Annotated in this window: 50 protein-coding genes and 1 pseudogene (1 of these 51 cut by a window edge); 9 read left to right on the plus strand and 42 right to left on the minus strand. The window is 66.6% G+C overall.

The features are described from left to right. Nucleotides 1-26 precede the first annotated feature (26 nt). Both mapR and BLQ74_RS27905 read left to right on the plus strand, forming a co-directional pair. Nucleotides 27-1,436, plus strand: coding sequence for a GntR family transcriptional regulator MpaR (gene mapR / locus BLQ74_RS07275; protein WP_090261872.1), 1,410 nt, complete (start codon nt 27-29; stop codon nt 1,434-1,436). 133 nt (nt 1,437-1,569) lie between these two features. Then, nucleotides 1,570-1,692, plus strand: coding sequence for a hypothetical protein (locus tag BLQ74_RS27905; protein ID WP_280139820.1), 123 nt, complete (start codon nt 1,570-1,572; stop codon nt 1,690-1,692). Between the two features lie 52 nt (nt 1,693-1,744). Here BLQ74_RS27905 and dmpG read toward each other — a convergent pair whose 3' ends face one another. Genes dmpG through BLQ74_RS07295 form a run of 4 tightly spaced genes read right to left on the minus strand, consistent with a single transcriptional unit; the run spans nt 1,745 to nt 5,326 of the window. Next, nucleotides 1,745-2,779, minus strand: coding sequence for a 4-hydroxy-2-oxovalerate aldolase (gene dmpG / locus BLQ74_RS07280; protein ID WP_090261873.1), 1,035 nt, complete (start codon nt 2,777-2,779; stop codon nt 1,745-1,747). Nucleotides 2,780-2,792: 13 nt separating this feature from the next. Continuing rightward, nucleotides 2,793-3,701: an acetaldehyde dehydrogenase (acetylating) gene (locus tag BLQ74_RS07285; protein ID WP_090261874.1), complete on the minus strand. Its 909-nt coding sequence runs from the start codon at nt 3,699-3,701 to the stop codon at nt 2,793-2,795. A gap of 9 nt (nt 3,702-3,710) precedes the next feature. Continuing rightward, nucleotides 3,711-4,502, minus strand: coding sequence for a fumarylacetoacetate hydrolase family protein (locus tag BLQ74_RS07290; RefSeq protein ID WP_090261875.1), 792 nt, complete (start codon nt 4,500-4,502; stop codon nt 3,711-3,713). Continuing rightward, nucleotides 4,499-5,326 carry an alpha/beta fold hydrolase gene (locus tag BLQ74_RS07295; protein WP_090261876.1) on the minus strand — a complete coding sequence of 276 codons (828 nt, stop codon included), beginning with the start codon at nt 5,324-5,326 and terminating at the stop codon, nt 4,499-4,501. Before BLQ74_RS07295 ends, BLQ74_RS07290 begins: the two co-directional genes overlap by 4 nt. Nucleotides 5,327-5,494: 168 nt before the next feature. Here BLQ74_RS07295 and BLQ74_RS07300 point away from each other — a divergent pair, with 168 nt between their 5' ends. Both BLQ74_RS07300 and BLQ74_RS07305 read left to right on the plus strand, forming a co-directional pair. After that, nucleotides 5,495-6,271, plus strand: coding sequence for an SDR family oxidoreductase (locus BLQ74_RS07300; protein ID WP_090261877.1), 777 nt, complete (start codon nt 5,495-5,497; stop codon nt 6,269-6,271). 4 nt (nt 6,272-6,275) lie between these two features. Then, nucleotides 6,276-6,767, plus strand: coding sequence for an SRPBCC family protein (locus BLQ74_RS07305; protein WP_090261878.1), 492 nt, complete (start codon nt 6,276-6,278; stop codon nt 6,765-6,767). Nucleotides 6,768-6,819: 52 nt separating this feature from the next. On the opposite strand, the gene BLQ74_RS07310 is transcribed toward BLQ74_RS07305, so the two are convergent. The 23 genes from BLQ74_RS07310 to BLQ74_RS07420 all read right to left on the minus strand — a co-directional run bounded on the left by BLQ74_RS07310 (nt 6,820) and on the right by BLQ74_RS07420 (nt 32,939). Next, the gene (locus BLQ74_RS07310; protein WP_090261879.1) at nt 6,820-7,203 is read right to left on the minus strand and encodes a nuclear transport factor 2 family protein; all 384 of its coding nucleotides are present in this window, start codon (nt 7,201-7,203) and stop codon (nt 6,820-6,822) included. A gap of 13 nt (nt 7,204-7,216) precedes the next feature. Next, nucleotides 7,217-8,419 carry an acetyl-CoA C-acyltransferase gene (locus BLQ74_RS07315; protein ID WP_090261880.1) on the minus strand — a complete coding sequence of 401 codons (1,203 nt, stop codon included), beginning with the start codon at nt 8,417-8,419 and terminating at the stop codon, nt 7,217-7,219. Between the two features lie 104 nt (nt 8,420-8,523). Continuing rightward, nucleotides 8,524-8,982 (minus strand): MaoC family dehydratase, encoded by a 459-nt coding sequence (locus tag BLQ74_RS07320; RefSeq protein ID WP_090261881.1) that lies wholly within the window; start codon nt 8,980-8,982, stop codon nt 8,524-8,526. A 2-nt stretch (nt 8,983-8,984) separates the two neighbouring features. After that, nucleotides 8,985-9,770 (minus strand): SDR family oxidoreductase, encoded by a 786-nt coding sequence (locus BLQ74_RS07325; protein WP_090261882.1) that lies wholly within the window; start codon nt 9,768-9,770, stop codon nt 8,985-8,987. A gap of 14 nt (nt 9,771-9,784) precedes the next feature. Next, nucleotides 9,785-10,978 carry an acyl-CoA dehydrogenase family protein gene (locus BLQ74_RS07330; RefSeq protein WP_090261883.1) on the minus strand — a complete coding sequence of 398 codons (1,194 nt, stop codon included), beginning with the start codon at nt 10,976-10,978 and terminating at the stop codon, nt 9,785-9,787. Then, on the minus strand, nt 10,975-12,132 hold the full coding sequence (locus BLQ74_RS07335; protein WP_090261884.1) for an acyl-CoA dehydrogenase family protein: 1,158 nt from the start codon (nt 12,130-12,132) through the stop codon (nt 10,975-10,977). The genes BLQ74_RS07330 and BLQ74_RS07335 overlap by 4 nt, the downstream gene beginning before the upstream one ends. 222 nt (nt 12,133-12,354) lie before the next feature. Continuing rightward, nucleotides 12,355-14,763, minus strand: a complete 2,409-nt coding sequence (locus BLQ74_RS07340; protein ID WP_090261885.1) for an efflux RND transporter permease subunit — start codon at nt 14,761-14,763, stop codon at nt 12,355-12,357. Next, nucleotides 14,763-15,779, minus strand: coding sequence for a WD40/YVTN/BNR-like repeat-containing protein (locus BLQ74_RS07345; RefSeq protein WP_212633129.1), 1,017 nt, complete (start codon nt 15,777-15,779; stop codon nt 14,763-14,765). The genes BLQ74_RS07340 and BLQ74_RS07345 overlap by 1 nt, the downstream gene beginning before the upstream one ends. An 85-nt stretch (nt 15,780-15,864) precedes the next feature. Then, on the minus strand, nt 15,865-17,487 hold the full coding sequence (locus tag BLQ74_RS07350) for a DUF1302 domain-containing protein (RefSeq protein ID WP_090261886.1): 1,623 nt from the start codon (nt 17,485-17,487) through the stop codon (nt 15,865-15,867). Between the two features lie 157 nt (nt 17,488-17,644). Further along, entirely contained in the window at nt 17,645-19,012 is a 1,368-nt protein-coding gene (locus tag BLQ74_RS07355) for a DUF1329 domain-containing protein (protein ID WP_090261887.1), read from the minus strand. Between the two features lie 104 nt (nt 19,013-19,116). After that, nucleotides 19,117-20,307, minus strand: coding sequence for a saccharopine dehydrogenase family protein (locus tag BLQ74_RS07360; protein WP_090261888.1), 1,191 nt, complete (start codon nt 20,305-20,307; stop codon nt 19,117-19,119). A 72-nt stretch (nt 20,308-20,379) separates the two neighbouring features. After that, on the minus strand, nt 20,380-21,747 hold the full coding sequence (locus tag BLQ74_RS07365; protein ID WP_212633130.1) for an NAD(P)/FAD-dependent oxidoreductase: 1,368 nt from the start codon (nt 21,745-21,747) through the stop codon (nt 20,380-20,382). Nucleotides 21,748-21,902: 155 nt separating this feature from the next. After that, a complete protein-coding gene (locus tag BLQ74_RS07370; RefSeq protein WP_090261889.1) occupies nt 21,903-23,147 on the minus strand; it encodes a helix-turn-helix transcriptional regulator in 1,245 nt (414 codons plus the stop codon). After that, the gene (locus BLQ74_RS07375; protein WP_090261890.1) at nt 23,137-24,012 is read right to left on the minus strand and encodes an SDR family oxidoreductase; all 876 of its coding nucleotides are present in this window, start codon (nt 24,010-24,012) and stop codon (nt 23,137-23,139) included. Before BLQ74_RS07375 ends, BLQ74_RS07370 begins: the two co-directional genes overlap by 11 nt. A gap of 122 nt (nt 24,013-24,134) precedes the next feature. Continuing rightward, a complete protein-coding gene (locus tag BLQ74_RS07380) occupies nt 24,135-25,283 on the minus strand; it encodes an acetyl-CoA C-acetyltransferase (RefSeq protein WP_090261891.1) in 1,149 nt (382 codons plus the stop codon). A gap of 10 nt (nt 25,284-25,293) precedes the next feature. After that, nucleotides 25,294-26,364, minus strand: a complete 1,071-nt coding sequence (locus BLQ74_RS07385) for an acyl-CoA dehydrogenase family protein (protein ID WP_090261892.1) — start codon at nt 26,362-26,364, stop codon at nt 25,294-25,296. Between the two features lie 12 nt (nt 26,365-26,376). Further along, nucleotides 26,377-27,543: an acyl-CoA dehydrogenase family protein gene (locus tag BLQ74_RS07390; protein ID WP_090261893.1), complete on the minus strand. Its 1,167-nt coding sequence runs from the start codon at nt 27,541-27,543 to the stop codon at nt 26,377-26,379. Between the two features lie 2 nt (nt 27,544-27,545). Further along, on the minus strand, nt 27,546-28,304 hold the full coding sequence (locus BLQ74_RS07395) for an enoyl-CoA hydratase family protein (RefSeq protein ID WP_090261894.1): 759 nt from the start codon (nt 28,302-28,304) through the stop codon (nt 27,546-27,548). Next, on the minus strand, nt 28,285-29,397 hold the full coding sequence (locus BLQ74_RS07400) for an NAD(P)H-dependent flavin oxidoreductase (protein ID WP_090261895.1): 1,113 nt from the start codon (nt 29,395-29,397) through the stop codon (nt 28,285-28,287). Before BLQ74_RS07400 ends, BLQ74_RS07395 begins: the two co-directional genes overlap by 20 nt. Next, on the minus strand, nt 29,394-30,299 hold the full coding sequence (locus tag BLQ74_RS07405; protein WP_090261896.1) for an enoyl-CoA hydratase: 906 nt from the start codon (nt 30,297-30,299) through the stop codon (nt 29,394-29,396). Before BLQ74_RS07405 ends, BLQ74_RS07400 begins: the two co-directional genes overlap by 4 nt. A 25-nt stretch (nt 30,300-30,324) precedes the next feature. Further along, nucleotides 30,325-31,137 carry a CoA-transferase subunit beta gene (locus tag BLQ74_RS07410; RefSeq protein ID WP_090261897.1) on the minus strand — a complete coding sequence of 271 codons (813 nt, stop codon included), beginning with the start codon at nt 31,135-31,137 and terminating at the stop codon, nt 30,325-30,327. Nucleotides 31,138-31,147: 10 nt separating this feature from the next. Next, nucleotides 31,148-32,029: a CoA transferase subunit A gene (locus BLQ74_RS07415; protein WP_090261898.1), complete on the minus strand. Its 882-nt coding sequence runs from the start codon at nt 32,027-32,029 to the stop codon at nt 31,148-31,150. Nucleotides 32,030-32,042: 13 nt separating this feature from the next. Next, complete coding sequence (locus BLQ74_RS07420) at nt 32,043-32,939, minus strand: VOC family protein (RefSeq protein ID WP_090261899.1); 897 nt, start codon at nt 32,937-32,939, stop codon at nt 32,043-32,045. 736 nt (nt 32,940-33,675) lie between these two features. On the opposite strand from BLQ74_RS07420, the gene BLQ74_RS07425 reads away from it, so the two are divergent. After that, nucleotides 33,676-37,056 carry a P-loop NTPase fold protein gene (locus tag BLQ74_RS07425; RefSeq protein WP_090261900.1) on the plus strand — a complete coding sequence of 1,127 codons (3,381 nt, stop codon included), beginning with the start codon at nt 33,676-33,678 and terminating at the stop codon, nt 37,054-37,056. 113 nt (nt 37,057-37,169) lie between these two features. On the opposite strand, the pseudogene BLQ74_RS07430 reads toward BLQ74_RS07425, so the two are convergent. Further along, a pseudogene (locus BLQ74_RS07430) lies at nt 37,170-37,319 on the minus strand (zonular occludens toxin domain-containing protein); the annotation flags it as partial. A 310-nt stretch (nt 37,320-37,629) separates the two neighbouring features. Here BLQ74_RS07430 and BLQ74_RS26960 point away from each other — a divergent pair. Both BLQ74_RS26960 and BLQ74_RS26965 read left to right on the plus strand, forming a co-directional pair. After that, complete coding sequence (locus tag BLQ74_RS26960) at nt 37,630-38,484, plus strand: hypothetical protein (protein WP_139199042.1); 855 nt, start codon at nt 37,630-37,632, stop codon at nt 38,482-38,484. Nucleotides 38,485-38,732: 248 nt separating this feature from the next. Next, entirely contained in the window at nt 38,733-40,388 is a 1,656-nt protein-coding gene (locus BLQ74_RS26965; protein ID WP_139199043.1) for a class I SAM-dependent methyltransferase, read from the plus strand. A 289-nt stretch (nt 40,389-40,677) separates the two neighbouring features. Here BLQ74_RS26965 and BLQ74_RS07435 read toward each other — a convergent pair whose 3' ends face one another. Continuing rightward, nucleotides 40,678-41,028, minus strand: coding sequence for a DUF7079 family protein (locus BLQ74_RS07435; protein WP_090261901.1), 351 nt, complete (start codon nt 41,026-41,028; stop codon nt 40,678-40,680). A gap of 172 nt (nt 41,029-41,200) precedes the next feature. Beyond that, a complete protein-coding gene (locus BLQ74_RS07440; RefSeq protein WP_090261902.1) occupies nt 41,201-41,689 on the minus strand; it encodes a BRO-N domain-containing protein in 489 nt (162 codons plus the stop codon). 507 nt (nt 41,690-42,196) lie between these two features. Between BLQ74_RS07440 and BLQ74_RS07445 the strand changes: the two genes are divergently transcribed. Further along, nucleotides 42,197-42,898 (plus strand): potassium channel family protein, encoded by a 702-nt coding sequence (locus BLQ74_RS07445; protein WP_090261903.1) that lies wholly within the window; start codon nt 42,197-42,199, stop codon nt 42,896-42,898. Between the two features lie 70 nt (nt 42,899-42,968). Here the strand turns inward: BLQ74_RS07445 and BLQ74_RS07450 are convergent, their stop codons facing one another. The 7 genes from BLQ74_RS07450 to BLQ74_RS07480 are packed head-to-tail and all read right to left on the minus strand — an operon-like array spanning nt 42,969 to nt 49,893. Further along, a complete protein-coding gene (locus BLQ74_RS07450) occupies nt 42,969-44,537 on the minus strand; it encodes a FadD3 family acyl-CoA ligase (RefSeq protein ID WP_090261904.1) in 1,569 nt (522 codons plus the stop codon). Beyond that, complete coding sequence (locus BLQ74_RS07455; RefSeq protein ID WP_090262001.1) at nt 44,534-45,628, minus strand: alkene reductase; 1,095 nt, start codon at nt 45,626-45,628, stop codon at nt 44,534-44,536. Before BLQ74_RS07455 ends, BLQ74_RS07450 begins: the two co-directional genes overlap by 4 nt. A gap of 26 nt (nt 45,629-45,654) precedes the next feature. After that, the gene (locus BLQ74_RS07460) at nt 45,655-46,281 is read right to left on the minus strand and encodes a nuclear transport factor 2 family protein (protein ID WP_090261905.1); all 627 of its coding nucleotides are present in this window, start codon (nt 46,279-46,281) and stop codon (nt 45,655-45,657) included. Nucleotides 46,282-46,327: 46 nt separating this feature from the next. Further along, the gene (locus BLQ74_RS07465) at nt 46,328-47,092 is read right to left on the minus strand and encodes an SDR family NAD(P)-dependent oxidoreductase (protein ID WP_090261906.1); all 765 of its coding nucleotides are present in this window, start codon (nt 47,090-47,092) and stop codon (nt 46,328-46,330) included. A 5-nt stretch (nt 47,093-47,097) separates the two neighbouring features. Beyond that, nucleotides 47,098-47,919: an SDR family NAD(P)-dependent oxidoreductase gene (locus BLQ74_RS07470; RefSeq protein ID WP_090261907.1), complete on the minus strand. Its 822-nt coding sequence runs from the start codon at nt 47,917-47,919 to the stop codon at nt 47,098-47,100. A 13-nt stretch (nt 47,920-47,932) separates the two neighbouring features. Continuing rightward, the gene (locus BLQ74_RS07475; protein ID WP_090261908.1) at nt 47,933-48,760 is read right to left on the minus strand and encodes an SDR family NAD(P)-dependent oxidoreductase; all 828 of its coding nucleotides are present in this window, start codon (nt 48,758-48,760) and stop codon (nt 47,933-47,935) included. Between the two features lie 50 nt (nt 48,761-48,810). Continuing rightward, the gene (locus tag BLQ74_RS07480; RefSeq protein ID WP_090261909.1) at nt 48,811-49,893 is read right to left on the minus strand and encodes a 3-ketosteroid-9-alpha-monooxygenase, oxygenase component; all 1,083 of its coding nucleotides are present in this window, start codon (nt 49,891-49,893) and stop codon (nt 48,811-48,813) included. A gap of 263 nt (nt 49,894-50,156) precedes the next feature. On the opposite strand from BLQ74_RS07480, the gene BLQ74_RS07485 reads away from it, so the two are divergent. Continuing rightward, nucleotides 50,157-51,305, plus strand: a complete 1,149-nt coding sequence (locus tag BLQ74_RS07485; protein WP_090261910.1) for a helix-turn-helix transcriptional regulator — start codon at nt 50,157-50,159, stop codon at nt 51,303-51,305. A 19-nt stretch (nt 51,306-51,324) separates the two neighbouring features. Here the strand turns inward: BLQ74_RS07485 and BLQ74_RS07490 are convergent, their stop codons facing one another. The 5 genes from BLQ74_RS07490 to BLQ74_RS07510 form a co-directional block, all read right to left on the minus strand. Further along, the gene (locus BLQ74_RS07490; RefSeq protein ID WP_090261911.1) at nt 51,325-52,071 is read right to left on the minus strand and encodes an SDR family NAD(P)-dependent oxidoreductase; all 747 of its coding nucleotides are present in this window, start codon (nt 52,069-52,071) and stop codon (nt 51,325-51,327) included. Nucleotides 52,072-52,463: 392 nt separating this feature from the next. Further along, nucleotides 52,464-53,543, minus strand: a complete 1,080-nt coding sequence (locus BLQ74_RS07495; RefSeq protein ID WP_090262002.1) for a ferredoxin--NADP reductase — start codon at nt 53,541-53,543, stop codon at nt 52,464-52,466. 13 nt (nt 53,544-53,556) lie between these two features. Further along, nucleotides 53,557-54,312, minus strand: a complete 756-nt coding sequence (locus BLQ74_RS07500; protein ID WP_090261912.1) for a glucose 1-dehydrogenase — start codon at nt 54,310-54,312, stop codon at nt 53,557-53,559. A 12-nt stretch (nt 54,313-54,324) separates the two neighbouring features. Then, entirely contained in the window at nt 54,325-55,980 is a 1,656-nt protein-coding gene (locus BLQ74_RS07505; protein ID WP_090261913.1) for an FAD-binding protein, read from the minus strand. A gap of 4 nt (nt 55,981-55,984) precedes the next feature. Continuing rightward, a protein-coding gene (locus tag BLQ74_RS07510) for a flavin reductase family protein (RefSeq protein ID WP_090261914.1) crosses the window boundary here: on the minus strand, nt 55,985-56,439 show its 3' portion. Its footprint extends 64 nt past the window's final position; the window shows 455 of its 519 coding nt (coding positions 65-519); its start codon lies off the right edge, out of view; it ends in the stop codon at nt 55,985-55,987.

Genomic DNA, 56,439 nt, shown 5'->3' on the forward strand with positions numbered 1-56,439 from the left:
AGCTCCCTTCCCGCGCGCAGGACAAGATGAAGCGCTACGAGAAATTCGCCGGCGAGATCGCCGAGCTGATCCGCAGCGGTGTGCTCGCACCGGGGCAGAAGGTGCCTTCGGTGCGCCACGCCAGCCGCACCTACGGGGTCAGCGCGTCCACCGTGTTCCAGGCCTACTACCTGCTCGAAGACCGTGGCCTGATCGTCGCCCGCGCGCGCTCCGGCTACTTCGTCCGCGAGCATGTGCGGCGCGCTCTGGCCGAACCAGAGATCGCCCGCCAGGAAGCGCAGACCACCGAGGTCGATGTCAGCGAGCTGGTGTTCTCGGTGCTCAGCTCGATCAAGGACCCGGACACCGTGCCCTTCGGCTCGGCCTTCGCCGCCCCCGAGCTGTTCCCGCTGCCGCGCCTGGCGCGTTCCATGGCCCATGCCGTGCGCGCCATGGACCCGCGCGCGGTGGTCGCCGACATGACCCCGGGCAGCCATGCCCTGCGCCGGCAGATCGCCCTGCGCTACATGGTCGGCGGCATGCCGCTGTCGGTGGATGAACTGGTGGTCAGCAACGGCGCCCTGGAAGCGCTCAACCTGTGCCTGCAAGTGGTGACCGGCCCCGGCGACCTGGTGGCCATCGAGGCGCCGGCCTTCTACGCCGCCTTGCAGGTGCTCGAACGCCTGAAGCTGAAGGCCGTGGAGATTCCCGTGCACCCGCGCGAGGGCATCGACCTGGAAGTGCTCGCCGAGCGCATGCAGCGCCTGCCGATCAAGGCCTGCTGGTTCATGAGCAACTTCCAGAACCCGCTCGGCGCGAGCATGAGCGATGACAAGAAACGCGCCCTCGCCGCCCTGCTCGCGCGCCACCAGGTGCCGCTGATCGAAGACGACGTCTACGCCGAGCTGTACTTCGCCCAGCAGGCGCCCAAGCCGGTCAAGGCCTTCGACAGCGAAGGGCTGGTGATGCACTGCGGCTCCTTCTCCAAGAGCCTGGCGCCGGGCTACCGGGTCGGCTGGGTGGCCGGCGGACGTTTCCGCGAGCCGATCGAGCGGCTCAAGCTGATGACCAGCCTGTCCGCCTCGGTACCGGCCCAGGCGGCCATCGCCGACTACCTGCAACACGGCGGCTACGACCGCCACCTACGCAAGCTGCGCCACGCCCTGGAAAGCCAGCAGCACGCGATGCTCGCCGCGGTGGCCCGGCACTTCCCCGAACAGACCCGGGTGACGCGCCCGAGCGGCGGCTACTTCCTCTGGCTGGAGCTGCCCGAAAACGTCGACGCGCTACGCCTGTTCCAACTCGCCCTGGCCCAGGGCATCAGCCTCGCGCCGGGGCCGATCTTCTCCGCCACGCGGCGCTTCCGCCATTGCCTGCGCCTGAACTACGGGCATCCGTGGACCGCGCGCAGCGAACAGGCCATGGCGACCCTCGGGCGGATCATCCGCTCGCTCTGAACACTGCACCGGCGTTTCGCCGGCCAGCTGTCGCTGTGCGGCGCGTCGGCGCAAGGCTAGGCTGCCGTCAGCCGCCCGCCCCGCCCTCGTTGCGCAGCGGGTCCGTACCTGGATCGTCTCTGCGGGAACCGCCATGGATGCCGAACACCTGCGAATCTTCCTCACCGTACTGGCCGCCGTCGGCGTGCACCTGGGCGTGCGCTGGTACATCCGCCACGGCCTGGCCAGGCGCAAGCCGAACGACTGGGAGGCGTAACCGGCCCAGCCGCTCGACGCAGCGCGCAGGATGCGCTGCGCCGAGGGATCACTCAGGTCGGCAGCACGCCGCGCTGGTTGGACAGGGTCAGCGCCAGGTCTTCGATCATGTCTTCCTGGCCGCCCACGGTGCCGCGCTTGCCCAGTTCCACCAGCAGCTCGCGGGCGGACACGCCGTACTTGGCCTCGGCGCGCTTGGCGAACAGCAGGAACGAGCTGTAGACACCGGCGTAGCCCAGGGTCAGCGCGTCGCGATCGAGGCGGATCGGCTGGTCCATCATCGGCACCACCAGGTCCTCGGCGACGTCCATGATGCGGTACAGGTCCACCCCGCTGTTCACCCCCATGCGTTCGAGCACGGCGACGAAGACTTCCAGCGGCGTGTTGCCGGCGCCGGCGCCGAGCCCGGCGACCGAGCCGTCGATGCGCGCGGCGCCGGCCTCGATGGCGGCCAGCGAGTTGGCGATGGCCATGCCGAGGTTGTGGTGGCCGTGGAAGCCCACTTCGGTGCCGGGCTTCAGCTCGGCGCGCAGCAGGCCGACCTTGGCGCTGACTTCGTCGGGCAGCATGTAGCCGGCCGAGTCGGTGCAATAGATGCAGTTGGCGCCGTAGCTTTCCATCAGCCGCGCCTGTTCCAGGAGTTTCTCGGCGCTGACCATGTGCGCCATCATCAGGAAGCCGACGGTGTCCAGGCCCATGCCGGCGGCCATGCCGATGTGCTGCTCGGAGACATCGGCCTCGGTGCAGTGGGTGGCCACGCGGATGGTCGAGACGCCACAGCCGTGGGCCATCTTCAGGTGCTCGACGGTACCGATGCCGGGCAGCAGCAGGGCCGACACCTTGGCCTGCTTCAGGCGCGGAATCACCGCCTCGAAGTATTCGCGGTCGCTGTGCGCCGGGAAGCCGTAGTTCACCGAGGTGCCGCCCAGGCCGTCGCCGTGGGTGATCTCGATCAGCGGCACGCCGGCGGCGTCGAGGCCGCTGGCCACCGCCACCATCTGTTCCAGGCTGATCTGATGGCGCTTGGCGTGCATGCCGTCGCGCAGGCTCATGTCGTGCAGGCGGACGCTCTTACCGTGCAGGTTCATAGGGGTTCTCCACTCAGCGGGCGGGCAGTTGCAGGGCGCCCTTGTGGGCTTCTTCGGCGAACATCTCGGCAGTGCGCAGGCCGGCGGCGGTCATGATGTCGAGGTTGCCGGCGGACTTCGGCAGGTAGTCGCCCAGGCCCTCCACTTCCAGGTACACCGAGACGCGCTTGCCGTCGAACACCGGGCCGTTGATCAGCTTGTAGCCCGGCACGTAGCGCTGCACCTCGCGGATCATCGCGTGGACCGACTCGCGGATCGCCGCCTGGTCCGGCTCGTCCTCGGTCAGGCAGTGGATGGTGTCGCGCATCATCAGCGGCGGCTCGGCCGGGTTGATGACGATGATCGCCTTGCCCTGCCGGGCCCCGCCGACCTTCTCGATGGCGCCGGCGGTGGTGCGGGTGAATTCGTCGATGTTCTTGCGCGTGCCCGGACCGACCGAGCGCGACGACACGGTGGCGACGATCTCGCCGTAGGCCACCGGCTGCACGCGGGACACCGCGGCCACCATCGGGATGGTCGCCTGGCCGCCGCAGGTCACCATGTTCACATTCAGCGCCAGGTTGCCGGCATGCTCGGCCAGGTTCACCGGCGGCACGCAGTAGGGACCGATGGCCGCCGGGGTGAGGTCGATCATGATCACCCCGAGTTCGTTGAGCTTGCGGCTGTTCTCGGCGTGCACGTAGGCCGAGGTGGCGTCGAAGGCGATGCGGATATCGTCGTCCAGCACATGCGGCAGCAGGCCGTCGACGCCCTCGGCGGTGGTCTTCAGGCCGAACTCGCGAGCGCGCTTGAGGCCATCGGACTCGGGATCGACGCCGACCATCCAGACCGGCTCGATCCACTCGGAACGGCGCATTTTCATCAGCAGGTCGGTGCCGATATTGCCCGGCCCGATGATCGCGGCCTTGAGTTTCTTGCTCATGGAAAACTCCTATGCACGGAACGACACCCGGGCGCTGCCCAGGCCGTCGATGTCCAGTTCGAAGCGGTCGCCGGCAGCCACCGGCTCCAGCGGGACCAGGGAACCGGAGAGGATGATCTCGCCGGCCTTGAAGGGAATGCCGAAGGCGCCCAGGGTGTTGGCCAGCCAGGCCACCGCGGTGAGCGGGTTGCCCTGCACCGCCGAGCCGAGGCCTTCGCTGAGCGGCGCGCCGTTCTTGAACACGCGCATGCGCAGGTTGGGCAGGTCCAGCTCGCGCGGGTCGCGCTCGCGCGTCCCCAGCACGAACACCCCGCAGGAGGCGTTATCGGCCACCGTGTCCTGGATGCGGATGCGCCAGTCGTGGATGCGCGAGTCGACGATCTCGAAACAGGCCATCACGCACTCGCTGGCGGCCAGCACGTCGGCTTCGGTGACGCCCGGCCCGCACAGGTCGGACTTCAGGCGGAAGGCGATCTCGCCCTCGGCGCGCGGCTGGATCAGGCGGTTCTCCGACAGCGAAATGTCGGCGCCATCGGCGAACCACATGTGCCGCGTGATAAAGCCGAAGTCCGGCTGGTGCACGTCGAGCATGCGCTGCACCGCCGCCGAAGTGACACCGATCTTCTTGCCGACCAGTTCGTCGCCGGCGGCCAGGCGGCGCTGCAGGATGCGCCGGGAAATCTCATAGGCATCCTCGATGCCGATGTCCGCCCAGCGCTCGGTCAGCGGCGCCAGCGTGCAGCCGTTGAGCAGCGCCTGGTAGAGCATGTCGGCGTGATGTTCGCGCAAGGCTTCGCTCATGCCGCGCCCTCCGCCAGGAAGGCCAGGGTTTCGCGGTTGAACAGCGCGCGGTGCTCGACCATCACCCAGTGCCCGCATTCGCTGAGCAGGACGAAACGGATGTGGCGGCAGGCGCCCATCAGCGTCTGCGCGCCGCTGGCCGGGCAGAATTTGTCGTCCATGCCCCAGAAGCCGAGGATCGGGCAGCTCAGCTCGCCCAGCCGCGCGGCCAGGTTCGGCACCTGCATGCGGGTCAGCACGCAGCGCGGTTGCTCGCGCACCACGGCGACCCGCTCGTCGACCGTTTCATCGCTGATCAGCGCGGCATCGTGGAGTTGCAGCGAGAGCAGCCGGCGCATGCCCGCGGCATCGTTCAGCTCGCCGTTGGCGAAGGCCGCGCCCATCTGCTGGATGCCTTCCATCTGCTGGTAGTACTGCTCTTTCTCCATCAGCCCGCCGGGCGCCATCAGCACCAGGCGCGCGACGCGCTGCGGCTGGTCGAGGGCGAGCTTGAGGGCGATGGCGCCGCCCAGCGAATTGCCCACCAGGGTGCAGCGGGGGATATCCAGGGCATCGAGCAGGCCGCTGACGGCGGCGACGAAGAAGTCCAGCGTGTAGTCGGTTTCCGGTTTGTCGCTGGCGCCGTAGCCGGGCAGGTCGGGAACGATCACGCGGTAGCCGGCGGCGGCGAATTCCGGGTAGTTCTGCTTGAAGTTGCTGTGGCCGCTGGCGCCCGGCCCGCTGCCATGGATGAACAGCAGCGGTTCGCCGGCGCCGCTGTCGAGGTAGTGCAAGCGGAGTCCATCGTTGAGGGTGACGAAGTGCCCTTTCGGCAAGGCGGCCATGGCGGTGTTCCTCGGCTGGTCGTGGTCGCCGGGATTATTCCGGCGGCTCTGCCGCGGCGGCATCGTCCGAGAGGACTAGCGCCGCGGCCGCCCCCTAGTCCCTTCGGACGTGGGCGCGGCGGCGCCGGCGACCTAGGCTGCAAGCCTTATCGCAAGAGAGGAGCAGTCATGAGCGATGCATTGGATTTCAGCGGCCAGGTGGTGCTGGTCACCGGCGGCGGCAAGGGCGTTGGCCGTGGCATCAGCCAGCGCTTTCTGGAACAGGGCGCCGAGGTCATCATCTGCGGCCGCGAAGCGCCCGCCGAGCTGCCCCGCCAGGGGACGCGCGAGGCCTGGTTCGTGCCCTGCGACGTGCGTGATTTCGCGCAGTTGCAGGCGCTGCTGGCGGCCATCGACGAACGCTTCGGCCGCCTCGACGTGCTGGTCAACAACGCCGGCGGCGCGCCCCATGCCGATGCCGCCAGCGCCTCGCCACGCTTCTCCGAGGCGATCATCCGCCTCAACCTGCTGGCGCCGCTGAACCTCTGCCAACTGGCCAACCAGCGCATGCAGGCGCAGGCCAACGGCGGCGCCATCATCAACATCTGCAGCGTCAGCGCCATCCGCCCCTCGCCGGGCACCGCCGCCTACGGCGCGGCCAAGGCCGGGCTGATCAACCTGAGCCATTCGCTGGCGGTGGAGTGGGCGCCGAAGGTGCGCATCAACTCGGTGATCGGCGGCCTGATCCAGACCGAGCAGGCGCACTTGCACTATGGCGACGAGGCCGGCCTGGAGCGGGTCGCGCGGACCATCCCGCTGGGGCGCCTGGCACTGCCGCGAGACATCGCCGACGCCTGCCTGTTCCTCGCCTCGCCGCTGGCCGCCCATGTCAGCGGCGCCGAGCTGGCGGTCCACGGCGGCGGCGAGCGGCCGGGCTTCCTCGATGCCGCCACGGCGCGCACCTGACGCCATGTTCAGCGTGCGCCACGAACGCCTCCTGGAGCTGTCCCCGGCGCAGGCCTGGCAACGCCTGCGCGACCTGACCCTGGCGCCGCACTACGTCCCCGGCCTGACCGGCAGCGTGCGCCACCCCGGCCCGCTGGAAGGCCCCGGCGCCAGCCGCCGGGTGTTCCTCAAGAGCGGCGCCTTCCTCGACGAAAGCGTGATCCAGTGGCGCGACGGCCAGGGCTTCGCCCTGCGCCTGCACCGGGCCGAACAGGGGCCGCCCTTCCCTTTCCGCAAGGCGTATTTCCACTATGCGCTGGAGCCCGGCGGCGACGGTCGTACCTGCCTGCGCCTGAGCCTGGAGGGCGAGTTGCGCGGCGGCTGGCTGACCACGCTGCTGCTGGGCGGCCTGCTGCGGCGCAATGTCGAACGCATCGGCGCGAACCTCAAGGCCTTCTACGAAAGCGGGCAGACGCAGAACGCCGATTTTCAGCGCCGCGCCAGATCCGTGCCGTAGCGCGGCCGCCGCGCCGCCCGCCGGGACTGGCGCGGGCGGCGGGCGGGTGGCGTCACTCCGGGCGCCGCTCGACGTTGAGTTCGCCCCAGTAGGCCTTCATCGAGCGGATGCGCCCCTTGTCGTCGAACTCCATCACGTCGATCACGTGGAGGCTGCAGGGTTCGCCGTTCCACATCAGGTCGACGCGCATCGGCATGGCCGCGCAGCCGTTGCCGGCGACCCGCACCGGGCCGGTCAGTTGCGCGCTGGCCTCGGTGCGGCCGAGGCCCTCGCGGTAGAAGCGCGCGATGGCCTGGAGGCCGACCAGCGCCGGCGTGCCCACCGGGTCCTCGATCACCGCGTCGTCGGCATACAGGCCGAGGATGCCGTCGATATCGCCGGCATCGACCATTTCCACGTAGCGCGCCATGCGCCGACGGATCAGTTGCGTGTCCATCTCCCCTCCCGCCTCAGGCGATTTCGAACAGGGCCGCGGCACCCATGCCGCCGCCGATGCACATGCTCACCACCACGTAGCGCTCGCCGCGCCGACGGCCTTCGAGCAGCGCGTGGCCAACCATGCGCGCGCCGGACATGCCGAACGGATGGCCGATGGCAATGGCGCCGCCGTTGACGTTCAGGCGCTCCTCGGGAATGCCCAGGCGCTCCTGGCAGAACAGCACCTGGCAGGCGAAGGCTTCGTTGATCTCCCACAGGCCGATGTCCTCGACGCCCAGGCCGTGGCGGGCGAGCAGCTTGGGCACGGCGAACACCGGGCCGATGCCCATCTCGTCGGCGTTGCAACCGGCCACCGCCAGGCCACGGTAGATACCCAGCGGGCGCAGGCCGCGGCGCTCGGCTTCGCGAGCCTCCATCAACACCGACGCCGAGGCGCCGTCGGACAATTGCGAGGCGTTGCCGGCGGTGATGAAGCGTCCCGCGCCGCTCCACTGGCCGCCCTGCCACACCGGCTCCAGCGCGGCCAGGCTGGCCAGGCTGGTGTCGACGCGATTGCACTCGTCGCGGGTCAGCGACACGCTTTCGTGGCGGCTCTCGCCGCTGGCCTTGTCGATCACCAGGCGCTGCGCGGCGAAGGGCACGATTTCCGCGTCGAAGCGCCCGGCCTGCTGGGCCCGCGCGGTCAACTGCTGGCTGCGCAGGCTGTAGGCATCCTGCGCCTCGCGGGAAATGCCGTAGCGCGTGGCGACGATCTCGGCGGTTTCGATCATCGGGATGTACGCCGTCGGGTCCTTGGCGAGCACCGCCGCGGACTGGTTGCGGTAGGCGTTCTTGTGCTTGTTCTGCACCAGCGAGATGGACTCCAGGCCACCGGCCACGGCGATGTCCAGCTCGTTGCAGACGATGCCCTTGGCGGCGATGGCGATGCTCATCAGCCCCGAAGCGCACTGACGCTCCACGGCCATCCCGGCGACGCTCGGCGGCAGGCCGCCGGCGATGGCGCAGAGGCGCCCGAGGTTGTAGGCCTGGGTGCCCTGCTGGGCGGCGGCGCCGATGATCACATCCTCCACCTCGCCCGGCTCGATGCCGGCGCGACGCACCGCCTCGGCCACCACATGGCCGCCCATGGCCGGCGCCTCGGTGTCGTTGAGGGCGCCGCGGAAGGCCTTGCCGATGGCGGTACGCGCGGTGGAGACGATGACGGCTTCTCTCATGGGAATTCCTCTCGATGGATGACGGGAAAGGCGCGCGGCGCCTTGTCCCCAGCCCTCTCCCGGCAGCGGCAGAGGGGCGCAATGGGAGGCCCGGGGCGCGCGCCTCAGGCCGGGTAGTAACGGCTGATGGTGTCCACCACGCAGCCGGGGCGTTCTTCGCCGTCGATCTCGACGCTGACGCGGATGGTCGCCTGCACGGCGCCCTTCAACGCCTCGGCGGCGACCAGTTGGGCGCGGCCGCGCACACGCGCGCCGGCTTTCACCACATTGGGGAAGCGCAGCCGGTCGCAGCCGTAGTTCACCCCCATGGCGAGGCCGCGCACTTCGACGATCTGCGGCAGGAACAGGTTGACCAGCGCCAGCGTCAGGTAGCCGTGGGCGATGCAGGCGCCATAGGGGCCGCTCGCCGCGCGCACGGGATCGACGTGGATCCACTGGTGGTCGCCGGTGGCCTCGGCGAACTGGTCGATGCGCGCCTGCTCGACGCGCAGCCAGGCGCTCACGCCCAGTTCCTCGCCGACGCAGGCGAGCAGCGCCTCGGGATGTTCGAAGACACGCGGCATGCTCAGGCCCTCTGGCTGGAGACCGACAGCACTTCGCCGGTCATGTAGGAGCTGTAGTCGCTGGCCAGGAACATCATCACGTTGGCCACTTCCCAGACCTCGGCGGCACGCCCGAAGGCCTCGCGGGCGGCCAGTTGGTCGAGCAGTTCCTTGGGCGCGGATTTGCGCAGGAAGTCGTGCAGGGCGATGCTCGGGCTCACCGCGTTGATGCGGATGCCATGCTCGGCGGCTTCCACGGCCGCGCAGCGGGTCAGCGCCATCACCCCGGCCTTGGCCGCGGCGTAGTGGCTCTGTTCCTTCTGCGCGCGCCAGCCGAGCACCGAGGCGTTGTTGACGATGACCCCGGCGCGCCGCTCGATCATCGCCGGCAGCATGGCGCGGGTCATGCGCATGGTGCCGGTGAGGGTGACGTCGAGGACGCGCTGCCACTCCTCGTCGCTCATCTCCAGCAACAGCCGCGAACCGCCGAGGCCGGCGTTGTTGATCAGCACGTCGACACCGCCCAGGTCGCGCTCGGCGGCGGCCACCAGGGCGCGCACCTGCTCTTCGACGGTGACGTTGCATTCGCGCGTGTAGACCTGGTCCAGCCCGGTGGCCTCGCGGATCTTCAGCGCCGCTTCCTGCAGCCGGCCTTCATGGATATCGCTGATCATCAGCGCCCGGCAGCCTTCCTCGGCGGCACGCAGGGCGGCGGAGAAACCGATGCCGGCGCCGGCGGCGGCGGTGATCAGCACCGACTTGCCGCGCAGCAGGCCATGGCCGGGAACGTAGGTGGGGATACTGCTCATGGGAGTCCTCTCCTTCAGGCGCGCACGCGCGGCTCGCGGGGCATGCCCAGCGCGCGTTCGGCGATGATGTTGCGTTGGATTTCGTTGGTGCCGCCGTAGATGGTGTCGGAGCGGCTGAAGAGGAACATCGACTGCAGGCGGCCGAGCTGGTACGGCCCGCCCTCCAGCAGTTCGGCCTCGGCGCCGAGCACGTCCATCGCCAGCTTGCCCAGCTCGACGTGCCAGTTGGCCCAGCACAGCTTGTAGATCATCGCTTCGCGGCGCAGCGTGCCGTCCTGGGCGCCGGAGAGCATGCGCAGCGAGTTGTAGCGCAGCACGCGCAGGCCGCTCCAGGCCTCGGCGATGCGCTGGCGCAGCAGCGGGTCGCGGGCGGCGCCGTTGGCCTTGGCGATGCGGATGATCTCTTCCAGCTCGTTGTGGAACAGCATCTGCTGGCCGAGGGTGGACACCCCACGCTCGAAGCCGAGCAGGGCCATGGCGATCTTCCAGCCGTCGCCGGGCGCGCCGAGCAGGTTCTCGGCAGCGGTCTCGGCGTCGTCGAAGAACACTTCGTTGAATTCCGAGGTGCCGGTGAGCTGTTCGATGGGGCGCACGCTGATGCCCTGCTGGGCCATCGGCACCAGCAGGAACGACAGGCCCTGGTGGCCGACGCTGCCCGGCTCGCTGCGGGCGATGACGAAGCACCAGTCGGATTCGTGGGCCAGCGAGGTCCAGACCTTCTGCCCGCTGATGCGCCACTTGCCGCTGGCGGCGTCGAAGCTGGCGCGGGTCTTGACGTTGGCCAGGTCGGAGCCGGCGCCCGGCTCGGAGTAGCCCTGACACCAGAATTCGCGGCCGGCGACGATGCCCGGCAACAGCCGGCGCTTCTGCTCCGGGGTGCCGAAGGCGGCGATGGTCGGACCGGCCAGGCCTTCGCCGATGTGGCCCATGCGTCCCGGTCCGCCGGCGCGGGCGTACTCCTCGTGGAAGATCACCTGCTGGCTGATCGACAGACCGCGGCCGCCGTCTTCCGCGGCCCAGCCGACGCAGGTCCAGCGGCCCTCGGCGAGCTTGCGCTCCCAGGCTTTGCGTTGCTCGGGGAAGCTGTGCTCGTCGCCCGGTCCGCCACGGAAGCGCAACGGCTCGAACTCGCCGCCCAGGTTGTCCGCCAGCCAACTGGCGACCTCGGCGCGGAAGGCTTCGTCCGCGTCGCTGAAATGGATCTTCATGCGGTTGCTCCCAAAAGCGCGGCGGCGATGCGTTCGCGGTGCCAGGACGGCGCGCCGAGGAAGGCCTCGCTGGCCCGCGCGCGTTTGAAATACAGGTGTGGGTCGTACTCCCAGGTGAAGCCGACGCCGCCGTGCAATTGAATGGCTTCGGCGGCGCAGTGGAAGAACGCCTCCGAGCAACGCGCCTTGGCCAGGGCGGCGGCCAGCGGCAACTCGCCGGCCACCGTCGCGTCGCCGTTGGCGGCCAGCGCTTCCTCGGCCACGCAGGCGGCGTAGTAGGCGGCGGAACGCGCGCACTCGACCTCCAGCATCATGTCCGCGGCGCGGTGCTTGATGGCCTGGAAGCTGGCGATGGCGCGGCCGAATTGCTGGCGTTCGGCGGTATAGGCCAGGGTCAGGTCGAGGGCCTGCTGGGCGCCGCCGGTCTGCTCGGCGGCCAGCGCCACGCAGGCCAGTTGCAGCACGCGTTCCAGCAGCGCCGCGCCCTGCCCCGGCGCACCCAGGCGGGCATCGGCGCTGACGTAGACCTGGCGCAGTTCCACCTCGGCCAGGCGCCGGGTCTGGTCCAGGGTCGGCTTGAGGCAACGCTGCAGGCCGGCGCTGTCCGCCGCCACGGCGAACAGCTCGATGCCCTGCTCGCCGCGCGCGGCGACGATCAGCAGGCCGGCGCTATGGCCATCGACCACCTGGCGCAGCACGCCATCGAGGACGAAGCCCGAGCCTTCGGCGCGGGCGCTGGCCTGCACCGCGTCCAGGTCCCAGCGGCCGTTCGAGGAGAACGCCAGGCTGGCGGTCAGGCTGCCATCGGCCAGGCGCGGCAGCCAGTGCGCCTTCTGCGCCTGGTTGCCGCCCAGCAGCAGCGCCGGGGTGGCCAGGCAGGCGCTGGCGAAGAAGGGGGAACAGAGCAGGCGTCGGCCCATCTGCTCCAGGAGGATGGCCAGCTCGACGAAGCCCAGGCCCAGCCCGCCGTACTGCTCGGGGATGTGAATGGCCGGCCAGACCATCTCGCCGCACAGGCGGCGCCAGAGTGCCGGGTCGTAGCCCAGCTCGCTGGCCATGGCGGCACGCACTGCCGCGGAAGCGGAAACGTCCGCGAGGAAACCCTCGGCGGACTCGCGGATCATCTCCTGCTCATCGCTGAACGCGAATTCCATAAGGTTGCCTTCTTGTCGCTCTCGGGGCAGCGCCCCTGGTGGCGAGCAGTCTGGCGCGTCAGCCGGCACCGGGAATCCTATGCGCTGACTAGTCCGGATGGACGATTGAAATGGACCCGGGGGCGCGCCGGCTCGGGTGTCCGGGGCAGGCAGGGCCCCGCCTCCCAAACCTGCCCCGCACTGGCGATACCCTTGCGCCGCGCGCCCCCGGGATAACCCGACTCAGTCGCCCAGCAGGCCGCGGCCGACCTGGAGCTGACTGGAAGTCCGTTGCCGCTGGCCCACGCCCAGCCAGACGGCCAGCGCCGGCAGCAGGAAGATCGCCCCCAGCACGTTGACCAGGAACATGAAGGCCAGCAGCACGCCCATGTCGGCCTGGAACTTGAGCGCGGAGAATGCCCAGGTGCCGACGCCGATCGACATGGTCACGGCGGTGAACACGGCGGCGGTGCCGCGCTGGCGCATCGCCTCGTAGAAGGCTTCGCGCAGCGACAGGCCGTCGGCCATCTCATGCTGCATGCGCTCGTAGAGATAGACGCCGTAGTCCACCCCGACCCCCACGCCGAGCGCGATCACCGGCAGCGTGGCGACCTTGAGGCCGATGCCGAGCAAGGCCATCAGCGCGTTGCAGAGGATGGTCACCAGCATCAGCGGCACGATCACGCAGAGCACCCCGCGCCAGGAGCGGAAGGTGATCCAGCAGAGCAAGGCGATGGCGCAGAAGATCGACGCCAGCATCTGCACCTCGGCGTGCTCGACCGCCTCGTTGGTGGCCGCCGCGACGCCACCGTTGCCGCCGGCCAGGCGGAAGCGCAGCAGCGGGCTGTGCTCCTGGGCGATGAAGCGTTCCACTTCCTCGGTGACATGCTTGAGGGTCGCGCCCTGGTGGTCGTTGAGGTACACCAGCAGGTTGATCGTGCGGCAGCCTTCGGTGTTCAGGCCCAGCTCCGGGTTGGCCGCGCCGCCGCCGGTGCGCAGGGCGGCTTCCGAGCGTTGCAGCGCGGCCCAGCGCGGGTTGGCCTCGTTGTTCGCCGCGACGTACAGCTTCACCCCGCCGGCGACCGTGCTGACCGATTGCACGCCGTCGACACCGCGCATGTAGAGGTCGAAGCGCTCCACCGCATTCATCACCTCCCAGTTCAGGCAGGCCTCTTCCAGCCCGCTGGTCTCGACGTACACCGAGAGCACGTCCATGCCGATCGCGTAGTTGTTGACGATCGCCGCGTTGTCGCGGTTGTAGCGCGACTCGGCGCGCAGCTCCGGCGCGCCGACGCCGACGTCGCCGGTCAGCAGGAAGCGCGAGTAGTAGGTGCCCAGCGCCAGCAGCACGGCCATCGCGGCGAGACTGAGCAGCGCCGGGCCCGGCTCGGCCAGCGCCGACAGCGCCCACCAGACGCGGTGCCGGGCGCCGGGCGCCAGCGGCTGACGGCGGGCGTCGCGCTCCAGTTGCAGGTGCGAGAGGATGATCGGCAGGAACATCTTGTTGGTCACGATCATCAGGCCGACGCCCAGGCAGGCGGTCAGCCCGAGTTCGTGGACGATCGGGATGTCGATGACCATGATCACCATGAAGCCCAGGGCGTTGGCCAGCAGCGCCACCGTGCCCGGCACCGCCAGCTTGCGGAAGGCACCCTCCGCCGCCTGCCGCGGGCTGGCGCCGGCCAGTACCTCCTGCTTCCAGGCATTGGTCATCTGCACGGCGTGGGAGACGCCGATGGAGAAGATCAGGAACGGCACCAGGACCGACATCGGATCGATGCCGTAGCCGAGCAGCGGCAGCAGGCCGAGCAGCCAGATCACCGGCAGCAGCGCCACGGTGATCGCCAGCAGGGTCAGCTTCAGCGAGCGGCTGTAGAACCACAGCAGCAGCAGGGTGATGGCGAAGGCGATGGCGAAGAAGGTCTCCACGCTGGTCAGCCCGTCCATCACCTCGCCCATGATCTTGGCGAAGCCGACGATCTGGATGTCGATGCGCTCGCTGCCGTAGGTCGCGCGGATCGCTTCGAGCTTGCGCGCGACGCTGGCGTAGTCGAGCTTCTTGCCGGTCTGCGGGTCCACTTCCAGCAGGTCGGCCTGGATCATCGCCGAGCGCAGGTCGTTGGCCACCAGTTGGCCGATCTCGCCGGACTTGGCCACGTTGGAGCGGATCTGCGCGAGCCCGGCGGCATCGGCCTCGAAGTGCGCGGGCACCACCACGTCGCCGGTGAAGCCGGACTCGGTGACCTCGATGTAGCGCACGTTGGGGGTGAACAGCGAGCGCACGCGGCTGCGGTTCACCCCCGGAATGAAGAACACCTCGTCGGTGACCTTGCGCAGCACGTTGAGGAACTCGCCGTTGTAGATATCCCCCGGGCCCTTCCAGTGCACGCTGACCATGATGCGGTTGGCCCCGGAAAAGGTCGTGCCGTGGTCATGGAAAGCGGCCATGTAGGGATGGCTGACCGGGATCAGCTTGTGGAAGCCCGGATCGAGGCGGGTGTGCAACGCCGAGGCGCCGAGGCCCAGGGTCAGCAGCACGAACAGCAGCCCCAGGGCCAGGCGATGGGCGATCAGGCCGCGCGCCAGGGCGGCGACCAGGCGCTCGGTACGGGTCAGGGCGATCGGCGCGATCGAAGTGGTCGAAGCGGTCATCACGGCATTTCCTGATGCGGCGGGGTGGTCGGGGATTGGCCGCTGGCCGGCGGTTCGCCGCCCGGCCAGGGCATGCTGCGCAGCCCGGCATCGCTGGCCAGCAGCAAGGGCCCGGCGGACGGCAGGTAGAGGTCGGTGAGGTTCTCCTGGCCGGTCTCGCGCAGCACCTGGAACGAGGCGCCGCCGTCGCGGCTGGCCAGGACCACGCCACCCTGGCCGGCGAGCAACAGCGTGCCGTCCGGGGCGACGGCGGCGGCGTACAGCGACGCCGGCCGCGGCAATTGGACCGGCGACCAGTGCAGGCCGCCGTCGAGGCTGCGGAACACCTGCCCGCGCATGCCGTAGGCGACCCAGTTGGCGCCGCCGAGGCTGACCGCGCCATACAGCGAGCCAGAGTAGAACGGCTCGACCACTTGCCAGTGGACGCCGCCATCGAGCGAGCGCAGGACGCTGCCCGCCTCGCCGACGATCAGCCACTGGCGGCGGTCGGCGGACGCCGCGATGCCGTTCAGGTGCCAGTCGGCCAGTCCGGGAATCGCCTCGCCGGCCCAGTGCGCCCCGCCATCGGCGGAGCGCAGCACCCGGCCGAAGGCGCCAACCGCCAGCCAGTCGCCCGACGGCAGGCGCGCGGCGTCCATTAGCGGTTCGCCGGCGTCGCTGAGGAACGCCGACTCCGTCCAGCTCTTGCCGCCATCGCTGGTGCGCAGGATCCATCCTTCATGGCCGAGCGCCAGCCCGTGGAGAGCATCGGCGAACACCAGGCGGGTGATCAGCGCCTGGCGCTGCGGCGACACGCTCGCGGCGCTCCAGGTCCGGCCCTGGTCGGGCGAGAACTGGATGTGCCCCAGCTCGCCGGCCATGACCAGCCCGGCGGCGCTCGCCTTGATCGAGTCGATCTGCATGCGCTCGACCGGGATCTGCGTCGGCCGCATGGGTGGCATGGCGCGCGGGGAAAACGCCAGCACGCCGGCCAGCCCCACGAGCAGGGATACCCCCAGCCCTACGATCGTCCTCATGGCGAACGCCTCCCTGCGCGGCCAGCCACGGGGGCCGTGCCAGGCGCGAAAACCAACGACAGCGGATTCATCGCCGGCACCCTCCTCAGTAGCTGTACTTGGCGCTGAACGCCAGGTAGTCGCGGTCGGCCAACGGACGTTTCTCCAGGTTCGGGCTGCCGAGGAAGCCGTTGTAGGTCAGGCCCAGTTCCAGGTTGTTCAGGTACTTGCCGGTGACGCCGACGCTCATGCGCTTGTCGCCCTCGCCGACCAGGCCACCGAAGGCCCCGGCCACGGCGGCGGCGCCCTTGACCTGCTGGGCGAAGGACAGCGGCATGGTCATGTCCCAGCTGTCGATGACGTTGTTCCAGGACGGCGTCACCATCAGCTGGTAGGCCCAGGAGTTGCGGCTATTGGTGAGCTGGTCGTAGCGCTCCCCGGCGAAGCCGTAGGGGTCCACCTGGTTGACGTGCAGGTAGCTGGCTTCGGCGATGAAGGTGGTCTGCTCGGAGAACCAGCGCGGGCCGAGCAGGTATATCGCCGAGAGGTTCGACTGGGTGGCATCGGCGCGGGTCGCCACGGAGCCCAGCGGCGAGTCGACGAGCACCGGCACGCCCTCCTTGTAGCTGACCTCGCCGGCCAGGTTGACGTCGCCCAGGCGCGTCGAGAAGCTGGCGCCGTAGAGCGAGATGTCGTCGAAGTACACCACGCTGTAATCCACCGGGAGCATGTCCTGGTAGTTCACTTCGACGTTGGGGTTCTTGTCGTGGTAGCGCAGGTAGTAAAGGCTGATGTCGCTCTCGCTGGTCACCGCGAAGTGCGTGCTCACCCCCCACTGGCCGCTGTCGCGCGGATGCCGGTCGGGACCGCGCGGGATGTTGAAGCCCGGCGCCGCGCGAATGAACTCCGCGCCTGGACCGACCACGTCGGTATAGGAGAAGTAGGTGCCGACCGGGTCCAGTTCGGTGGGTTTGTACTCGTACTGGTAATAGGCCGAGACACCGAAGAGCGGGGTCAACTGCCACTGCGCCGAGACCTGGCCGACCGGCAGCAGGATGTCCTTCACCTCGGTACCGGGGACGTTGGCCTTGGTCGCATCGGCGGGCGACTGGGCGCCGGCGATGTTGGGGAAGAACAGGCTCTCGCCCCACTGCACCACCTGGCGCCCGAGGCGCAGGTTGAGCATCGACTCGTCGCCGGTCTGCAGGCTGCCGTAGACATAGGAGTCGAGCAGGCGCGTGCGGTTTTCTTCGAGCTTGCGCGCGCGCGAGGTGAACTGGTCGTGGTCGCCGCTCTTGTTCACCGTGTCGGGCGAGTCGTTGTCGTTGTAGTGGCGGTAGACATCGTCGTAGAAGCTGCTGACGCGCAGGAACGCCCCGTAGTTGTGGTACTTGATGTCGAAATCGCCGAGCAGCGACAGGCGATTGTTGATCAGGCTGCCACGCTTGAAGTTGCGGTCGCCGTCATCCGAGTTGACCGTGCTCGACAGCCCGGTCGCCGGGTCGGTCGGCCCGTCGACCAGCGTCTGCGACGGGTCGCGCAGGCGGTAGGCCGCGGCGTAGCTGAGGTTGATGATGTAATCGACATTGACCTCTTCGCCGAGGCTGAAGGTGCCCGCGAACGCCGGCGCGGCGAAGGGAATCACCGTCAGGCCGAGCATCCACTGCAACCAACGGCCACCGCGCAGACCGCCCGATCCCCCTACCGCACCGCTTGCAAAATGGTTCATCTACAACCTCCTGTTCGGCCACGCCGGCGTGGCACCTCTACGGGTGTCCGACGGCCGCGCAGCAGCCCCCCTGGCGACGGACGAGCCGTCGCCGGGGTGCGTTCATATGGAATATGTCAGTGAAGAAAGCCGTGTCCGGGCGCCGCGCCCGGCGCGTTCACTTGCCCGCCTGGCGGAGCATGTCGGTGGTGAACATGAAGGGCTTGAGGCGGTCGCCGTTGACCCGCGGCGGCGCGCCCTCGTTGGTCAGCCGGTCGGCCAGGTAGGAACCGGAAACCAGGTCGTGATAGACCGTGACGCCGGCCTGGAACACCTTGGCGCCGTAGGCGTAGTAGCTGTTGAGGAAGTTGGTGCGCCAGAGCTGGCCACGGGCGTCGTAGTTGTCCGCCATGATGGCGTTCCAGGAGTCCTCGTCGATGTACAGGACGCGCTTGGCGTACTGGTGGCGGTAGCCCTCCTTCAGGGTGGCTTCCAGCACCCAGACACGGTGCAGCTCGTAGCGCATCACGCTGGGATCGATGCTGCCGACCTTGAGCAGGTCCTGGTACTTGACCCCTTCGGCTTCGAGGCGATAGCCGTTGTAGGGCACGTACATCTCGCGCTTGCCGAGCATTTTCCAGTTGTAGCGTTCGGGGGAACCGTTGAACAGGCGATCGTCATCGATGGTGCGGAAGCCGCCGACGCCCAGCGGAATGTCGAAGCCATAGCCGGGGGACTGGCGCACGCGGCGGGTGCCCGGGTTGTATTGCCAACTGGTCTGCGGGTTCTTCGCCTCGTTGAAATAGGTGTAGGTCAGCGACACTTCGCCCTTCTGCCGATCCGGCTTCAGCGTGGTCACCCGCGACAGCGCGAAGACCCCGTCGGTGGGCTGGCCGTGATAGTCGTCGCCGGTCAGGTCGAGGATCTCGAAGCGCATCTGGCCCCAGGCGATCTTGCCGTCCTGATAGACCACGGCCTGGTCGTACACCGCGTCTTCCTCGGCGGCATAGGCCGGCAGGAGGATATTGCGCAGCAGTTCGTCACCGTTCTTCGGGATCGGGAAAGGCGTGCCGCCGCGCAACGCGCGCTCGCCCATGTTGCCGTCTTCCAGCTCGGCGCTGACGGCGTTCTTGCGGGTGATATCGCAGCGATAGTCGTCGTAGCGGAAATCCCGGTGCGTGGGATAGACCGGGATCGCGAAGCTGGACGGGTACTTGTGCAGCAACGCCTTCTGCCCATCGGAGAGACGCGCCTCGTACTGCGCCATGTTCTGCGCGGTGATGGTGTACAGCGGTTTTTCCGAGGCATAGGGATCGGGATGGCGCGTGCCCACGCCGGCGAAATGCAGGCCGGGCGGCGTGCCCAGCCAGGCGCCGCTGTAGGCGGGAATGCTGCCATCGGCGTTGCCGGCTTTCTCGGCGCCGATACAGGTGAGTTCACGACCGAGCTTTTCCGCCTCGACAGCGCTGACCGCCGCCAAGGCACACTGGCTGGTCAGCATCAACAGCGCCGCCAGGGGCAGCGCGCTACGCGATAGGATCTTCATATTGTCCTCTTCTTCTGCGAAGGCCCGGCCGCGCGCGGCGGCCAGACCGGTCGGCTTCGACAGGTAGCAATCCGGGGTCCGCCCGGCGGGCGGACGGCGCGCCCTCAGGCGTAGAGATCGCGCTGTATTTGCGTTTCGCTGGCGATGAAGGTCGCGCCGGTCTGTTCGGCGAAGGCGCGCACGTAGGCTTCGGCGTCCACGCTGCTCTCCGCCGCCAGCAGGCCCTGCCCGCTGACCTGGCCGGCCAGGTAGGCCTCGATGAACAGGCGCGCGCAGGTCGGCGTCGGGTCGGCGGTGCTGTCCTCGGTCTCCTCGACGGGCAGTTGCAGGTGCTGTTCGATCACGCTGCAGACTTCGGCGCCGTTGCGTAGGCCACGCACTTCGACACGCATGGCGACCGCCCAGGGCTCGTTGGACAGGTCCAGGCACAGGCTCTGCCGGCCGACCTCGCTGGACAGGTGGTGGGTGAGGAATTTCAGCGGCGAGATGCCCAGCCCCTCGATCACTTCGGTGCGGCCCAGGCCCAGGTCGATCATCGAGCGCCAGATCTCCGAGCCGGCTTCGGGGAAGAAGCCCAGGCGGTTGGTGACCTGCTCCAGACCCTTGATGAAGTGCGGCAGGGTCACGGTCTCGCCGTGGCCGATGAAGTACGCCGGATAGGCCTTGAACGGCGCCGCGTAGGGCACTTCCAGGCGCCCGCCCCAGCCGGGCATCTTGCGGTACTGGCCATCGACGAACTGCTGCACCTCGCCGCAGGTGATGTGCATCATGTGGTCGATCACCGCCGGCGAGAGCAGGTCGGGAACGAAGGGCACGGCGGTGGCCAGATGGATTTCCCGGGCGACGTCGAGGCGGTCGACGAGCATCTTGGCGATCACGTTGCTCAGGCCCGGCGTCGAGCCGCAGCCGATGATCAGCTTGATCCCGGCGTCGAGCGCGCGCTGCTGGAACGACGGGTCGAGGAACAGGGTTTCCGCCACGTCGTGGTCATCGTTGATATCGATGTAATCGACGCGCGCGCGCAGCGCCGCCTCGATGACCGGGACCGCGCTGCGGTAGAACGGGCCGACGGCGTTGAACACCAGATCGACGCCATCGAACAGCGCATCCAGGCAGGCCGGATCGAGGACATCCGCCTTGGCCGCACGCACCTTGCCGCCCAGTTCCGCCGCGAGCTTTTCGGCGCTGCCGAGATTGAGATCGGCGACTACGTAATCCAGTTCGGGGTGTCGCGCCACCAGTTGACGCGCGACATTGGCCCCGACATTACCGCAACCCAACAGCAAGATCGTCATGCTTACCTCTCTCGTTTTAGTTGTTGTGTAAAGCCATTCTCACTATCGGCGCGGAAGATCCCGGGGGCGCGCTCAGACCAGCTTGAGCCGGTCCGCCAGCCTCGCCACGGGGATCATCACGCGTCGGATCTTGGTCTCGAAGAGGCCCTGGAAACGCACCGCCCTGGGCGTCTCCAGCGGCAGCAGGGCCGCGTCAGGACGATCCTCGGCGAGCGCCCCGGCCAGGCTCATGCCCAGCAGCGGGCCCATCACGTTGCCCCAGGAACCGAGGTTCATCAGCGCCAGCACGCCATCGGCGACCTGGAACAGCTTCGGGTAGGAAGCCTCGTAGACCGCCGAGGAGTTGGCGGTCATGCCGGTCCAGTAGGACTCCAGCTCGATCGGCGCCTCGCGCAGCGCCGGATAGGTGCGGCGCAGGTAACGCAGGAAGTAGTCGAAGTGGGTCTGCGCGCTTTGCGCCCGTCCGGGGCCGGGAATGGTCGCGGTGACCAGCCGGCCGCGGCCGTCGATCACCAGCGGATAGAGGCCGGCGGGGTATTGCATGAGGGCGACCCGCGCCGGGTTGACCGCGTCGAGCAGCGCCTTGGGCAGCGGGCGCGTGGCCAGGCCGCAGGCGACCAGGGGGAACTGGGTGCGGTTCAGCTCGGGGAAGAAGGCGTTGCCGGCGTGGCCGTTGGTGCAGATCACCACGCGCGCCGCGCGCACGCTGCCGGTGGCCGTGCGCACGCGCCAGCGGGCGCCCTCGCGCTCGCAGGCCAGCACGCAGGAATTGCCGTAGACCCGCGCCCCGCCGCGCACGGCGGCGGCGACCAGGCCATGGGTGAACAGGTAGGGGTTGACCCGACCGCCTTCGCGCCAGTGGATGCCATGGCGGTAGGCCGGGCTGCCGAGCATGTCGCGCAGGGCGTCGGCCCCGACGACCTCCAGGTCATAGCCCAGCGCCTTCCACTGCTGCGCCTGGCGCTCCAGGGCGGCGTGCGGCCGGATGGCCGCTTCGAGCATGCCGCAGGGGGCGGCGTCGGCCTCCAGGCCATGCTTGCGGCACAGGTCGAACACGATGCCGCGGTGCGCGATGAAGGTGTCGAGGAAGCGCCGTCCGCCATCGGCATGGGCGCGCAGCGGTTCGAGCGAGCCGAGGTAGGGCTGCACGTGCCCGGCGTTGCGCCCGGAGGCGCCGCTGGCCGGCTGGTCGGCTTCGAGCAGCACCACCTCGATGCCCTTTTCGGCCAGGTGCAGGGTCAGCGAGGCGCCCGCCAGGCCGGCACCGATGACCACCACGTCGCTATCGAGGTCGCGATCCAGCGCCGCGTAGGCCGGCGACAACTGCGCGGCCGGCCAGCCGCTGAAGCGGATCGGCACCACGCCGGACTCGTAGGCCTGGGCCACGGGAAACTGCGCGACCCGCCCGGCCGATGCATGCTGCTCGATGCTTCTGTTCACTCGCGACTCCTTGAATTCCGCGGCGAAGGTTGCCGCTCGGCGCCCCCTGTCGGGCGAGCCGGGACTGGCTTCAGTCGCTTCGATGCTAGAGAGGAGCGTGAGGCGCGCTCCAGTACCAACTGGTACTGAAAGCGGGATATCGGCGTGGGCTGCGCTCAGCGCAACAGCGCGCTGCTCTTGCACATCAGGCGCACCAGATCGGTCTGCCCCTTGATGCCGAGCTTGGCGTAGATGTTCTTCGAGTAGTTGCGCGCCGCGGTCACCGCGATGCCCATCTGCGCCGCCGCTTCGCTGATCGTCCGTCCGGTCGCCAGCCAGGCGGCGAGGCGCGCTTCCTGCCGCGTCAGCTCGAACAGCTGGGCGATCAGCTCCGGCGAATAGCCGCAGGGGGCCGGTGCGCTGGCGTCGCTCTCGGAGAGTTCCGAGAGGTGCAGGATCACGCTCGGCACATGCCGCCCCTGGTAGTACGGCGCCAGCGGCACCGGCGTGACCAGCAGGCCCAGCAGCACGCCGTCGCGCGCCTGCCAGCGGACCCGTTCGCCCGGCGGCTTGGCTTGTGGATGGCGCCGCGCGGCGATGGCCCTGGCGATGGCCGCCTCCAGGGCCTGGTGCGCCTCGCGGTCCTGGATCTGCAGCCGCCCCTGGGCGACGTCGATGCCCTGGTGCTGGGCGATGATCGCCTTGGCCGCGTGGTTCACGCCGATCACCTGGCCATCGCCGTCGAGCAGCAGGCAACCGAGCACCAGGTGGTCGAGGCTGCCCTCGTAGACCGACTTCTCGGTCTCCTGGCGGCGCATCCGCGCGTACAGCCCGAGCGCCCGGCTGAGGTGCGCCACCAGTTGCTGCAAGAGTCGCCGCTCCTCGCTGGAGTACGGCAGTTCCGGCAACTGCCGTGGGCGCACCACGTCCACCCAGCAGCGCATGCCGCCGGGCTCGGCGAAGCAGGTGCGCAGGCAACGGCCGATGCCGAGGAAGACGAAGTATTCGGCGCACTCGCGCTCGACATCCCCGGCGCCGAACTCCACCAGCGTCCCCGGCGCCACCGACTCCGGCCGCAGCAGCTCGATGTGGCAGAAGCGCTCGCGGTAGATCCGTTCGGCCAACAGCCAGTCGGTGCGGTTGTCCGGGTCCAGCGACATGACCTGGGTGTCGTGCGGCAGGTCGTCGGCATGGTGCAGGGTGATCGCCACGTTGCAGGCGGCGTACAGGTGCCGCAGGCGCTCGGCGAGGCCGAACCAGGGCTCGCTTTCGTTGATCCCCTCGTAGACCAGGCCGATCAGTTCCGGCAGGACCTCGGCGGCCTGCCAGCGGCTGTCCGGCTTGCCCTGGACGATCGACAGCCGTGCGGCGGCGCGCCCCTCGCGGATGCGCGCGATGGCCCGCGGGGGCTCAGCTGCCATAGACCTTCTGCGCCGGCCGCGCCTCGGCCAGCAGGCGTTCGATCACCCCGCCGAGTTCCGCCGGCTCGAAGCGCGCGCCCTTGTCGAACTCCGGGCCACGGCGCCAGCCATCGGCGATCGACAGCTTGCCGCCTTCCACCTCGAACAGCCGGCCGTTGACCTGCTGCGAGGCTTCCGAGGCCAGCCAGGTCACCAGCGGCGCGACGTTCTCCGGGGCGAAGTAGTCGAAGCCCGCTTCGGGTTTCTTCATGGTCTCGGCGAACACCTGCTCGGTCATGCCGGTGCGCGCGGCCGGCGCCAGGGCGTTGGCGGTGATGCCGTAGCGCTCCAGTTCGGCGGCCTGGACCAGGGTCAGCGCGGCGATGCCGCCCTTGGCCGCGGCGTAGTTGGACTGGCCGATGGAGCCTTGCAGGCCGGCGCCGGAGCTGGTGTTGATCAGCCGCGCGCTGAGCGCCTGCCCGGCCTTGGCCAGCTCGCGCCAGTGCTTCACCGCATGGCTGGCGATGCAGAAATGGCCCTTCAGGTGCACCGCCATCACCGCGTCCCAGTCGGCTTCGCCGAGGCTGGCGAACATGCGGTCGCGGCAGATGCCGGCGTTGTTCACCAGCACGTGCAGCGCGCCGAAGCGCTCCAGGGCGAGGCGCACGATCTCGCCGGCCTGGGCGTAATCGGTGATGTCGTGGCTGTCGGCGATGGCCTCGCCGCCCTGGTCGCGGATCTGCGCGACCACCCCGGCGGCGGCCTCGCGATTGATGTCGTTGACCAGCACCTTGGCGCCCTCGGCCGCCAGGGCCAGGGCGTAGGCGCGGCCAAGGCCGCCGCCGGCGCCGGTGATGATGACGACACGGTCTTTGCAAATGGGCATGGGGGTTCTCCTGGAAGTCTGCTGTGAAGCGCGGTGCCTCGGCCGCTCCCCAGGGCCGTCCGCGCGCGGGGCGGCCGGTGGCCCGGCCCGCGCGTTACGCTGGGGAGCGTGCGGGGCGCGCCCTAGAGGCGTTCGATGATGGTCACGTTGGCCTGGCCGCCGCCTTCGCACATGGTCTGCAGGCCATAGCGGCCGCCACTGCGCTCCAGCTCGTGGAGCAGCGTGGTCATCAGCCGCGCGCCGGTGGCGCCGAGCGGATGGCCGAGGGCGATGGCGCCACCGTTGACGTTGGTCCGCTCGTGCGGGTAGCCGGTCTCGGCCAGCCAGGCCATGACCACCGAGGCGAAGGCTTCGTTGATCTCGACCCGGTCGATGTCGTCCAGGCGCATGCCGGCACGCTTGAGCGCGTACTCGGTGGCCGGGATCGGCGCGGTGAGCATCCACAGCGGATCGTCGGCGCGCACGCTGAGATGATGGATGCGCGCGCGCGGGGTCAGGCCGTAGCGCTTGAGCGCGCGCTCGGAGACGATCAGCAGCGCGCTGGCGGCGTCGCAGGTCTGGCTGGAGACGCCGGCGGTGACCCTGTCGCAACCGAACAAGGCTTCCAGCTCGGCCATTTTCTCCAGGCTGGTGTGGCGCGGCGTTTCGTCGTGCTCGACGCCGGCCAGCGGCACGATCTCGCGGGCGAAATGGCCCTGCTCGATGGCCTGCAACGCGCGGCGGTGCGACTCCAGGGCATAGGCTTCCAGCTGTTCGCGGCTGAAGCCCCAGCGCTCGGCGATCATCTGCGCCGAGCGGAACTGGCTCGGCGGCGTCGCGCCGTAGCGCTTCACCCAGCCCGCGGAACCGCTGAACGGATCGCTGAAGCCGAGCGGCTCGGCGGCGGTCATGGCCGAGGAGATCGGGATCTGCGTCATGGTCTGCACGCCGCCGGCCACCACCACGTCCTGGGTGCCGCTGAGCACCGCCTGGGCGGCGAAGTGCACGGCCTGCTGCGACGAACCGCACTGGCGGTCCACCGTGGTGCCGGGCACCGCTTGGTCGAGGCCGGCGGCCAGCCAGCAGGTGCGGGCGATGTCACCGGCCAGCGGGCCGATGGTGTCGACGCAACCGAAGATCACGTCGTCGTAGTCGGCATCGGGAATGCCGTTGCGCTGCACCAGTTCGCGCAGCACATGGGCGCCGAGGTCGGCGCCGTGGATCTGCGCCAGACCGCCCTTGCGCTTGCCGGTGGGGCTGCGCAGGGCGTCGACGATATAGGCTTCTGCCATGGACGGTTCCTCAGTTGGCCGGGCGGGCGAAGGTGTGCCCGGCGCCGGTGGCGAGCCCTTGCTCGAACAGGGCCCGGCACAGCCGCGCCTTGTGCAGCGCGCGGTCGCCCCAGACCTTGTCCAGCGCCCAGGCGCGCTTCATGTACAGCTGCAGGTCGACTTCCCAGGTGTAACCCATGGCGCCGTGCACCTGGATGGCGTTCTTCGCCGCCAGCATGGCCGCCTCGGCGCAGGCCAGGCGCGCCTGGGACACATGCAGCGCGGCCTGCGCGTGGCCCTCGGCGAGGGACTGGGCGGCGCGGTACAGCGGGCCCTTGGCGAATTCGATGAGCACCGCGACGTTGGCCATCAGGTGCTTGACCGCCTGGAACGAGCCGATCGGCTTGCCGAACTGCTTGCGCTCGAAGCTGTAGTCCACCGCCAGGTCGACCATGCGCTTGGCCAGGCCGAGCAGTTGCGCGGCACAGGCCAGCGCGCCGCGCTCGAAGGCGCCGGCCCACAGCGCGCGGGCCTGCTCGCCGCTGGCGACGAGGGTGGCGGCACTGGGCGTCCAGCTCACGCTGTAGAGCCGCCGGCCAGGATCGAGGGAGACGCTGTGGGTCAGGCTCACCGCGGCGCGCGGCACCGCGTGGACTTCATCCTGGCTGCCGAGGAGCAGCAGGTCGGCGACGTGCGCGTCGGCCACCAGCAGGTTGTCCGGGTGGCCCACGGCCAGGCGCGCGCGGCCGGCGGCGATGCGCTCCAGCCACTCGGCCTTTAGTCCGCGCTGCGCGTCGTCCAGCGCCGCCAGCAGCGGCGCGCCGACCAGCAGGCTGTCGAGCAGCGGCTCGGCCAGGGCGGCGTAGCCGCACTCCTGGGCCAGCAGCACCCAGTCGGTTTCGTTCAGCCCCAGGCCACCGAATTCCTCGGGCACGTTGAGCGCGGTCAGGCCGAGGTCGGCCAGTTGCGCCCAAAGCTCGTCGCTGCGCCCGCTGTCGCTGGCCCAGAGTTCGCGCAGGCGCTCCGGCGTGACCTGGTTGGTGAGGAAGGCGCGCACGCTGTCCTGGAAACTCAGTTGCTCGTCGTTGAAGGTGAAGTCCATCTGCTCGATTCCTCAGGCGCGCGGCATGCCGAGCATGCGTTCGGCGATGATGTTGCGCTGGATCTCGTTGGTGCCGGCGTAGATCGGCCCGGCCAGGGAGAACAGGAAGCCGTCCAGCCAGCGCCCGACGTCGCCGGCCAGCGGCTCGCCGGGCAGCAGTTCGGCGCGCGCGCCGAGGATGCTCAGGGCGGTGTCGTGCATGCGTTGGTCCAGCTCCGACCAGAAGATCTTGTTGGTCGAGGACTCCGGGCCGATGCGCCCGCCCTGCTGCAGCCGCGAGGCGGTCATGTAGGTGCTCAGAGTGTAGGCCTCGGCGTCCAGCCAGGCGCGCATCACCGCTTCGCCGATGGCCGGGTCGCGGTCGGCCGCCTCGCGGTTGTCCAGGTACAGCTGCAGCAGGCGCCGCGCGGTTTCCTGGAAGCGCGCCGGCGAGCGCAGCATCAGCCCGCGCTCGAAGCCGGCGGTGGACATCGCCACGTGCCAGCCCTGGCCCTCGCCGCCGAGGACGTTTTCCACCGGCACCTTGACGTCGTCGAAGAAGATTTCGGCGAAGCCCGGCAGGCCGTCGAGCTGGGCGATCGGGCGGATGGTGATGCCCGGCGAGTCGAGCGGCACCAGGATGAAGGTCAGGCCGTGGTGGCGGCTGGAGGCCGGGTCGGTGCGGAACATGCCGAACAGCCAGTCGGCCCACACCGCGCGGGTCGACCAGGTCTTCTGGCCATTGATCACGTAGTGCTCGCCGACGCGCTCGGCGCGCGAACGGATCGCCGCCATGTCGGAACCGGCGCCCGGCTCCGACCAGCCCTGCGCCCAGACGTCCTGGCCGCGCGCCATGCGCGGCAGGAAGCGGGCCTTCTGCGCCTCGCTGCCAAACTCCATGAGGGTCGGGCCGAGCAGGAAGATGCCGTTCTGGTTGACCCGCGCCGGGGCCCCGGCGCGGTAATACTCTTCCTCGAAGATCAGCCACTCGATCAGGTCGCAGCCGCGCCCGCCGAGCGCCTTGGGCCAGGTGACCATGCCCCAGCGGCCCTCGTGGAGGAGCGCCTCCCAGTCACGATGCAGGCGGAAGCCTTCCTCGGTGTCGAACGACGGCAAGGGCTGCGCCGGCACGTTGGCGGCCAGCCAGGCGCGCGCCTCGGCGCGAAACGCGCGCTGGCCTTCGGTGTAGTTCAGGTCCATGGCTATTGTCCTGTGAATTGCGCGGCGCGCTTGTCGACGAAGGAATCGCGCGCCTCCTGGGAATCCAGCGAGCGATAGGCTTCGAGGGTGAAGCCCTGCTCCCAGCGGTACTTGTCTTCGAGGTTGCCGTCTTCGATGCCGGTCAGGGCTTCCTTGGCCAGGGCGATCATCGCCGGGCTCTTGGCGGCGATCTTGCGGGCGACGGCCAGGGCCGCGTCGCGCAACTGATCGCGCGGCACCACGCGCTCCACCGCACCGAGGCGATAGGCCTCGTAGGCGTCGATGGGCTCGCCGGTGAAGTACATGTGGCGCACCTTCTGCACCGGGAACAGGCGCTGCAGGTGGGCGCCGCCGCCCATGGCGCCACGGTCCACCTCGGGCACGCCGAAGCTCGCGCACTCGCTGGCCAGGACGATGTCGGCCGCGCCGCAGATGCCGATGCCGCCGCCGAGGACGAAGCCGTGCACCGCGACGATCACCGGCTTCGGATTGCGGTGGATGGCCTTGAAGGTGTCGTAGTTGCCTTTGTTGACGGCGACGATCAGGTTGCCGTCGGCCGCCAGTTCCTTGATGTCCACGCCGGCGCAGAAGCCCCGGCCCTCGGCGCGGACGACGATGACCCGCACCCGCGGGTCGCGGCCGAGCGCCTCCAGTTCGGCGGCGATGGCCGCCCAGCCGGCGCAGTCGAAGGCATTCACCGGCGGGCGGTCGAACACCAGCTCGGCGATCTGTTCCTGGATATCAACGCGAAACGGCTGCATTGCGGCTCTCCTGGGCGTTGTCTTGAGGGGGTTGCGGCGCCACGCGGCGGGCCAGCTCGACGAGCCGCGCCTCCGCCTGGGCGACGATGCTGTCGATCAGCTCGGCGCAGCTGGGCAGCGCGTCGAGCAAGGCGGCGACCTGGCCGGCGGGCAGCACGCCCTGGGCCGGCAGGCCATCGACCATGGCTTTCTGGATCACCATGGGCGCGTTGGCCGCCATCAGCGCCTGGGCCAGGCTCAGCTCGCCGCGCTGGCGCAGGGCCTGGAACATCTGGCCGAAGCCGATGCCGCTGAGGCGCCGGTAGGCCAGCGCGCTGCCCAGCGCCAGGCGCAGGCGGCGCAGCGCGCCGGCGCCTTCCAGGGCGTCGAGCAGTTCATTGCGGATCATCCGTTGCGGCAGGCCGTCGATGGCGCGGCTGGCGATCACCGCCGCCGGGTCGCGCACCGCCAGGTAGCGTTGCAGGGTGGCGGCCGGCACCGGGCTGTCGCGGGTCATCAGGAAGCGCGTGCCCATGGCGATGCCTTCGGCGCCCTGGGCCAGCGCCGCGACCAGGCCGGCGCCGTCATGCAAGCCGCCGGCGGCGACCACCGGCACCCGCAGCGCCGCGGTGACCTGCGCCAGCAGCAGCGCGGTCGGCACCGAGCCGGTATGCCCGCCGCCCTCGCCGCCCTGCACGGTGACGATGTCGGCGCCCATTTCCACGGCCTTCTGCGCGTGCTTGAGGGCGCCCACCGTGGGCATGCAGATCACCCCGGCATCCTTCAGCCGAGCGATCATCTGCTTGCCCGGCGAGCGGCTGTAGCTGACCGCCCTGACGCCATGGCGCACGACCAGTTCGACGATCTCGGCGGCGTTGGGCTGGTACATGTGGAAATTCACCCCGAACGGCTGCGCGGTGAGGCGCTTGGTTTCGAGGATGGCGGCTTCCATGTGCGCCGGCTCGATGGTCGCCCCGGCGAGGAAACCGAAGCCGCCGGCATTGCCGGTGGCCGCCACCAGGCGCGGATCGGCGACCCAGCCCATGGCGGTCTGCACGATCGGGTAGCGGCAGCCGAGGCGCTCGGTGAGGCGAGTGCGCAGATCGAGGCTCATGCGCGCGCCCCTGTCTGGCCGCTGTCGTCGCTCGGCAGCGGCGCCGGCTCGCGCTGCGAGCTGGCCATGCTGCGGGCGTCGTAGCCGCCCAGGCGGTCGCCGGAAACCAGTTCGTTGTGCGCGTGGGCGAAGTGGTGCAGGCCGAACACCATGTCCATGGTGGCGCGCTTGCCCATCAGGTCCTCGGCGTTGTTCACCGCCTGCTTGGCCAGTTGCAGGCCCAGGCGCGGCATTTCGGCGATGCGCCGGGCGACGTCGAGGGTCACGTCCTCCAGCACGTCGCGCGGCACCACCTTGTTGACCATGCCCATCTGCCAGGCGCGCTCGGCGCTCATGCGCTCGCCGAGGAAGAGGAACTCCTTGGCGATGCGCGGGTTCAGCTCGTGGACGTGGGCGAAATACTCGACGCCGGGGATGCCCATGCGCACCACCGGATCGCGGAAATAGGCGTCGTCGCTGGCGATGATCAGGTCGCAGACCCAGGCCAGCATCAGCCCGCCGGCGATGCAGGCACCCTGGACCATGGCGATGGTCGGCTTGGGCATCTCGCGCCAGCGCCGGCACATGCCCAGGTAGACCTCCTGTTCACGGGCGTAGAGGAACTCGCCGCCCGGTTTGTTGACATGGTCGTACCACAGGCTGGCGCGCTCGAAGCTCTGCTCCACGTCGCGCCCTGGCGTGCCGATGTCATGCCCGGCGGAGAAGTGCTTGCCGGCGCCGCGCAGGACGATGACCTTGACCGCGTCGTCGTCGCAGGCGCGGCGGAAGGCGGCGTCCAGCGCATAGGTCATCTTCGAGTTCTGCGCGTTGTGGTATTCCGGGCGCTGCATGGTGACCAGGGCCAGCGGGCCCTGCACCTCGTAGCGCACCACCTGTTCCTGGCTGCTGTCTTGCTCGTTCATCTGCGCGGCTCCGCGTCACGGGAGGTCAATGGGGCAGCGCCTGGGCGCGCACGCCCGGCGGGTTGTCCTTGATCTGGCTGGCGCGCAGGTTGTGCGGGTCCAGTTGCTGGATCAGCATCAACTGTTCCAGGGTCGGCGCCTTGGTGGTCGGGATGGCGTCGGGGATGTGCAGCGGGAAGCCGGTGGCGCCCTGCACCTCGTCGGCCGAGACGCCCGGATGCAGCGAACGGATGCGGATCTGCCGGTCCGGGCCGAGGAAGTCCATGACGCAGAGATCGGTGACGATCAGGCGCAGGTCGATCTCGTCGAACGACCAGCCACGCGCCAGGCGCGCCGGGTTGTAGCCCACCGAGGCGACCACATCGACCTCGCCTTCGACGAACACCCGGCGGTTGTGGCTGGGCACCAGGAAGGAGTTGGCGTGGTTGATCGAGTTGCCGGGGAAGCCGCGCACGCCGAGCATCTGCGACTTGGGCTTGGCGTGGTCGCCGATGCAGGAAATGTTGGCCTGGCCGAAGCGGTCCACCTGCACCGGCCCCACCAGCGCATGGCGGCGGCCACTCCAGACGTTGTCGAAGATGCGCGAGAAGCCCATCCAGCTGTCGAACTTGGGCTGGTAGCCGCCACGCGGGCCGAGCGGCACCGGCTCGGCGACCAGGTAGGCCTCGGAGTCGGTCATCATCAGTTCGGCGTTGCTGTTGAGCATGGCCAGGGCGGCGGCCAGGCGTTGCAGCACGCCGATGCCGGTGGCGAGCACTTCGCCGTTCTCGTGGAATGCCTCGGAAGCGGCGCAGATCATCAGTTCGGCGAGGCTGTAAGGCTGTTTGGTCTCAGTCATCTGGGTGTCCTCAGAACACGGGCAGCGGCAGTTTGCGGATGGCATCGAGCCCGCCGACCCTGGCGAGGTACTCGTCCTCGCCACATTTCACGTATTGCTCGACATAGGCCTGCCAGCCGTCCGGCTCGGCGGCCGAGGCGTTGTAGGCCTTGAAGTGGGGAACATCGAAGCCGTACAGCGGCGCGCAGGACGACGGGTGGGCGCCGCCCGGCAGGTGCACCACGCCACGGGTCAGGTTGCGCTCCCAGAACACTTGGCGCGCCGCCTCGGGGTGGTCGTGGAACCACTGGCTGTCTACCAGCTCGTCGCAGCTCACATAGGCCTGGCTGGCGGCGCGCACGAAGAGGTCGTCCATGTAGTGGTCGGGCCCGGCGATCTGGCAGACGCCACGGGCATCGGCGCGATCGACGTGGACCAGCGCGGCATCCAGCTTCAGCGCCGGCATCGCCACCCAGTCGCGGCCGTCGTCGTAGGGCGAGGCGATCAGCTTGAGCTGCGGGTTCAGGCGCAACACGTCGGTGCCCAGGCCCACCGCGGTCGGGATGAAGGGCACGCGCATGGCGGCGGCCTTGAGGCCGAGCAGGAGCATGCCCTCGTCGATTTCCATCACCTCCACCGCGCCTTCCTGGCGCGCCTTGCGGAAGTAGGGTTCGAGGGGAATGAAGTCCAGCGAGACGAAGGCGTAGACCAGCTTGCGCACCTTGCCGGCGGCGCAGAGCATGCCGACGTCGGCGCCGCCGTAGCTGACCAGGGTCAGGTCTTCGAGATCGGAGCGCAGGATCTCGCGGATCAGCGCCATGGGCTTGCGCCGCGGGCCCCAGCCGCCGATGCCGATCGTCATGCCGCTGCTCAGCTGGCCGACCAGGTCGGTGGCATTCATGCGTTTATCCATTGGCTGTTCTCCCTTAAGCGCGGCCGACGCTGAAATCGTGGCCCCAGTGGCTGACCACGGTGCTCTCGAATGGTGTGTGACGCTGCCAGTCCATGACCTTGCCGCCGCAGCCGTACTCCAGGTCGAAGCCGCCGGGGGTCTGCATGTAGAACGAGGTCATTTCGTCGTTGGTGTGGCGGCCCAGGGTGGCGGACAACTTCACTCCGCTGGCATGCATGCGGTCGAGGGCGCGGCCGACGTCGTCGAGCGCCGCCACCTCCAGCATCAGGTGCACGCAGCCGGACGGAATCGGGCACTCGAACAGCGCCAGCGAGTGGTGGCGGGCGTTGTTGCAGTGGAGGAAGTGGATGCGCTTTTCCGGCTCCGCCGGGTCATCGCTGAAGCGCACCTTCATCAGGTCGGAGAGGCCGAAGCCCATGACCTGCTGGTAGAAGTCCAGGCAACGCGCGAAGTTCGGCGCCGGCAGCACCGCGTGGCCCAGGCCCATGGCGCCGGTGACGAAACCGCTGACCCCGGCCGGCGAGACGAAGGGCCGGAAGTCCTGGCAGGGGCCCCAGAACAGCTCGTGGCGATTGCCGTCCGGGTCCTGGAACAAGGCCACTGCCTGCACCTTGCGCAGCGCGCAGTCGGCGGCATCGCCACGGACCACCTCGACATCGGCCTGCTGCAGCTCGGCGATGGCCTGCTCGAAGGCGGCCTGGCCGGCCACTTCCCAGCCGCTGGCGCCATAGCCGTCGCGCGCGTCGCGCAGCACCAGCAGGCGGAAGTGACGCTCGTCCATCTTCAGGTACAGCGCCCCCTCCGGCGCCGCCGCATCCACCATCAGCCCCAGCACCTCGCTGGCGTAGCTACGCCAGCGCTCCAGGTCGCTGGCCAGGACGGTCACGTAGCCCAGTCCACGGATATCCATCGGAGAAACTCCTCATCGTTGTCGCCAAACCGCGAGGGGTTGGCTGGTGATGGGGATTCAAACAGCGCGGCAAGGACGCAACATCGTCCAATGGGACTAGCGCGAAACGGGCGTGGTTGCTGGGGTTCGGGGGAAGTCAGGGGGGCCGGCGAGGAGTGGCCGGGCCGGACTGCGCGGATGCCAAGCGCGAATAGCAAGACGCCCTGCGCGCATCAGCCCCGGCGCGCCGTTCGGCAAACGGCGCGGTGTGACCGGGTGGCGGGGGCGCTGGTGCTGGCTTTGGGGTGAAAGCGGCTGTTTGTGGAGGGGGCTTTGGGACATTCTCTGCCGGTCGTGACCGGCAGAAACCGACCCATTGCCGCCGGTGGAAACCGGCAGAAATCGGCCGAGGCTGTGTAAAAACGCTCGCTCATATTCGAGGTTCACGTTGCTACGTAAGATTTGCGGAGGTTTTCTAGGCTGAACCGGCTGGAATTCGCAAGGAAGCGCGCAATTCGCTCGCTTTTTGAGCAGTCCCGATTCTCGAAAACGTTTTTACACAGCCTGGACCAAAAGCCGACACTTGCGCATCTGCGATCAAATTGCTTTGCGGGTGCTTTCCACAGAATCCGACTAGGCAGTTTTGATGCCTCTGTATGGCGCCTTGCCATGATCAGAGGATGCCACTATCTTGTGTTGAAATAAATTAAGGCACCTATATGTGGTGTTTTGTCCTCTCCTGGGCAAAGAGGCTTCTATGCATTCGATCAATTTCCATACTGAGCACCCTGCAAGCCGGGACGTTTTTCCAGGTGGTAGCCACGACAAGGTGGCGACTGCAATCCATGGCCACTTGGCGAGCGCGACGCCTTCCAAGGTAGTCGGCCTAGATGGTGAGTTCGGCTCGGGCAAGAGCTCGATCCTGAACATGTTGAAGGCGAAGCTGACGGATGCTGATCCTGATTGCCGGGTATGGTTTTTTGATTGTGAGCAGAATTATCAGGGCTCGACGAAGAGTAATTTCATCGAGCTATTTACTGATCAGGTGCTCTTGGAGGTGCCTCGTTCCAGCAAGGCGGAGGAGGCACTGAAAGCCTCGCGGGATAGGGCTCTGGGTCGCCTATTCGAGTACACGAAGAAAACCACCAGTCGGGTCAGTGCATGGGCGTTGGCACTGGTTGCGAGCCTGTTCTTTGCCACTACATCGTTTCGAGAAATTTTCGCGATTTCACGTAGTTCACACGCGGCCACCACAGGTACTACGCCCGAAGCCTCCGCGTTCACAAGCATTCTTCACGAAACCTCCCCGTGGCTGATTGCAGTGCATTGTATTTCGCTGTTGAGTCCTGTCCTGATCCTTTTCACCGCAAAGCTTTGGCACTGGAGCGACAAGGATTGGAGCCTCCTCAGCCTTTTCAAAGGATCGAGTAACGACCGCATCAGTGAAAAGATAGAGGTGAGCAAGGAGGTGACACCGCTGGATCTCAAGAGGACGCTGCTTGAACAATTGAAGGTGGTCGACCACAAGCGATTCGTCATTATCTTGGACAACTTGGATCGCTTGCCGAAGGACAACCTGAGATCAGTGTGGAGCGATCTGGAGATTTTTATCGCTGTGGCGGCGGAGGCCGCAAACCTGACCGTCATTGTTCCGTTTTGTTCGACAAAGGTTGCCGAGTATCTGAAGGCTGACGGAGACCGTCGGTACGATGCCAAAGACTTCATCGCGAAGAAATTCCCGGTCGTGTTTCGGGCGCCTCCTGTCATCACCTCTGGTTGGAAAGATGGGTTCCGTCAGCTCTGGATTCACACGTTTGCGTCCGATGATCCCAAGGTCATCGAGCAGTGTGCCCAGCTGCTGCAGCGCCATAGCCCTATGGTTGACAACCTGGTTACACCCCGCCTGCAGAAGAAGTTCATCAACGACATTGCCACCACTGCGCTAGTCGTCGGGGATCAGATCAGTCTCTTGGCCATCGCCGCCCATCTCCTTCTCTGCAAGTACGGAGAGCTGTCGTTGGTCGAGATCCTGCGTACTGACGGATTCTCGACGGAGTACATAAAGAAGGAGGAAATTGAGACAGCCCAGATCGAGCTAATCAAGGACACCCAAGTGCTCTTGAGCGCCGTGATCGGAGACACGATGGAGACAGGGTGGCAGATCCAATTCCTCCAGATTCATTACCTCACCATCGGCGATATTGCGATTGCCGAACTGTTGGATACCCCACTTGGGGAAGCATTCGCGCGTAAGGATCACGAAGCTCTGGTTCGGCTCTCCTCGCTGTTCGGCTTCTCTGATGCCATTAAGCGGCTGCTCGCGAGGCGACCGGTATTGGCCTCGCTGCTGCCTACCATTTCGGCTGCGCACCAAGCGCAAGGTGGGGAATGGATCAGCTCGCTGCTGGATCTTCTCAACACAGCGCAGCTTGATCTATTCGGCGAGTCGGCAACGGGTTCTGAGGGTTTTTACGAGGCTTTTCGTTATTGCAGAGGGCAGGGGCTGGACGGGCGCCTGCTGATGAGTCATGGCGATGAGTTAGAAGCCAAGCTTGAGAAGATTCTTAACTCAAGCTTCGATCAAGCGACGCTTGAACCCGCCCGCCTGCTCCTGAGGGAGCTTGACCTTTACCTGTACGCTCAGGACTTCTACTTCCATAGGGTCGCTCTGAAGCAGGCTGAGTACTTGATGCATCTGCTGCCTGATATCGGCAACTTGCGCGTCATCAAGGCGTCGGAGTTTGCTTTGGACGACTCGGGCTTGGCTGATGCGCATCTGCAGCTCGTTACATGCCCGGATCACCTGCTTGTCCCGGTTCCGTTGTCTGCTGAATGTGTCGTGCCTGCACTCGAATGGTTGTATGCAGAGCGTAAATTTGGCAACGGGCTTTCTGCCGGTATCGATGCGACTGATGTAGCGGTGCTAGCCAAATTCACTGGCGCTGTCGGAGAAGTGGAAAGTGCGGTGGTGGGGCTGGCGTTAGCTGAAAACGTAGATCAGACGGTAGGTACTGCCATCACGACGTTGCTTGCCAACAACGCGAGTCCGCTCATCAAAGCTGTGGCGGTTATCACCTATATTCGTCAGGGCGATGCCGAGGCGTTGGCTAAGATTGAAGATTTGGACGGTGTTCTCGAGTCTCCGGTGTTCCGAGCATTCGCAAATGCGACGCTTTATACAGTAAGCCTGTTCGAGTTGTTGTCCGACGAGCAAGTGGGCGAATCGATCGCCGGATTCGTTGCTTACCTGATCCGGGAGAAGCGCATCGATAGGCTGAACTGCGATTGGGTGACCAAGCATTTCAGCGACCTTGCGCAAGCCGTTAAGCCATATGTGATTTCGGAGCATGAGCTCCTGTCTTGGCTGACACCATGGGACATTGCCATCCGTAAGAGTTGTCAGGATATTGTGAAAGCAGACGTCCTGCTAATCAATTGCCTGCTGGGCCCTGACATTTTTGCATTACCTAAAACTCGGGAGAGCCTAATCGGGCAACTGGCTAGCGAGGAGTTGACTCAGGAGAAATGGGTTCAGCTCATCTCGGCGGGAGCGAAGCAGCACCTCTCGATTGTCGAGGCGATCGTCCGGGAACAGTTGTCCATACTGAGCATCTCCGCCGTCAGTGATGCCCTAACTGAAGTGTTCACCAGTATCGCCAACGGCTCAGCAACAACCACTTTGGGGCATTCCCAGTACGCGATTATGGACACGCTGATGAAGACCCTCGACGCCCAGCAAAAAGGTGTCATAGGGATTCGCCTGAGAGCGCTGCTTTTTGCTGAGTCTGTCGAGCCTCAGGCCTTCGCTGTGCCGTTAGCGAAATACGGTCATCTGATTCCAGATGTTCAGCCATCCAATCCGCATGAGGTACTACGGATTGTCCTGTTCCTGGATTACCTCAGTCGTAGCTCGGCGAATGCCTCAGCCTTGGCCGCATTCTTCGATACAAGAGCCGAGCAGATTGCCGCATTTAAGTATTCAATCGAGCTTAGAAAAACTATGGGGGAGGCAGTAGCCAAACTGTCCGAGATAACCCCTTCTTTGTATAAGAGGTTCGCCCAGGCCAAAGGATTCGTACGACTCATCCAATCGCTTAAGAGGGGCGCGCTCGATAGGGAAACTGAACGAGATGAATGACGTTGAGCGCGCGGCAGTGATTGTTCTAATCACCGTATAGCTTTTTTTGGCCAGGTTCAGCTCATGCCCTTTATAGCTGCGTGTTGTATTTAGTCGTCATAGCTGATTAAGGTTCCCCGGATGTTGGTGATGATGACGCGGCCATCCTTGAGCGCGGGGACGGCATCGTCCTGTCTCGCGCCGGAGGTTTTGTTCGAGCCGTTGGGGCCGTGGTGAATCTTGATGGAGACAGATCGCGTCCCAATGAACGGCACGAACCGCATGCTGAAGCCCGTGGTCAGGGCAGAAAATATGATGTTGAGTGCCTGCGGCACGCCGGGGAATTACAGCGCGGCGGCCAACGGACCGGGGAGCGTGGCATACATGGAGCAGGCCAAGTTGAAGACGCCAAAGGTATCAGCGAGAGAAAGTCGAAGAGAAAAACGCTGCTTTCATACAATGCGTCAAATGCGCGTCTACAGCGCGATCAAGTAGACCCAGCTCAAAATCAAAAACCGGAATCAGAAAAAACTACGAGAAAGCCGAACTGCAACAAAAACCAAAACTCCGCTTCGAGACTAATACGCGACCAACATGAAAAACAAAACAAACTCTACAACAAAAAATTCCCCACAACACAATTCAAGAAAAACAAATAAGAAGAGTAGCCGGTTAAATTTCTCGGCCAACACCATCAAGCAGATAGCATTTGAAGCACATCTTTTTTGTTCCAACCCCACATGTTGCAGGTTCACTTCCTACGCAACCTCTAATGGAAAGGCTAGAGCAATCGCCGAAGCGGCCCATATCAATGCAGCAAGCCCAACTGGCCCACGACCAAACGCAGGGCTAACTGAGGAGGATCTTAAGTCAGCGGCCAACGGTATTTGGCTGTGCAAAATCTGCCATGACAAAGTTGATGATGACCCTAGATTTTACACAGAAACAAAACTTCGCAACTGGAAGGAGGAACATTCAAAATTCGTCAAGCAGCTAGTTGGAAAGGACTTCGATCTAGTGCACTTTGAGCTATATGCTCGCAGCCGTAATGTAGCTCAAAGCATTAGTATTCTTGGTTTCTTCGAAGGGAAGCGAGTCTTTTTTGAAGCCTTGGATGTCGAGCATCCAGGTCAGGTGTTAGAGTCGCTCATTGAAATCCGCTCACGAATTAATAACGCACTCGGACAAATGAAGCAGGAAGAGTCGGCTTCGGAAGCCCTTCGTGAAATTAATAAGAAAATTCGGAAATTCCTAACAGCCCACCCCAGACTCAACGAGCTAAAGTGCGACGGTAGCGACCCAAATTTTCATAACTTCTGCAATGAACTCCAAAATCTACGCACAGACCTTCTGCCAATGGTAGTAGAAATGGCTGAAAGCTTAGAATACACCTTGAGCCCTGAGTTAATAGGTGAGCATAAAAGGCTGCAAACCTCTAAACAAGTTTAATGCAACTGCTTAGAGAGGTTTCCGATATGTCTCGCTAACGCAATCCTCACGATGGGGCGAGCATGTAGAGTGTAAATAGAACTGTACCGCTGAAGCGTTCTCTTACCTGACGACTTAGGTTATAGCGGTACCCAGTTCATTCGTGAACTGAAAATTTTAATTTTTCAACCCTAGCTTTAAGCGCGCGAGCCTTTGATTTTGGGGCTGGGGACTCTTAAGTTATTTAAAACATCGAAAGGATATGATGAATGAATAAGAGAAGCTCGACTTCTTACAGGCAGCCAACAAAAACCATAGCTCGGACTTTGGCGCTGACGCATGCTGTCAAACTTCTAACCACTCGCAGGCAAAAGGCAGCTATAGCCGCAAAGTCTTATGTGCGTAAAGCAAGAGATCTTTGTAGCACTCTAAATTATGGCGAATATAAATTAGTCGCCACTCATTGCCTGGATCGTGATGTGAAGGCATGGGAGGACTTTCGAACCTCTGTAGTAGGCCGATTAAACGCGAGAGATCTAACAATCGCCTACCTCGCGGGCCCCGAGCCCACGAACGACATAATGACCTTGCTTGATTTAGGAGTGCGAGCTGAGAACATCTGGGCCTTTGAGGTTTCAGATGTAGAATTTGAAAGAGCTATCAAGGATGTTCGTGACAGCAATATTAGAGGAATTAAACTAATAAAAATGAAGATGGAGGAGTATTTTGCGGCCACTCCTCGACGTTTTGATGTGATTTATTTTGATGCTTGCGCCACCTTCCCTAGCAATGAAAAAAAGACACTTCAAGTTGTATCTTCAATATTTAGGAATTCAGCGCTAAATCCTTTGGGGGTACTTATAACAAATTTCAGCGCGCCCGACAAAAACAATGAGTTAGACCTTAAAAATTACTCACACCTTATTGCATCTTACCTATATCCAAAGCGAACTCTTGACGCGAGATCCGGTAAAATATTTTATGCTGGCTGCAGTGCGGAGGAGCATGGAATGTCGGTCTCTGAGACGACTATGCATAGCCTTGCCGAGGATGACCCTGCTGAATCAGATGGCGAAAATGACTTAGATTCTGAATATTTGTTTGACAAGGTGGCGTCTAACTTTGATTTTTACTATGGATCCTATATAACTCGCCAGATAATGGATATTGGGGCAATAACTGCCCCAACCGAGAGACTCATTAGCAGCAAGCTGTGGGATAACATGTTTGTGCGACGGGAGGATCTTGCAGTCTCTTCTAGAAAATATTTCTTGAATGATGAGTTCAGCTACATTCATGAAGGTGGAAATTTCTCGCTGCTAAGGACTATTGACTTTCTTGATATCCACAAAGATAAGAAAATCCCATATCCAGATAGTGCACGAACATTTTTCCGCCGCTGGATGAATCAATTGATAGAGACCAACGGAGACGAAAATAGAGGCGTAGAAACTATTCTCGCCTTCTATGCTTGCAAAGATGACAGAAGTTTGTGGAGGGCAGGAATGCTCGATGTGCGAGACTTCAAATATCGTTTGGAAATGCCACAACTTTGCGATGTGCCTACTGAGGAATTAGGATTTTATCCGGTATTTGCGCAGTTTTCATATCCGGCACATTTGAATGTTAAAGAAGCCAAGCGATTTACCTATGTCGCTGACGGCAAGAAGAATAGAATGTTTCTTGACGTTCTTCCCTTCGATGAGTGTAGATATATCTATGACTGGCTCTCTTCCGGCCACTTGGTCGCTGGTGATCTAGAGGTAATGTCTACCCAGTTAACTTTCAGACTTGCACTGGATGCCCTGGTGAAAAACAACCACAACTATCAAGATGACTTTTTGTATGGAGGGCATGCGCTGCCCATCAATTTAATTGAAGAAGGTTCCTTAAAAAAGCGTATCGATCTGAACGGTAATTCTTGAAGCCAACTGAAAATCTAATGAAAAACTCCTGCCTGAGGCTCAATGAAATTCAGGTAGGAAATTCGCCTTAGATCTCGCACAAATCGTTTCTCGGGGTGTTTATTGCTTTAGCGCGAAGATTTTATTCCGGTCTTCGCTTACCAAATAACAGTCAGCCTGCTCTATATGACGTTAATTAAATCGAAGCGCTGCCACTTTAACCAACATTCAATGGCCGCTACTGGCCGATCTCTGCCTGTCGCGACCGACAGCAAGCGCCCCGTAGCGAACAGATTTTGGCTCAGGGATATCAATGAAATGGGGATGGAAGCCGGGACGCTACTTCACTCCAGCAGCGGCTGATTTCTGCGGCAACACTGCCAGCGCTCGCCGGAGGGGGAGCCCCTTCACACACATTGAGATGTTTCAGTAGCCAATCGTCCGTCCATCCTACCCACTCGCCCGCAACGCTTCGCAAGTTAGACTCAAGGACTGGAAAAACCTCTCCCCACAGGATGGTTTGAATCTCTTCCGGCGAATATTTGCTGTCCATGATGGCCTGCGCCACGTAGGCGAAAGTCCTGTCATCGATTTCGGTATCGAGGAACAGCTCGGAAAGGGCTTGCCATACTTTCAGGCGTCTTTGGTCAATCGTGCGCACGACTCGCTCTCAAATGGATGCTTCTTAGGCAAGAGACAGAGTATCTGAAGGAACTGGACGAGTCCGGCGCGAGAGTCTGCTTCTGGCCAATTTCTACCTGATGCAACTGGCCGCATAGGGCCCCCACTCCACCACCACAAGAACACCCAAACAGCGAATAACCCAAACGCGGTCATTCGCCCCGCATTCGCCACCAGCCGCGCCCACCGCGACGTTCCTCGCGCATCAGTTGCGGCATCTGCGTCAGTGCTATCCACAATTGGCCTTGCCAATCCAGCAGGGTGACGGGTCTGCCCTCGCCTTTTGCCAGCAGGCGGCGGGGGCTGTCGGTGGCCAGCAGTGCCTGGTCGCGCAGGGCGGGGAGTACTTCGCCGGTCAGCCATTGGCGCAGTTCGCGGTGTTCGGGATTGCGGTAGCGCTGCAGGACGTGGAAGGTGCCGAAGTCGTTGATCACCCAGACCGTTTCTTCGCCGGTGGCGGTGATGAGCCGCACCTGGCGGCGCAGGTCGTCGTCGAGGCGGTGGATCACGAAGGGTTCGACGCGCTCGCGGATGAGGTAGCCGAGTTCGCGGGCGACCAGCCAGGGCTGGTTGTCGATGAGGATGCCGCGCAGGGAGCGGTGGTAGCGGAGGAATACGGTGGGCTCGAAAACTTCTTCCATGGTGAACCTCTGAGAACTGATCCAGAGGCCACGCTCCCGTCGCCGAACGGAAGGGTGGCGGAACCGCGCAAGGTTGGCGAACCGGCACAATTAACCGGCAGACCCGAAGGTCTCCCCGCGCGGCCCGCCATAGAAAAACTCTGCGCCGCAAAAGATGCGGTGCAGAGTTCAGGCGCAGTCGCGCAATTGTGCCGGGTCGCCAAACCCGTTCCCCTGTCGCTTTCACAGGGGCGTCGTGAGGGTAGGGAGAAGCACGATTGGGGTCAAGCCATCCGACGTCGCACCCGGGTGGCGATGTGCGCGGCGATACGCCGCGCGCCCTCCTCCCGCCGACGCCATGGCCAACCCTGGCGAATTCGACGCCGCCTGGCTCAATCCCGAGCCGGGTCCGGCTGCTTTGCGGCCCTGAACTAGACTTTCCTGCGAGCGCAACTTTCACCGCCAGGTCGGCTTTCAGGCTGGCTGCTTCAGGGCTTGGGCATTCATTCAATCACCAGGAAATCCGGCATGACGAAACAGCAGGATAAGATCGAGTCTGACGAGGATCTGGCTCAGTTGGTGATAGGCCTGGGGCCCTGTACCTTTCTCTTGCTGCTTCTGCTCGGCCTGATCCTTCTGATGCCCTTTCTCGAAGAGGGAATATTTGCCCGCACGCTGCTTGGCATCCTGTTTTCAATCATTCTGCTGGTGGGCGCCTTCGCCACCCGGCAGACGCGCTGGGGGTTCCTCTTCAAAGTGGGCCTGGCGTTGCTCGGGGTGGGCTTTCAATGGACGGCCTTGTGGACCCAGAGCATGGCCCTGCTGCATGTCGCCGGGTTGGTCTATGTGACCTCGCTGGCAGTCTCGTTCAGCGGCGTGCTTCGCTACATTCTCAAACGCGGCACCATCACGGCCGACAAGCTGCATGGGGCGCTCGCGGGTTACATCATGCTGGCCTTCGTCTGGTCCTTCATCTACGCGCTGATCGAGTTTTCCAGCGCCGGCTCGTTCGGCCCCGGCCGCCTCGATTTCACGCAGACGGGCACGCTCTTCAAGCTGATCTATTTCAGTTTCACGACGCTCACGACCACCGGTTACGGCGATGTCATTCCACTGACCAATCATGCCCGCTCACTGGTGATGGTCGAGGAGTTTTCGGGGGTCTTTTACGTGGGCGTTCTGATCGCTCGGCTGGCCGGCCTTTATCCGGCGAATGTGACCAAGGCGTAGGGCGTATAGCCCAGAGGGTTATACGCCCTACGCAGCGCCTAGCGTGGGTGAACGGGGGCCGGCAGCCCTGTCATGCCCGTTCGCGCAGGGCGCCCTTGTGCACCTTGCCGGAGGCGTTCAGCGGCAGCGTTTCGACGATCTCGACGCTGCGCGGCACCTTGTAGTTGGCCATCTGCTCGCGGCTCCAGGCGATCAGTCCGTCCGCCGTCAGGCTGTGCCCGGGACGCAGGATCACGTAGGCCTTGCCGACTTCGCCCTGGCGCTCGTCGGGCACGCCGATCACCGCCGCCTGGGCGACCGCCGGGTGCTCCATCAGCAGGCGCTCCACCTCCGCCGGGTAGCAGTTGAAGCCGCCGACGATGAACATGTCCTTGAGCCGGTCGGTGATGCGCAGGTAGCCGCGTTCGTCGAGCACGCCGACATCCCCTGTGTGCAGCCAACCTTCGGCGTCCACCGCCTCGCGGGTGGCGTCCGGGTCATCGAAGTAGCCCTGCATCAGGTTGTAGCCGCGGATCAGCACTTCGCCGGGCTGGCCGACCGGCTGCGGGTTGCCTTGGGCGTCCACGCAGCGCACTTCGATGTCGTCCAGCGGCCGGCCGCAGGTGCTGGCCACGGTGCGCGGGTCGTCGCCCGGCCGGCAGACGGTGGCCAGGCCGCAGCATTCGGTCAGGCCGTAGGCGGTGACCACGCTCGCGAAGCCCAGTTCGCTGCCCATGCGCTGGACCAGGATCGGCGGCACCGATGCGGCGCCAGTGACGGCCACGCGCAGCGAGGAGAGGTCGAAGTCGCCGCGCCGGGGGTGGTCGAGCATGGCCGAGTAGAGCGCCGGCGGTCCGGGCAGGAAGCTGACCCGGTCGCGCTCGACCCGGCCGAGCACGGTTTCGGCATCGAAGGTGCGCTGCGGCAGGATGGTCGCGCCACGGATCAGCGCGGCGAGCCAGCCGGCCTTGAAGCCGAAGGCGTGGAAGAACGGGTTGACGATGAGGTAGCGGTCGCCGGCTTGCAGGCCGACGATTTCGCTCCAGTTCTCGAACAGGCGCAGGTTCTGCCCGTGGGCGCAGAGCACGCCCTTGGGGTAGCCGGTGGTGCCGGAGGTGAACATCAGGTCGCTGAGGCTGTCGCCGTCGAGGGCGGCGATGCGCTGGTCGAGCGCGGCCTCGGGGACCTCGGCGGCGCGGGCGAGGAACGCCGCCCAGTCGCCGTCGCCGGCGCGCGCCTGTTCCAGGACCACGGTCTGCCCGAGGGCGTCGAGCGGGTGGCCAGCGAGCAGGTCGGGGTAATAGCTGCCGAGGAACTCGCCCACGCTGAACAGCACCCGCGCGCCGCTGCGACGGAGGATATCGACGGCTTCGGCGGCCTTCAGGCGTGTGCTCAGGGGCACCAGCACCGCGCCGGCCATCAGGCTGCCGAGCGCGGCGACCAGCCAGCGGTGGCCGTTCGGCGCCCAGATGGCCACCCGTTCGCCGGGGGCCAGGCCGAGGGCCAGCAGGGCTCGCCCGGCTTCGCGGCTGAGGCGTTCGAGTTCGGCATAGCTGAGCGTGAACTCGCCTTCGTCGACGGCGATGCGCTGTGCATGGCGACGGGCGGACAGCGCCAGGGCGGCGGGAATGGTCCGCGGTAAGGCAGCGGCCAGGTTCATGCGTGGGACTCCTCCGCGTGGGCCGGTTCGTCGAGCGCCGGGTAGTCCGTGTAGCCACGGGCGCCGGCGGTGTAGAGGGTGGCGCGGTCGAACTCGGCGAGCGCCTGCTGGTTGCGCAGGCGCGCCACCAGGTCGGGGTTGGCGATGAAGTGGCGGGCGAAGGACACCGCTTCGCCGAGCCCGGCGTCGAGCGCCTGGGCGGCGCTGGCGCCGTCGAAGCTGTCGTTGAGGATCAGCCCGCCACGGAAGTGGCGCCGGACCAGGGCGAAGGCGTCGAGCCCGGCTTGCGGCGAGCGGCTGACCTGGACATAGGCCAGGCCCAGCGGGTCGATGGCGTCGAGCAGCGCGCCATAGGTGGCGACCGGGTCATCGTCCTGCATGTCGTTGTAGGGGTTGCCGGGGATGATCCGCAGGCCGACCCGGCCGGCGCCGAGGGCTTCGCTCAGGGCTTCGAGGGTTTCCACGGCGAAACGGATGCGCTTGTGCAGCGAGCCGCCGTAGCCGTCGTTGCGCTGGTTGCTGCCGGGCAGGAGGAACTGCATCGGCAGGTAGCCGCTGCTGCAGTGCAGTTCGACGCCGTCGAACCCGGCGGCGCGGGCATTCAGCGCCGCTTGCCGGTAGTCCTCGATGACCTGGACGATTTCCGCGCTGTGCAGGGCGCGCGGCAGGTCCATCGGCACCATCCCGTGGCTGTCGCTGTACAGGCTGCCGCGCGCGGCGATCGCCGATGGCGCCACGGTTTCCGCGCTGGCGGCCTTGTTGTGGCGGCTGGCGACGCGCCCGACGTGCATCAGTTGCAGGACGTTGCTGGCCGCGCCGCGCCGGCGGACTTCGTCGGTGACGCCGCGCCAGGCTTCGATCTGCCGCGGGGTGGCGATGCCCGGCGTGCGGCAGTAGCCCTTGCCGTCCAGGCTCGGGTAGGTGCCTTCGGCGACGATCAGGCCGGCGCTCGCGCGCTGGCCGTAGTAGGCCGCGTGCAGCTCGCTCGGCGCGTCGTCGGCGTCGGCGCGGCTGCGGGTCATGGGCGCCATGACGATGCGGTTGGCCAGGCGCAGTTCGCCGAGCTGCAGGGGCTCGAACAGGCTGGCCAGGCCCTTGGGTGCAGGACTGCGCGGCATCAGCGAACCCTCACCCGCGGCGCGCTCGAACCACTGCGCATGCGTTCGAGGAAGGCGCCCAGCGGCGCCGGCTCGGCGACCTCCGGCAGGGCGCCGTCCGGCTTGTTGTTCCAGAAGGTTTTCCAGCTCGGCCAGAGTTCGTGCCAGGAGCCGTCGTAGGGTTCGCGGCCGGGCCAGCGCATTTTCTTCTCGCCGATCGGCGGCCGGTTCAGGTCGCTGGCGTAGAGGTAGCACGGCAGGCGCCGGCGGAAGTACCAGCGGCCATCGATGCGCTGGTAGTCGTCCCAGTAGAGCATCTGCATGATCACCCACTCGGGGCCGGCCTCGTGCTCGTTCTTCGAATAGACCACGCCGCTGGCGTTGTCGGCATCCTTGAACTCGATGATATGGCCGCCGATGTGGTGCGAGGTGGTGCTGAACTGCAGGCGCAAGGTGTCGTCGATCCAGGCCTTGAGGTGGGCGCGGCCGATCTGCTCCTTGCCCACCTTGACGTCCTCGGGGAACAGCCCGACCCAGGCGTCCAGGTCGCGCATATCCAGGGCCAGGGCGTACTTGGCCGGCAGCATGCGGATTTCCGCCAGCGACTCCAGGCGATCCAGCCGGGCCTCCAACGTCGGTTCACTCATGGTTGTCTCCTCGGGCGCTGCGCGACGCACAGCGCCCGCGTCAGGCTCAGCGTTGCGAGGAAATGTTGCCGCCATCCACGAGGATTTCCGCGGCATTGATGTAACTGGCCTCGTCGGACAGCAGGAAGCGCACGACGCGCGCGACCTCTTCGGCGCGGCCGAGACGGCCGAGCAGGATGCGCCGCTCGAAGACGCCGGGGTTCGCCGCCACGATCGGCGCGATCATCGGCGTGAAGATCTGCCCCGGCGACACCGAGTTGACGCGGATGCCGTCGGCGCCCAGGGCGTCGGCCAGCGAGCGCACCAGCGACAGCAGGCCGCCCTTGGAGGCGCTATAGGCGGGAATCAGGCCGTTGCCGAGGGTGGCGTTGATCGAGGCGATGCCGACCACGGCGGAGCCGGGGTTGGCGCGCAGGTCGGGGAGCATGGCCTGCACCAGCAGGGCCATGGCGCGCAGGTTGAGGTCGAGCACGCGGTCCCAGCCGGCCACCGTGAGTTGCTCGAGGCCGCTCTGGTCGACCATCCCGGCGGCATGCACCAGGCCGCCCGGCGCGCCCAGTTCGGCGCGGGTACGCTGCAGCGCCGGGGCGATCGCCGCCGGGTCGCAGAGGTCGATGGCGATGCCCACGCACGGCACGCCGTGTTCCTCGGCCAGTCGCGCGGCGACCGCCTGGGCTTTGTCGGCTTGCAGGTCCCAGATGGCGACCGGGCGGCCGACCGCGGCCAGCGCCGCCGCCGAGGCTTCGCCGATGCCGGAGGCGCCGCCGGTGACCAGGACCGGGCTGGCGGGTGAGTTCAACAGGCTGTTCATGGGTTTCATACCTCTTGTCGAGCGGAGCGGATTTCAGTGGAGGTCGCCGAGGTGTAGTCGCTGGCGCCGACGTTCAGTTCGCAGGTCTTGCCGCCGTCGACCACCAGGGTCTGCCCGGTGATGTAGGAGGACTCGTCGGAGGCGAGGAAGAGGATCGCGTTGGCCACTTCCTCGGGCTCGCCGATGCGCCGCAGCGGCACGGCGCGCGCGGTGCCGGCGATCATCTGCTCGCTGCGCATGGCTTCGCGGGTGCCTTCGCTCCAGACGATGCCGGGAATCACCACGTTGACGCGGATCTTCTCGGCCGCGCCTTCCAGCGCCGCCGCGCGGCTGAAGTTGACGACGCCCGCCTTGGCCGCGCCGTAGGCGCTGAGGCCGGGGCTGCCGAGCAGGCCGGCGACCGAGCCCATGTTGACGATCGAGCCGCCCTTGCCGTGCATCACGCGCATGGCCGCGCGGGTGCCGAAGAAGGCCACGTCGAGGCTGCCGCGAATGCTCTTGTGCCAGTCCTCGGTGCTCAGCCCGGCCAGCGGTCCCCAGGTGTAGTTCACCGCGTTGTTGACCATGATGTCGAAGCGCCCGAAGCGCTCCAGGGTGGTGCTGACGGCGCGATCCACGGCCTGCTCGTCGGTGACGTCGGTCTGCACCCAGTCGGCCTCGCCGCCCTGTTCGCGAATCTCCGCGACCACCGCTTCCAGCGGCGCCTGGCGGCGGCCGCAGAGCATCACCTTGGCGCCCTGGGCGGCGAACAGCCTGGCCGCCGCCGCGCCGATACCGGTTCCCGCGCCGCTGATCAGCGCTACCTTGCCTTGCAGTCTTCCACTCATGTGCGTTTGCCTCTCAATGCATCAACATGCCGCCGCTGGCGGCGAGGGTTTGTCCGGTGAAGGCGCTGGACTCGTCGCTGGCGAGGAACAGGCAGGTGCTGGCGATTTCCTCCGCTTCGAGCATCCGCCCCAGGGGTATGGCGCGCTCCAGTGCCCGCACCCATTCCTGGGAAATCGACTGCATCATCGGTGTGCGGGTCGGCCCCGGGCAGATGCTGTTGACGCGGATGCCGCGCGGCCCGAGGTCGCGCGCCAGGCATTTGCCGAAGCCCAGCAGGGCCGCCTTGGAAGCGCAGTAGGCGAGCGGCCCTTCGCCGCTGAGCGCGGACAGGCTGGCGATGTTGATGATCGAGCCGCGGCTACCGCTGGCGATCATCAGGCGCACCGCCGCGCGGCTGCAGTAGAAGGTGCCGTTGAGGTTGATATCGAGGATGCGCTGCCAGCCGGCATCGCTCAGGTCGACGATCATGTCGGTGAACACCGAGGGCTCCTCGCCCGCCGCCAACTGCGCGTTGCGTTCGGCCATGCGCTGCTGGTACTTGTCGAAGCCGTCGCCGGGCACCTGGCCGAGGCCGGCGTTGTTGACCAGCACATCGAGGCGTCCGTAGCGCGCTTCGACCTCGGCGAACAGCCGGGCCACCGCGGCGCCGTCGGCGATGTCGCAGGCGCGGGCCATGCACTGCTCGCGCCGGTCGAGGCCTTCCAGGGTCTGCCGCGCCGCGGCTTCGTCGATGTCCGCCACTATCACGCTGGCGCCCTGCGCGGCGAACAGGGCGGCGGTGGCGCGCCCCATTCCCGATCCCGCGCCGGTGACCAGCGCGACCTTGTCGTTGAGCCTCATGGCTCCTCTCCTGTCCGTTCTTGTTCTTATGGGTGCGGCGGCGCCGCCGCTCAGATCAGGTGCAACTGGCTACGCGCCTGCTCGGGCACTTCGTCGAGCTGGCGCCAGGTGCCCGCCTTGCACTCGAAGACCTTGCGGCTCGGCGCCGGCAGGTCGGCAACGTTGGTGTAGAACTGCTCGTACCACTCGCGCAGTTGGTAGACCGGGCCATCGCCGTCGCAGAGCACCGGCTTGTCGATGCGAATCTTGTTGTGCCAGATCTCGACGTCCTGGAAGAACGACTTGTGCGCCTGCCCGGCGTACGCCTCGGCGATCGCCTGGTTCTCGGCTTCGCTCAGCCCTGGCACGCGCTTCACCTTGATCGCGTAGCGCAGCTCGAAGCTGTTCTGGTCGATCGGCACATGGCAGTTGAGCAGCAGCGTATCGACGGTCTGGCCGCCGGTGCGGGCGCTCATCCGGGTGACGTGGTAGGCCGGGCCGAAGTAGGCGCTGTCGGCGCGCAGGCCACTGCCGAGCAGCTCGCTCTCCTCGCCCTGGAACATCTGGTAGCCGACGTGGCCGTCGAAGGTGTTGCAGAAGTAGCTGGCCGGCGAGCCATGCACCGGGCCGAAGTGCGCGAGGTCGGCCAGGTTGTCCACCAGCTCGCGGCAGTTGGTCTGGATGACCATCTTGCGCATCATCCAGTCGGTCCACTCGGCGGAGAAACAGGCGTCGATGCGCGGGATTTCCACTTCCGGGTCGGGCGCGCCGCCCTCGGCGTCATGCCAGACGAACAGCAGGCGGTTCTGTTCCAGGGTCGGCCAGGCCTTGACCCGCGCGCGCGGCGGAATGCGCTTGCAGTAGGGGATCGACGCGCACTTGCCGTCGCGGCCCCACTGCCAGTGGTGGAACGGACAGACCAACTCGTTGCCGCGCACTTCGCCGGTGCTCAGGTCGGCGCCCATGTGCGGGCAGTAGCTGTCGAGAATGTGCAGCGCGCCGTCTTCGCCCTGATAGGCCACCAGGCGGGTGCCGAAGATATCCAGTCGGTGGGGTTTGCCATCCTTGTAGTCGGCCGCCAGCCCCAGGCAGTGCCAGCCACGGGCGTAGCGCGTCGGAAATGTGCTGACCTTATCGGTGACCAAGGTTTCCATGCTGCTCTCCAGACAGGTGATGGTTGTCGAAGCGAACTATTCGCCAATGCCCGCGGCGCCACATCCCTGCCCGGGACTAGCCCAAACGGGTTAGATCGCTGGCGCCGCGGCGCAGGCCCCGGCAGCGCGCGGCGACGCGGAAAATCGGCGCACGCATCACCCATACGAACGATGCCGGGCCCGCCCATCCGCGCGAGCCTTCGCACAGCGCCGCGCCGGCCCCGGACGGCGCGCCCCGCACCGCCCCGACGTGGACACCGAGCATGCCCAGCACCGACCTGTCGCTCGACGAGCTCAGCCGGCTCATCGACCTGATCTACCAGGGCGCCGACGACGCGCGGCCCTGGCAGCGCTGCCTGGAACGGCTGCGCGAGGCCTTGCAGGCCAACTACGCGACCCTGATCCTGCGGCCCTGCGGCCCCGCCGACAGCGGCTTGATGATCCATGCCGGCGCGGTCTCGAACGGCGCGCTCGGCGCCTATGGCAGCACCTACTACGCCCTCGACCCCTTCGTCGGCCTGCCCCCCGGCGAAGTCCATACGGTGGCGGAAATACTCGGCGAGGCGCGCTGGCGAGCGTCGGACTTCTACCGGCAGTTCAATGCCCCGCTGGATGTCCTGCATGTGCTCGGTGCCGACCTCGCGCCCCAGCACGGCATCGAGTGCCGGCTGCGCATCTGCCGGCCGCACCAGGCACCCGACTTCAGCGCGGCCGACAAGGCCTTCTGCGCGCGACTGCTGCCGCACCTGCGGCGAGCCATCCGCCTGCATGGCCAGTTCACCCGCAGCGAAACCGAACGCCAGCTGTACGCCTCGGCCGTCGAGCGCCTGCGCATCGGCACGGTGATCCTCGATGAGCGCCACCAGGTACTGGAAAGCAACCGCGCGGCCGCCGCGCTGCTGGCCGAGGACGACGGTCTGAGCCTGCTCGACGGCAGCCTGCAGGCCACCTTCACCCGCGACAACCAGGCCCTGCAGCGGCTGATCGCCCAGGCGCTGCACGAGCGCGACCAGCCCGGCCCGCGGATCGCCGAGGCCATCACCCTGCTGCGCCCTTCCGGCCGCGCCGGCCTCGGCGTGCTGGTACAGAGCCTGCCGCGCCAGGACAGCTCCGACGGCCGGCAACCCGCCGTGGTGGTGTTCCTGCGCGACCCGGCTCGCAAGGCCAGCGTCGGCCCGCAGTCGCTGCGCCAGTTGTTCGGCTTCACCCCCGCCGAAGCCGCGCTGGCCATCCACTTGGCCAACGGCCATTCGCTGGAAGAAGCCGGGGCGCTGCTGAACATCCGCCGCAACACGGTGAAAGCGCACCTGCGCTCGATCTTCGCCAAGGCCGGGGTCAACCGGCAGAGCGAACTGACCTACGCCCTGCACAGCAGCCTGGCGTTCCTCTGCCACGCTCCGGCGGACGACTGACACACGCGCGGCGCCGCCCTCAGGCCGGCGGCGGCGCGAAGCGGCGCCCGGCGGAGAAACCACCGTCGACCGCGATCATCTGCCCGCTGACGAAGGACGCCTCGTCGGAAGCGAGGAACAGCGCGACGTTGGCCACTTCCTGCGGCTGGCCGCTGCGGCAGAGCATGTGCTGCGAGGCGAAAAAGGCGTGGAACTCCGCCTGGTCGCGGACCATCTGGCTCATCGGCGTTTCGATCAGCCCCGGGCAGAGGCCGTTGACCCGCACGTTGGCGGCGCCGTAGTCGATGGCCATGGAACGGGTGAGCTGGTTGATGCCGCCCTTGGCGACGTTGTAGGCGGTGTTATCGCCGCAGCCCTGCAAGCCGAAGATCGAGCCGATGTTGATGATCGAGCCGCCGCGCTGGGCGACCATCTGCGGCAGCGCGTACTTGCTGGTGAGCATGCTGCCGGTCAGGTTGATATCGATGACCCGCTGCCACTCTTCGGTCGAGGTGTCGGTGACACTGCCCCGGCTGGCGACGCCGGCGGCGTTCACCAGCACGTCGAGACGGCCATGGCGGGCGATGGCCTCGCCCATCACCTGCTGCACATTGGCCTCGTCGCGCACATCCAGGGCCATGAACAGACCGGGGAAATCGGCCGGCGCCGAACCGATGTCCAGCCCCACCACCTGCGCCCCCTCGTCGGCGAAGCGCCGCGCGCAGGCCAGACCGATTCCCGATGCCCCGCCGGTAATCACCGCGACCTTGCCTTGCAGTCGATTCATCGCACACCTCTGATTGTCATTGTCGATAGCGCTGCGCCGCACTCTAGCGACGCCTCAAGGGGCGGTGATCGTCCGTTCGGACTAGGACACCGCCCCACCCCAGCGCCCCCGGCAGTCCCAAGCCGAACGACAGCATCGAGCGCTTGCCCGGCACCGTGAAACGCTCGCCGGAGCACTGGCGGGTGCCCACCACTGCAGGCGTGGGGGGATCGATAACTACTGGTATGCGCCGAAACGGCCGGCGTGGATCGAGGCCTGGGGTGGCTTGCTGGGCGGGCATGAGTTCCGTTGGTGATACGGCGGCCCGACCCTCGCGGCGAGGGCAAAAAAAACCCGGCCGAAGCCGGGTACAGGGGAATGGCACTGCCCCCTGACACTCAAGGAACAACCCCTCAGTCAGGGAAGCGCACGCTGACCTCGCGGCTTCCCGGCCGCCCCTGGCAAGCCAGGGTCCAGCCCTCGGCCAGTTCGGCCGGCGACAGCACATCGTTGCGCGGCAGCAGGACTTCGCCCTGCTCCACGCGGCACATGCAGGCGCCGCAGAAGCCCTCTTCACAGGACGCCGGCGCCGCCAGCCCGGCCTTGCGGCAACTTTCCAGCAGGGTTTCGCCCGGCGTGCAGGGCACCTCGTACTCGGCGCCGTCCAGGGCTACCCGCAGGCGCTCCACCGCGACCTCGGCCGCCGCGCTGCGCGCCTGCTCCTGGGCCGCGTCCAGGGCGTCGGGATCGGGCGGCGAGACGAAGCGTTCGACATGGATGCGCGCCGGCTCGACCTGCAGTTCCAGCAGGGTGCGCTCCACCGTGTCCATGAACGGACCGGGGCCGCAGATGAAGAACTCGGCGTCGTGCCGGTCGTGCACCAGATGGCGCACATCGGCCGCGCCGAGGAAGCCCTGCACCGAATCCAGCACATGGATCACTTGCAGGCGTTCGCCGTGCGCACGCGCCAGTTCGCGCAATTCGTCGCGGAAGATCACCGAGGCTTCGTCGCGGTTGGCGTAGATCAGGCGGACCCGACAGTTCCGCGTGGCCAGCGCCGAGCGCAGGATCGAATACACCGGGGTGATCCCCGAGCCACCGCCGAACAGCACCAGCTCGCGGTCCTGGGCGCCAAGGTGGAAATGCCCGGCCGGCGGCAGTACGTCCAGGTGGTCGCCGGCGCGCACGTTTTCGTTCATCCAGTTCGACACCCGGCCGCCATCGACACGCTTCACCGTGACCCGCAGTTGCGCGTCCAGCTCCGGCGCGCTGGACATCGAATAGCAGCGTGTCAGGCGCTGGCCGGCGAACGGCACGCGGAAGGTGAGGAACTGCCCGGCCTGGTAGCGGAAGCGTTCGGCGAGCGCCTCGGGAATGCGCAGCACCAGCGAGCGCGCATCGGCGGTTTCGTCGATCACCTCGGCGACTTCCAGGCTGAAGCTGCCAGAGGCCGTGGTGGCCGCCGTCGGCGACATGGTCTGTGCACTGCCCATCATCGCGTCCCGCTCAAATGCCGCTGATCAACTGCGCGTTGTCCACGCGGATCTCGGCGCCATTGATGAAGCGCGACTCGTCCGAAGCGAGGAACAGCACCAGGTTGGCGATATCGCGCGGCGCGCACATGCGGTTCTTCGGGTCCTGTTCGAGCAGCTCCTGGGACAGCGCCTGGCCTCCGGCCAGGGCCTGGGTCATGGGCGTGTTGACGCCGTCCGGGTGCACGCTGTTGCAGCGGATGTGGTAGCCCTGCTGCTTGCAGTGGATGGCGATGGAGCGAGTCATGGCCGCCACCGCACCCTTCGACGCCGAATAGGCGCAGAAGTCCGGCATGCCGCCGAGCGCGGCCAGCGAGGACATGTTGATGATCGAGCCGCCACCGCTTTCCTTCATCGCCGCGACGGCGTACTGGCAGCCGAGGAAGTAGCCGTCGCCATTGATCGTCTGCACCTTGCGCCACAGTTCCAGGCTGGTGCTCTCGATGCTGCCCACGGCGAGGATCGCGGCGTTGTTGACCAGCACGTCGAGGCGGCCGAAGCGCTCCAGGGTGGCCTTCATCACCCGCTGCCAGTCGCTTTCGCTGGCGATGTCGTGGCGGATGAACAGGGCGTCGCCGCCGATCTGCTCGGCCAGCGCGCGGCCGGCGTCTTCGTTGATGTCGGTGAGGACCACGCGGGCGCCCTCGGCGGCCAGCAGCAGCGCGTCTTCGCGGCCGATGCCGCTGGCGGCGCCGGTGACGATGCAGACCTTGCCTTGTACTCGATTCATGCTCGTTATCCTTCAGGCGTTGAGGGGGGTGGCGGTCGCGCTGCTCGCCAGGTGCGCGGCGGCGCGGCGGCCGGAATACACGCAGTCGGCGATCGACAGACCGGAGACATAGAGGTTGGAAGCGACACCCACGGCGTTGCGCCCGGCGCTGTACAGCCCCTGGATCGGCGCGCCGGCGGCATCCAGCACGCGGCCGCTGCGCTCGCACACGCGCAGGCCGCCGAGGGTGATCGCCGGACAGGGGTAGAGCTTGCTGCCGAACGACAGGTCGAGGGCGTACCAGGGGCCCTGGTCGAGGTCGGCGAGCATGGCCGTGGATTTGCCGAGGGCGTCGGCGCATTCACCGCGCGCCGCCCGCGAGTAGCTTTCGAGGGTCTGGCGCAGCGCCTGGGCGGGCAGCCCGAGGCGCTCGGCCAGGGCTTCCGGCGAGGCGCCGCGGCGGCAGTTGAAGAGCAGGTTGAGCAGCACCGGCAGGCGCTGGAAGGACCATACCCGGCCGGGCGCGACCTGGCGCAGCGAGTCGAGCAGCAGGCGCCGATTGAGGATCAGGATGGCGCGGCCGTCCTGCTCTTCCACCATCGCGTGGCCGAGCTTGGCGCCGTACACCTCTTCGTTGCAGTAGCGCTCGCCGGCGGCGTTGACGATGACGCCACGGGCCCAGGCCAGCGGCGGATTGATGAAGCGCCAGGCGCTGACCTTGTCCATCCGCGCCGGCACCGCGCCGACGCCCTGGCCGAGGCGGATGCCGCTGCCGTTGCAGCCGGGTGTGCCCAGCGGCAGGCCGTCCAGGTAGCGGCTGGCGTGCTGGCGTACCAGCTCGCGGTTGAAGATGAAACCGCCCGCGCTGAGCAGCACCCCGCGGCGGGCGCGCAGCAACAGGCGCTGGGCATGTTCCGCCTCGATGCCGCGCAGGCGCGCGCTCAGACGCTCGGCCAGCGCCGGCAGGTAGGGATGCAGCGCCGTGACCAGCTTCGCCAGGCGCGCATGGCGGCGCGTGGCGGCGGCGCCGGGCGGCAGGCGCCAGGCTTCGACGCCAATCACCGCGCCCTGCGCATCGAGGATCAGGCGGCGCACTTCGCACTGGCTATAGAGCGTCACGCCCTTGGCCAGGGCCGAGGTGCGCAGCGCGCTGAACAGGTTGACGCCGGACATGCCACGGCCCTTGGTGCGATGCCCACGCGGCGCCGGCGGTGCCAGGCGGGCATAGGACGGCACCGACTCGTTGCCGGAGTAGTAGAGGTAGAAACGGTCGCTCGGGTAGGAGGTCTTCAGCGGCGGGACGCTGGCCTCGAAGCGCGCGCCCTGGCGTTCCAGCCAGGCCAAGTGTTCGGCGCTGCGCTGGCAGAAGTCGCGCAGGGTCTCTTCGTCGACGGCATCGCCGACCTCTTGCTGCAGGTAGCGTTGCATCGCTTCGGGCGTGTCGTCGTAGCCGGCCTGGGCCTGGTACGGCGTGCCGCCACCGGCGTAGACCACGCCACCGCTGCGCGCGGTGGCGCCGCCACCGGCGAAGCGGTCCAGCGCCAGCACCGACAGGCCGCGCTCGCGGGCCTCCAGGGCGGCGCAGGCACCGGCGCCGCCGAAACCAACCACGATCAGGTCACTTTCCACATCCCAGACCAGCGTTTGCTGGGCGCTCAGGCGCAGGGGTTCCAGCGGCAGGGTATCCATGGGCTCAGCTCGCAGCGGCAACGCTCGGCGCCGGCATGGCGACGGCGGTGGTGTAGGTACCGTTCACGTAGATCAGCGGGGTGATCTCGGGGGTGTGGCGGATTTCCTGGATCAGGCCGATGAACACGGTGTGCGTGCCATAGCTGAAGCGGCCGTCCTGGCGGCACAGCAGGGTCGCCTGGGCGTCCGCCAGGTAGGGCACGCCACCGGCGGAGGTCTGCCAGTCGCCACTGGCGAAACGCCCCTCGCCCTTCACCGGGCCGCTGCAGAGGTGCGACAGGTGTTCCTGCTCCTGGCCGAGGATGTTCACGCAGAAGTCGGCGCCGCCTTCCAGCGCGGCGTGCAGCGAGGCGGTCTTGTTCACGCAGATGAGCAGCGACGGCGGCTCGGTGGACAGCGAATCGACCGCCGTGGCGGACATGGCGAAGCGCTCGCGGCCATCGCTGGTGGTGATGATGG

Origin of the sequence: Pseudomonas panipatensis (assembly GCF_900099785.1) — a bacterium.
GTDB classification, from domain to species: domain Bacteria; phylum Pseudomonadota; class Gammaproteobacteria; order Pseudomonadales; family Pseudomonadaceae; genus Pseudomonas; species Pseudomonas panipatensis.

Coding starts and splice junctions, on each gene's coding strand:
- BLQ74_RS07400 (WP_090261895.1), bottom strand. CDS start 29,397: ATGAGCCTCGATCTGCGCACTCGCCTCACCGAGCGCCTCGGCTGCCGC.
- BLQ74_RS07415 (WP_090261898.1), bottom strand. CDS start 32,029: ATGGATAAACGCATGAATGCCACCGACCTGGTCGGCCAGCTGAGCAGC.
- BLQ74_RS07290 (WP_090261875.1), bottom strand. CDS start 4,502: ATGAGCGAAGCCTTGCGCGAACATCACGCCGACATGCTCTACCAGGCG.
- BLQ74_RS07450 (WP_090261904.1), bottom strand. CDS start 44,537: ATGAACCTGGCCGCTGCCTTACCGCGGACCATTCCCGCCGCCCTGGCG.
- BLQ74_RS07295 (WP_090261876.1), bottom strand. CDS start 5,326: ATGGCCGCCTTGCCGAAAGGGCACTTCGTCACCCTCAACGATGGACTC.
- BLQ74_RS07480 (WP_090261909.1), bottom strand. CDS start 49,893: ATGGAAACCTTGGTCACCGATAAGGTCAGCACATTTCCGACGCGCTAC.
- BLQ74_RS07390 (WP_090261893.1), bottom strand. CDS start 27,543: ATGGACCTGAACTACACCGAAGGCCAGCGCGCGTTTCGCGCCGAGGCG.
- BLQ74_RS07375 (WP_090261890.1), bottom strand. CDS start 24,012: ATGCCCATTTGCAAAGACCGTGTCGTCATCATCACCGGCGCCGGCGGC.
- BLQ74_RS07460 (WP_090261905.1), bottom strand. CDS start 46,281: ATGAGTGAACCGACGTTGGAGGCCCGGCTGGATCGCCTGGAGTCGCTG.
- BLQ74_RS07370 (WP_090261889.1), bottom strand. CDS start 23,147: ATGGCAGCTGAGCCCCCGCGGGCCATCGCGCGCATCCGCGAGGGGCGC.
- BLQ74_RS07500 (WP_090261912.1), bottom strand. CDS start 54,312: ATGAATCGAGTACAAGGCAAGGTCTGCATCGTCACCGGCGCCGCCAGC.
- BLQ74_RS07300 (WP_090261877.1), top strand. CDS start 5,495: ATGAGCGATGCATTGGATTTCAGCGGCCAGGTGGTGCTGGTCACCGGC.
- BLQ74_RS07475 (WP_090261908.1), bottom strand. CDS start 48,760: ATGAGGCTCAACGACAAGGTCGCGCTGGTCACCGGCGCGGGATCGGGA.
- mapR (WP_090261872.1), top strand. CDS start 27: ATGAAGCGCTACGAGAAATTCGCCGGCGAGATCGCCGAGCTGATCCGC.
- BLQ74_RS07340 (WP_090261885.1), bottom strand. CDS start 14,763: ATGACCGCTTCGACCACTTCGATCGCGCCGATCGCCCTGACCCGTACC.
- BLQ74_RS07320 (WP_090261881.1), bottom strand. CDS start 8,982: ATGCCGCGTGTCTTCGAACATCCCGAGGCGCTGCTCGCCTGCGTCGGC.
- BLQ74_RS07485 (WP_090261910.1), top strand. CDS start 50,157: ATGCCCAGCACCGACCTGTCGCTCGACGAGCTCAGCCGGCTCATCGAC.
- BLQ74_RS07345 (WP_212633129.1), bottom strand. CDS start 15,779: ATGAGGACGATCGTAGGGCTGGGGGTATCCCTGCTCGTGGGGCTGGCC.
- BLQ74_RS07380 (WP_090261891.1), bottom strand. CDS start 25,283: ATGGCAGAAGCCTATATCGTCGACGCCCTGCGCAGCCCCACCGGCAAG.
- BLQ74_RS07495 (WP_090262002.1), bottom strand. CDS start 53,543: ATGGGCAGTGCACAGACCATGTCGCCGACGGCGGCCACCACGGCCTCT.
- BLQ74_RS07425 (WP_090261900.1), top strand. CDS start 33,676: ATGCATTCGATCAATTTCCATACTGAGCACCCTGCAAGCCGGGACGTT.
- dmpG (WP_090261873.1), bottom strand. CDS start 2,779: ATGAACCTGCACGGTAAGAGCGTCCGCCTGCACGACATGAGCCTGCGC.
- BLQ74_RS07410 (WP_090261897.1), bottom strand. CDS start 31,137: ATGACTGAGACCAAACAGCCTTACAGCCTCGCCGAACTGATGATCTGC.
- BLQ74_RS07285 (WP_090261874.1), bottom strand. CDS start 3,701: ATGAGCAAGAAACTCAAGGCCGCGATCATCGGGCCGGGCAATATCGGC.
- BLQ74_RS26965 (WP_139199043.1), top strand. CDS start 38,733: ATGAATAAGAGAAGCTCGACTTCTTACAGGCAGCCAACAAAAACCATA.
- BLQ74_RS07405 (WP_090261896.1), bottom strand. CDS start 30,299: ATGAACGAGCAAGACAGCAGCCAGGAACAGGTGGTGCGCTACGAGGTG.
- BLQ74_RS07440 (WP_090261902.1), bottom strand. CDS start 41,689: ATGGAAGAAGTTTTCGAGCCCACCGTATTCCTCCGCTACCACCGCTCC.
- BLQ74_RS07315 (WP_090261880.1), bottom strand. CDS start 8,419: ATGAGAGAAGCCGTCATCGTCTCCACCGCGCGTACCGCCATCGGCAAG.
- BLQ74_RS07330 (WP_090261883.1), bottom strand. CDS start 10,978: ATGAAGATCCATTTCAGCGACGCGGACGAAGCCTTCCGCGCCGAGGTC.
- BLQ74_RS07420 (WP_090261899.1), bottom strand. CDS start 32,939: ATGGATATCCGTGGACTGGGCTACGTGACCGTCCTGGCCAGCGACCTG.
- BLQ74_RS07470 (WP_090261907.1), bottom strand. CDS start 47,919: ATGAGTGGAAGACTGCAAGGCAAGGTAGCGCTGATCAGCGGCGCGGGA.
- BLQ74_RS07350 (WP_090261886.1), bottom strand. CDS start 17,487: ATGAACCATTTTGCAAGCGGTGCGGTAGGGGGATCGGGCGGTCTGCGC.
- BLQ74_RS26960 (WP_139199042.1), top strand. CDS start 37,630: ATGAAAAACAAAACAAACTCTACAACAAAAAATTCCCCACAACACAAT.
- BLQ74_RS27905 (WP_280139820.1), top strand. CDS start 1,570: ATGGATGCCGAACACCTGCGAATCTTCCTCACCGTACTGGCCGCCGTC.
- BLQ74_RS07385 (WP_090261892.1), bottom strand. CDS start 26,364: ATGGACTTCACCTTCAACGACGAGCAACTGAGTTTCCAGGACAGCGTG.
- BLQ74_RS07335 (WP_090261884.1), bottom strand. CDS start 12,132: ATGGAATTCGCGTTCAGCGATGAGCAGGAGATGATCCGCGAGTCCGCC.
- BLQ74_RS07325 (WP_090261882.1), bottom strand. CDS start 9,770: ATGAGCAGTATCCCCACCTACGTTCCCGGCCATGGCCTGCTGCGCGGC.
- BLQ74_RS07445 (WP_090261903.1), top strand. CDS start 42,197: ATGACGAAACAGCAGGATAAGATCGAGTCTGACGAGGATCTGGCTCAG.
- BLQ74_RS07490 (WP_090261911.1), bottom strand. CDS start 52,071: ATGAATCGACTGCAAGGCAAGGTCGCGGTGATTACCGGCGGGGCATCG.
- BLQ74_RS07395 (WP_090261894.1), bottom strand. CDS start 28,304: ATGCAGCCGTTTCGCGTTGATATCCAGGAACAGATCGCCGAGCTGGTG.
- BLQ74_RS07505 (WP_090261913.1), bottom strand. CDS start 55,980: ATGGATACCCTGCCGCTGGAACCCCTGCGCCTGAGCGCCCAGCAAACG.
- BLQ74_RS07305 (WP_090261878.1), top strand. CDS start 6,276: ATGTTCAGCGTGCGCCACGAACGCCTCCTGGAGCTGTCCCCGGCGCAG.
- BLQ74_RS07355 (WP_090261887.1), bottom strand. CDS start 19,012: ATGAAGATCCTATCGCGTAGCGCGCTGCCCCTGGCGGCGCTGTTGATG.
- BLQ74_RS07465 (WP_090261906.1), bottom strand. CDS start 47,092: ATGAACAGCCTGTTGAACTCACCCGCCAGCCCGGTCCTGGTCACCGGC.
- BLQ74_RS07310 (WP_090261879.1), bottom strand. CDS start 7,203: ATGGACACGCAACTGATCCGTCGGCGCATGGCGCGCTACGTGGAAATG.
- BLQ74_RS07360 (WP_090261888.1), bottom strand. CDS start 20,307: ATGACGATCTTGCTGTTGGGTTGCGGTAATGTCGGGGCCAATGTCGCG.